The sequence below is a fragment of the Cyanobacterium aponinum PCC 10605 genome, from assembly GCF_000317675.1.
In the GTDB taxonomy this organism is placed as follows: Bacteria; Cyanobacteriota; Cyanobacteriia; order Cyanobacteriales; family Cyanobacteriaceae; genus PCC-10605.
In genome coordinates this window covers 1-57,671 of sequence record NC_019776.1, presented here as the reverse complement: position 1 = coordinate 57,671, position 57,671 = coordinate 1, and the positions used below count along the sequence as shown (strand labels likewise).

Below are 57,671 nucleotides of genomic sequence, written 5' to 3'. Positions count from 1 at the left end.
TCAATAGAATCACAATATTCCTTTAATGTATCTTGATAGTCGTCATTAATTGTCTTCAGATAATCTGTAATAGTTTTCTCATCCAAAAATAATAAAGGTGCTTTGACTCTTTCGGGGGGCAAACCGAGGATTTCACTAATGAATTGTAAATCTTGCTCATCTTGAATTCCATCATTAGGATTAAAGCAAGTGCCAATGGGCTTACCATAACCTAGTTTTACTCCTTTCTTTTGTAGCTGATGGGCAATACCTAAAATTGTGGCAGTTTTTCCAGTATAAGGCTCACTAGAAGCAATTAATAAATGTTTTGATTGAGAAGAAACCATAATAGTGAATAATGAATAGTGAATAATGAATAGTGAATAATGAATAGTGAATTAATTTTTAATTCCCATTGCCTATTACCCTTCTCTCCTTTTAAGGGGAGACACAGAGGGGTTTCCCTATTGCCTTGTCTTAATTGCTAATTACTAATTACTAATTGTTATAAAACCCCTTTAGAACTAGGTATTTCGTGAATGCGGCGGGGATCAATTTCTAAAGCCATACGCATGGCACGGGCAAAAGCCTTAAAGGTTGCTTCAATTATATGATGAGAATTAACACCATCTAGTTGGCGAATGTGTAGAGTTATCTGACTATGGTTGACTAAGGCAACGAAAAATTCTCTTACTAATTGAGTATCATAATTCCCAACTCTTTGAGTAGGAATATCTAACCCGTAGCTTAAGTGAGGACGACCAGAAAAATCAAGAGCCACTTGAATTAAAGATTCATCTAAAGGGGCAATAAAATGACCGAAACGATTGATTCCTTTACGATTTCCCACCGCAATGGCAATGGCTTGTCCTAAAGTAATACCAACATCTTCATTAGTGTGATGATCATCAATTTCAATGTCTCCAGTGGCTTGAATATCTAAATCAAGAAGTCCATGGGAACAAAGTTGGTGTAGCATATGATCAAGGAAGGGAATACCAGTATTAACATTACATTTTCCCGTGCCATCAAGATTTACGGTGACATTAATATCAGTTTCCTTTGTTGTACGACTAACAGAAGCTGTACGCTCGTAAGGATTAACGACTTGTAAATTATCCTGAGTGGGTATAGTAGAAATAGACATTAGTTAGTGTATAGGATTTATTAATAAAAAATAAAGCTATTAAATATATATTTATCTATGATACTTGTTTTTGAACTAACCACAATATTATCAGGATGTACCCGTGATTGGACTAAATTTAGTGACAAAGGTGAATGCTATTTACCTGAAGTTGTTTTACAGGAATTAAATTTTTTAACTCAAAGGGCAATCACTCCCAAAGATGAGAAAATCGCAAGGGAATTTAGTCGTTTTTTCCCTGATAGCGGTTGGCAAATAACCTCAACGATGTCATCTCATCCTGCTTTAACTGCCAAAGATGGAGAAAGTATTAGTAAAAAAGCTCGTTTATCAATTGCGATCGCAGAATCAGTATATGATTTAGCTTTAAGACATTCTGAGCAAATAGTTATTTTTGTCACTAATGACGGTAATTTGAAGCGAGAGTTAAATCAAATTGGACAAACTAATTTAGCAATCATCAGTTCATCCCAGTTGAAACAGTGGATTCGAGCGGATGAAACCCCTCAAGCAGTTCAAGATGTTATGGAAAACTTATCCTTTCAGGAAAACAATCAGGTATCTTCCCATAATTCCTTAAAAACATCTAAATTAAAGGGAATTAGTTCTTCATTGGGCAAGACCAACAATGCAAAAAACTTAAACTCAAGAAAAGTGCAATCCCAAAGGAATCTACAACGCAACACAGGAGATAACATTTTCAGTATTATCAAATCAGGATTTCTAACTGTTGCTACCCTGATAACTACCATCGGCGTAGCTTGGTATTTTATTGCACCTCAGTCATTCTGGAAAACTTGGGAGGGGATAGGACTCCCCCCATTAGAAATTAAAAATAAGTGATATTTGCCAACAAAAGCCCTTGCTCACCAACATTCTTGTAATATTCCTTTTAGATGCAGTAAATGTTAATAAGCTAATGTTTCTAACGTAGAACGTAAATACTGAGTGACTTGTTCTTCCACAGTGCCATCAAACTTGTTTTCTTTTTGCCATCTTTGAAAACCAGAACTTTTAGCAATGGCTTTTTGTAAACTGTTCCAAATTTCTTGGTCTTGAGGTAAATTATTGGCTATAGTCGATGAAATCATAACTGTTCCTTCACTAAAGATAAAGAGTGATTAAAAAGAGGTTCTATAGATAAGGATAACTCAAATCTAAATTTTATATATGTAACTTCTAATACATAGTCACGAGAGTTCTTGCTTTCTCAAGCAAAAGGTGAAAGGCAAGAAGCAGTAGTGAAAAAATTGATCACTTTGATCTAGAAATTTATTTTAATTTTAATCTGAAGAGGTCTTGGAGTTACAAAATATCGAGGTAAACTATATTATTATTGTTAGTAATTAATTACGTATTAAAGATCATGACTATTTGGGTAAATCAACAAAAAGATGGATGTGGAATTCTTCAAGCCTGTATCGCTACAAAAAATAAAGAAGCCGCACAAGATTGTCATGCCGATTGGTTAGCAAAATTAACGCCTCAACAAAAACAACAGGGGTGGGAAGTGAGCTTAATAACCGTAGAATCTTGGGATGATGTACCGGTTAATGCCTTGAAAATTAACTAATTGAAACAATTAAAACTGCGTTCACGATTGTTTTATGTCAAAAACTGAAGATGAATAGAAAGAAAAAGTTATCATTGAGTTATACTAAAAAAAACTTAATGACAAGGTTATAACATTACAGTTTCAGTGGTAAATATTTTGTCATGGGTCCATCGCCTTTAGTACTAATGTAAAATCTTGAGTTTGAGAGTTGAAAATTAGAGCAGGTCTATGATTAATAGTGAACAAGCCCACCAAGCCCAAAAATTATACAAGCAAACTCTCCTACGCTTAGGAGAAATGTTAAAAATATTAAAACAGGGGGATAATAGTCGTAATCGAGAAATTTTAAAAAATCATTGCGACTACCTATCAACTCAGGGGAAAAAACAAAATTTGTTCGGCTGGGTGGAAATCATGGAAACGGCAAAAATAGCCATCTCTCGACCAAATAATGAGTACAGCTCTACCGCCAAATTAATTATTAAAGAAATTAAAAATGCTGGTGAGCTTCTTCTTCAACAAGAAATTAATTCTATTTGTGTGAGCGATGAATTACAAGATTTAGCACCCCAAGCAAAAGCAAGATTGATGGATGTAGAAACAGTTTTTGCAGATGAAATCCCTTCCATGGAAGAAATAGAAGCACAGGCGGCGGCTACATCATCTCAGGCAGTGACCAAAAGCACATTAGACAAAGATTTGTGGGAAGAAACCTTATTTGAGGTTTCCCATAGTTCAGAAGAAAAAAATAGTCACCCTTCAGAACATGATGACAATGAAGAAGATTTAGATATTTTTGAAGGAATTGGAGATTTAGGAGAAGACGATAATTTGCTGGAAGACTGGTTTGAAGATGATTCTTTTGCAGATGATAATCCTCAAATTAGTTCTGTTTTTCTTCATGACACATCTTTTACCACCAATCATGATTCTTCTGAAGAAGTTGATGCTTTTACCAGTTTATTTGAAGGTGAAGATGAGAATATTAGTATAGACCAATGGTCTTCACTAGAACAGACAGAAGAACTAGAAGCCCAAGATTCTTTAGAATGGGAGTCGTTAGGACTAGAAGAAGAAGATTCTATTTTCCCCATAGAGGATACTGATGACTCTGAATATGATTCGTTTGTCGATGATTTATCGGATTTAGTAGAAGAGGATAATTCTTCAGAAGTAGAGCAAGAAGATTATAAAGTGACCATTAGTCAGGATAATCTTGATATAGATGATTTAGATCAATTATTCACAGAAACAGAAAGAAGTACTGTTATTATTGATGACCCTGAAGAAGAATTAGAAAATATTATTAACAGTTTAGATGATTTAGAAATAGAAGATGATTTCCCTAGCATGGGCAGTGCAAATACATTTCAAATTCTACAGCCCGTAAAATCTTCGGAAGTCAAGATCGTTTTTTATGACGAGTTTTCTGAATTAAACAATGTTTTGTCATCTAATTTATCTTGGTTAGAAAGTGATTCTTGGCAGGATTTAGAATTAATTTTAGACAACAACAAAATCAACTACTATGATCAACAGAGTGAATTAGAACGTTTAGTTAATTCTGTACCCCGTCACTTAGAAGAAGTTGATTGGCAACAACTAAGTAATATTATTGAAGATTTGCCTGAAGCGGAGTTTGGAACTGTTGATAATGCTTTTAATGCGGGAGTACAAACAAGGCAACCTCAACCGTCTCCGTTTAATGATTTAGATCAATTATTAGCACAAGCAGAGAAAGACAGGGGAAAATCTCCTCAAAGTCGCACTTCCCGTCAAGGCCATACTAAATCTAGTTCTCAGACGAAAGTTTTTGAACAAAGTATGCGTGTGCCAGTAAAACAGTTAGATAATCTCAATAACTTGATTGGGGAGATGGTTGTAAGGCGAAATCGCTTAGAAGAAGACCAAGAAAAGTTAAGACAGTTCCTCGATAATTTACTGTATCAGGTACAAAATTTAAGTGATGTCAGTGCAAGAATGCAAGATCTTTACGAGCGTAGTTTGTTAGAAGGAGCGTTAATGAACAGTCGTCGTAAGAATCAAGAAACGGTAAAAGCGCAGTTAGCAAGGACTGAAGGAAGATCGACCTATATTAGTAGCAATAGTAACACAAATACTTCTAAGTTAGAAACTCCTGAATTAGACGAGCTAGAACTCGATCGCTTCACGGGTTTTCATTTGCTATCTCAGGAAATTATAGAGTTAATTGTTAAAGTAAGAGAATCAGCCTCTGATATTCAATTCCTAGTGGATGAAACAGATCAGTTAGGAAGAAACCTAAGAGAAGTTACAACTCAACTGCAAGAAGGAATTAATAAGTCTCGCATGGTTCCTTTTGCCCAAAACGCCGATCGCCTTCCTTTACCAATTCGTAAAATAGCAGAAGGTTATAACAAACAGGTACAACTGAAGTTAGAGGGTAGAGATGTTTTAATCGATAAAATGATCCTTGAACATATTTGGGATCCTCTTTTACAAATTACGAAAAATTCGGTCACTCATGGTATCGAATTACCTGAAGAAAGGGAAGAAATGGGTAAACCGCCGGTGGGTACAATCACCGTTAGAGCATTTTTACAGGGTCAGCAAACGGTTATTTCTGTTTCGGATGATGGGGGAGGAATTGATCCTCAAAAAATTAAGAAAAAAGCAATTCAAAATAAATTAATCACTCCTGCACAGGCAAAAAATTTAAAGCCTCAAGAAGTCTATGACTTTCTTTTCCATGCCGGTTTTACCACGAAGGAAAAAGCAGACAGCCACGCAGGAAGGGGAGTTGGTTTAGATATTGTTCGCAGTAAATTAAATGAGATTAGAGGGATTGTCAGTATTGATTCTGTTGTAGGTCAGGGTACAACTTTTACCATTCGTTTGCCTTTAACGGTTACTGTTGGTAAAGCGCTTTGTTGCCTTAATGATAATACTCGTATTGCTTTCCCCATGGATGCGATCGAAGATACGAAAGATTTTACATCTAGTGAAATAAAAATTAATGCTCAAGGTCAAAAATGTATTCTCTGGAAAAATAATTTATTACCTTTCCGTCCCTTAAGTACTCTCTTGAGATATAACCGTCAGATTACCCGAAGCATTATTTACACAAGCAATAATGAAGATGAAACTATACCCATTATCATTCTCAGGGGGGGTAATAACCTTTTGGCGATTCAAGTAGATCAGGTTTTAGGGCAGGAAGAAATTGTTATCAAGCAAATATCAGGACCTTTACCAAAACCGAAGGGAATTGCTGGGGCTACGGTACGCAGTGATGGTATTGTCATGCCTATTGGAGATGTCATCGAATTAATTGAAATTGCCAACGGTAATTTAAGCCTTGACTTACCTCAAAATCTTCCTGATGTGGTTAGTAACCATGAAACCATTTATGATCTTCCCGTTAACAATCAACCATTAGTCTTAATTGTGGATGACTCGATTACGGTTAGAGAGATGTTATCTATCAGTTTCAGTAAATCAGGGTATCGGGTAGAACAGGCTAGAGATGGACAGGAAGCATGGCAAAAATTGCGATCGGGTCTTCCTTGTGATCTTGTTTTCTGCGATATTGAAATGCCGAGGATGAATGGTTTAGAACTTCTTCAACATATGCAAGAAGATGAGTCTTTAGAAAATATCCCTGTTGCCATTTTGTCTTCTCGGGGGGCAGAAAAACATCAACGTATTGCGGCTGAATTAGGAGCTTCGGCTTATTTAATTAAACCTTATGTGGAAAAAGATTTATTAGATTCTGCGGAAAGAATGATTAAGGGTGAAGTTTTACTAGCAGGTAGTCGTAAAGTTCCCAAAGTTAAGATTAATAAAGCCACAGATCCTAATATTAGATCTTCTGGGTTCGTTACTCAAGGAAAAACAAAAGGTAAATCTGCCCGTATGGTTTTAATTATTGATGATTCGGTAGTAGTACGAGAAATGTTATCTATGACCTTTAAAAAAGCAGGTTATCAAGTAGAACAAGCTAGAGATGGACAAGACGCATGGGAACAAATATCTAATGGCTTGCCTTGTGACTTGTTACTGTGTGATATTGAAATGCCGAGAATGAATGGTTTAGAACTATTGGCGAAAATGCAACAGGATGAGAACCTTTCTAAGTTACCTGTGGCAATGGTAACATCAAGGGGAGCGGAAAAACATCGTAAAATTGCGGCTGATTTGGGGGCAAAAGCCTATTTTACCAAGCCTTATCTTGAAGAAGAGTTATTAAGGGCGGCAGAAAAATTAATTGAAGGGCAAGTTTTACTTAATCCCTAATCACAGTTCAGACTGTTTACATACTCATAATAATGACAGAACAAAAAATATCTCATCTCAATTCCCAAGGAGAGGTGCAAATGGTGGATGTTTCTCTTAAATCCGTCACCTCTCGAACTGCGATCGCATCAGGAAAAGTGTTATTAAATCCCACTGCTTTAGAAACTATTTTAAAACAGAAAAACCCCAAGGGAGATCTGATCGCTACCGCCAAGATAGCCGGTATTATGGGAGCAAAACAAACATCTTCTCTAATTCCTCTATGCCATCCCCTACCGTTACAGAAAATTGCCATTGATATTCACCTAAATCAAGACAATTATTGTTATGAAATATCTGCATCTACCAAAACCAACGCAGAAACAGGGGTAGAAATGGAGGCTTTAACGGCTGTATCGATCGCCGCTTTGACCCTTTATGATATGCTCAAAGCCATAGATAAATCTATTACCATTACTGACATCAAGTTAGTCAGCAAAACGGGAGGAAAATCGGACTATAACCGAAAATAAGAATTAAAAAGAATAGATAATAAGGTGCGTTATATAATCCTTAACACACCCTACTCATCCCACTTATTTAAAGTTGGCTCAACCTACCAACTAGACTTAACCACACCGGGTAATAAACCTTGATGCGCCCATTCACGCAATACATTACGAGATAAACCAAAATCACGGTAATAACCTCTAGGTCTTCCAGTTACCCAACAACGATTACGTTGACGATAAGGAGAACTGTTGAGAGGTAATCTTTGTAATTGGCGTTGTAACTCGAATCTTTCTGCAGGATCTTCTGCGGTGCGAATTTGTTCTTTTAATTCTGCTCTTTTATGGGCATACTTAGCCACTAATTTAGCACGTTTTACTTCCCGTGCAATCATTGATTTTTTAGCCATTTAAATTAATACTTATATATTTATTTACAGTGACATAACCCTATCATCACATCAGAGGCGGGACTTTGTCCCTGTTACCTAATTATGATGTAGGCTTCTTTGGAATGGATACCAAAGCCTTTTATAGTTAAGCGATGTCTTACTCAACTTTTGTTTAATTATTTACAATAAAAATTGACACATCCTCTATCATAACCGAATTTATCGAGAAATGAAAGACTGGTGTTTAGTGAAATTAATGAGTAATGAATAATAAGTAGAAATCAGGAGTTATAAGTTAATTACTAATTGAAAGATTGTTGATATAATTTTAGCAATCCCTAATGATAAGCATGAACAACCATAGGAGAATAGAAGAAACAATCGCCCAATTCAGACAAAAACTGCGTCCGGGTCAAATAGAATTAAGTCAATGGCAGGGTGGCAAAATGGCAGTCTCTGCTGTGCCGGGTTCAGGAAAATCTTTTTCGTTAGCCGTTGCCGGTGCAATATTGGTTTGTCAAGAAAAACTAAATCCGAATCGCTATCTATTAATCGTAACTTATACTCGTTCCGCCGCCGCTAGTATTAAAGACAAAATGAGGACGATTTTAACTGAAGAATTTAAGATGCCTCCTGTGGGTTTTATGGTACAAACAATTCATGCTTTAGCGTCAAGTATTGTCAATCGTTATCCTTTTTTGTCGGGATTAAATTTAGAAACCAGTAATTTAGTCGATGTGTCTAGCAATCATCCCTTAATCCTAGAAACGGTGGAAAATTGGATGTCTCTTCATTCTCCTGCTTTTGATGCCTTGTTAAGGGGGGAAAATGAAAAGTCATTTAATTATGAAGAAAGCGAAGTTTTGCGTAGAGAATCGGTACTGCGTACGGAAGTTTTACCCAAATTTACTCATACTGTCATTAGTACCCTTAAAAGTTCTGGTTGGAATATTGATAACCTTGACAATCTAGCAAATTTAGATAATTCCGGTATTTATCCTTTAGGCACGGTAGCCTCTGAACTATATCAAGAATATCAAAAACTAATTCATAAATATCAGGTAATAGACTATGATGACTTAATTATTGGGGCATTAAACGTTCTGAATAATGAAGATGCAAGACAAACACTACAACAAGAAATTGCAGGAGTATTTGAAGATGAAGCCCAAGACTCTACACCGTTGCAGGGTGATTTAATCAGTATCTTAGCCCAAGATAAGGATTGTAGCGAACCTAATTTAGTGAGGGTGGGGGACCCCAATCAAGCAATTAATTCCACTTATACCGCTTCAGACCCCTTTTATTTTCATCAATTTTGTGAGGATTGTCGCCAAAAAAATCGATTATTTTTAATGGAACAAGCAGGAAGAAGTAATGAAAATATTATTAACTATGCTAATGAAACTTTGGCTTGGATGGCGGAAAAGGTAGAAGCAAATTTAATTGAAAAACAGGAGATAAAAATTGTTGGAGAAAATGATTCTCAACCAGACTCTAATCCTTTGGCAGAGGGGAAAGGGGTAGAATTTTATGAACCTGAAACCTTTGAGCAAGTTTTAGATTTAATGAGTGAAAGAATCATTCATTTATTTGACAAAAAAGAACAAGAAATTAATACTAATTGTGCCATTTTAGTCAGAGCTAATAAGCAGGGAAGTTTTATTTTTCAAGAATTACAAAAAAGATTATCTGCCTATGATATTCCCTTAAAACTAATAGGCGATCGCATCTCTTACAGTGATATAGTGAAAGATATACTAGGAGTTTTACAGTTTATTGCTTTTCCTCATTCTTCCAAATTTGTCTATAATATTTTGAAAATTTTGGCACAACAGGAAATTATTAGTAACCAAGATTTTGATCAATTAAGTATCTATCCTGAAAAATTTTTATATCCAACACCTTTAGATGATGCCCTAACTCCTGAGCAGGAAAAAGCTCGAAAATTTTGCCTCAAATTTCTCCAAGCCAGTATTGAATTATCTTCCTATCAACTAATTCCTTTTATTTGCTCTGTTTTAAATTATGATCAATTAGCCCTTGCTACTGCTCAAAAATTGTGCGATCGCATCCAAAAAGAAAATCAAGGAAAAATGTCCTTAAAAGCAATGATAGAGACATTAACTAATATTAATAATACAGAAAGGTTTGAAGGAGTAGAAACAGAGAATGAAGATATTTATACAAAAAAAGGTCAAATTACCATTATGACCATGCACAAATCTAAAGGTTTAGAATGGGATTATGTCTTTTTACCGTTTTATGACAAAGAAAATATTTTCTCAGAAAAAAAAATTAACGGAAGTCTTAAATTTTTGGGCAAATGTGACTTAAATGATATTATTCGCACACAACTAAGACAAGAAATCCATCAACAAAGATTAGGTAAAAAAATAGAACCCTTATCCCTTCATCAAGCCCATGAAAAAGCCATCCAAGAAAAACAAGCAGAAGAATTAAGATTACTATATGTAGCCATAACTAGAGCCAAAAAACTATTATGGATGAGTAAATCAAAAGATAACTTCCAAAATTGGCGTTATTCTTGAATATGAAATTTAAAAATCATAAAAATCAGTAATTTGATTAACTACAAAAGATGCACCGCTATCGATTAACTGTTGACGATACTTATCTCCTTTCTCATTATCATTACTAACATGGGGAGGCAAAACTCCCACTGCAATCCATTCTCTTTCAGGTTTTATTTCTTTTGCTTTCATAACAGTAATAATATCTGCTACAGTATCCCCTAAATAAATTACGGGTAAAGAATTATCAAGAGAAAGTTTTTCTTCTAATAAATTGACGGCTAAAAACAAACCAGTAGGATCAGGTTTACTAGGAGCGTCATCCATTGCCACTAACACGGGATTCTCTAAACCTAAGCGGCGTTGTAAGATATATTGGGCAGAACCATTTGTTGCACCGCTAAAAAAGCCCCAATATAAATTATTTTTATCCAATATCTCGAAATACTCCCTACTCACCAAAAGAGGCTCAGAAGAAATATAACCATCCCAGCTTGTTGGTTGTTCTAAATTTTGCCCTCGATAACGTCTTTGAAAAAAATCCACAATTTCCTCATAATTAAGGTTAATCTCATCTCTGGATTTCCCCATCTGCTCAAAATAACGATAAATCAACTCTTGTGAACCTAACCAGTCATTATTCCAAATTCCCTCCGCCTTCAAACTATCAATATCCTCCATTGAAGGGCGATAATGATTATTCGTAAAATGTTCTACCGTATCCGCTAAAGCACGACGATAAGAATTAGTAACGTCACGAATCACACCATCAATATCAAAAATAACAATCGCTGACATGAGATTTTTGTTAATCTTAATCTTAATTTTTCCTTCACCCATCTTAAATTATTTTTGCATTGCCTAATACTTTGCTTTGATTAACTCTGCTCAAGAGGAGAATGTAAGCAATATAATCAAGAAAAATATAAAGAATATATTCGATGAAAATATTAGTTGTTGGGGCAACAGGGCAAACAGGTAGAAGAATCGTTGCCGAATTAGTAAAGCGAAAAATACCCGTCATGGCAATGGTAAGAGATAAAGCTAAAGCTAGAGATGTTTTACCTGCCTGTGTGGATTTAATTATCGCAGATGTTTTGAATCCCTCCTCCTTTGCTTCTGCAATGGACGAATGCGATATTGTTATTTGTGCCGCCGGTGCAACCCCTAGTTTAGACCCAACAGTTTTTTATTGGGTGGATTACGAGGGAACTAAAAATTTAATTAACGTGGCAAAGAAAAAACAAATCGAAAAATTTATTCTTGTTACTTCTTTGTGTGTGTCTCGCTTTTTTCATCCCCTCAATTTATTCGGCTTAGTACTTTTTTGGAAAAAACAAGCTGAAAATTATTTAATCGATAGTGGTTTAACTTATACTATTATTCGTCCCGGGGGTTTAAGGAATGAAGATAATCAATACTCTTTGATTGTAGGTGAAGCAGATACTTTATTTGAGGGTTCAATCTCTCGTCAAGAAGTGGCAAAAGTTTGTATAGAATCCATTTTTTATCCTGAAACGAATAATCGCATCCTAGAAATTATACAAGCAGAGTCCGCTCCGGCAAAAGATTGGCAAGAATTATTAGCTGTTTAGAAACATTATTTCCAATTAGCCAAAAACTCTCAATCCCAAAATCTTGGGTATAAAATTGAATATGAAGAAATATTAAAATTTAGTAGTTATTATGTTTTTATTTGGCTTAGGAAATAAGAAATTAACTCTGCCCACCCCAGAAGAAGCATTACCCGGCAGAAAAGACAAGATGCCCATTCCTAGTAAACACTATGTTAATGGTAATCCGATGAAACCGCCTTATCCTGAAACTATGGAAAAAGCGATGTTTGGGATGGGTTGTTTCTGGGGGGCTGAAAGGAAATTTTGGCAGTTAGAAAAAGGTATTTTTATCACTGCGGTGGGTTATAGTGCTGGTTTAACTCCTAATCCTACTTATGAAGAAGTGTGTAGCGGCTTAACTGGTCATAATGAGGTAGTTTTAGTGGTTTACGATCCTAAAATTATCAGTTATGAGACTCTGTTAAAAGTATTTTGGGAAAATCATGATCCTACTCAGGGAATGCGTCAGGGCAATGATAAAGGTACTCAGTATCGTTCGGGTATTTATACTTTTTCTGATACACAAAAAGCCTTAGCAGAAAAATCAAAAGCCTTATATCAGGAAGAATTAAGTAAAGCAGGTTATACAGAAATAACCACAGAAATTATTGATGCCCCAGAGTTTTACTTTGCCGAAGGTTATCATCAACAGTATCTTGCTAAAAATCCTAATGGTTATTGTGGTTTAGGGGGAACAAAAGTTTGCTTACCTAACACTAATTTGAGTTAACATTCCACCTAACTGAATTCGAGATAAAGATAAAAAGGTATCAGGTGTTAGTTGTAGGAAAATATTTAATTTTAAGAAATATTTAGTTTTATTTTCATTAAAGCTATCCGAGAGTTTAATGGATGTAGTCTTTGTGGGTGAATTGAGTTTGTAGCGAGGAAAACAGGGGATTTCTGGTAGCAAAAAAACAACCTAAGTTGAATGGGAAAAATTTTGTGATTTTATTTTTTTTGTGCAAGAGGGTTATGTGTTTGGAAAAAAAGATGCTATAATTAAACTCGAGAATAAAGATTTAGTGACAACGTTTGTTTTTAGTATTGATAGAATCGACTATTAAAGTATTGGCAGACTTATTTCCCAGATCTTCGCTCTCTACAAAGTTCAATTAAAAAAGAATCATTCAAGCTATGTCAATATATGTAGGAAATCTCCCCTACGAGGTTACATCGGAAGATCTGATGGAAGTTTTTGCCGAGTATGGAACTGTTAGCCGTGTTCACATTCCCACAGACCGTGAAACTGGTCGTATGAGAGGCTTTGCCTTTGTGGAAATGGAAAACGATAATCAAGAAGAAAGTGCGATCGATGCTCTCGATGGAGCGGAATGGATGAAACGGGAACTCAGAGTAAACAAAGCTAAGCCCCGTGAAAAAAGAGATTCTTTCAATCGTGGTGGTGGTCAAAGAAAAGAACGCTTTTCTCAGCGCTTCTAACTTAATTGTTTGAACAAATCAAACAAGAGTTTATCAACTTATTTTTGTTAATGCTTTCGGTTACTGAGGTGAGTTAGTCTCTTACTTGTGAGTATTCGAGGGCATTTTGTATTTTTTATAGATGAGGTAATGAATGTCTAAACGTCGCAATCCCAAAAAAGAAAAAGCAGAGCGTAATAAGGCTTATGCAAGACAATTTAGGAAGAAGTTTTCTCGGTATTCTTCTCGTAATAATAAAGGGTTTAACCGTAATAATTCTAAATCCGATGATAATGATACCACAGAGACTAGATCTGATTCTCAAAATAACCAGTAAAAGTTATTTCAATTAGCAATTAGGAATGAGTAATGAGTAATTATTTTTTCTCATTCTCTTACATTTTTGATTTTCTCTTTTTCGCTCCGTATCTAAAGAAAGTTAATCAACCCGCTACTATTTGATTATTGTTCTTTCAAGGTGATTTTTATTTTGTTGATACGAGGACCATCTGTATCTATGACGGTGAATTGAAAATGATCATAGTTAAATACTTCGTATTGCTTGGGTATTTTCTGCCAATTATAGACAAGAAATCCTCCTAAGGTTTGATAGTCGTCTGTTAGAGGTAAATCAAAATCTAATAAGTCATTCAATTCTTCTAAGTTTATTTGGGCAGATACGAGAAAGTTCTGCTCGTCAATTACTGTAATACTAAATTGGTCTTCAGTATATTCACTATCATCACCCCCTAAAATTTCGTTAATTAAGTCCTGCATTGTGACTAATCCAGAAGTGCCGCCATATTCATCGACGATGATGACTAATTTTGATCGTGATTGTTGCATTATAGCGAGTAATTCACTCAATAGAGTTGATTCAGGTAAAAAACGTACAGGTTTAATAAAATCTTCTAGGAGTATATCTAAGTTAATAGGATCTTCATTTAAAATGGAAAGACAATCTTTAAAATCAATAACTCCTCGAATATCATCCAGAGAATCTCCAATGACGGGATAAAAAGAATGCTTTGTTTTGACTATTTCTTGAAATAATTCTCTACAAGTTAAATGGAGATTAAGGGCTTTAATATTAACTCTAGGAGTCATAATTTCTGATGCTTCCACATCTCCAAATTCAAAGACATTGCTTAATAATTCTCTTTCTTCGGCTTCTAAACCAGAAGAATCTCTTTCCGTACTAATAATTAATTGCAATTCTTCAGGGGTAACTTGTTTGTACCACCCTTGCCCTGTGTATTCAACTCCAATAAGTTTTAATAAAAATCGAGTGGAAAGATTAAGAATATCAATAAAAGGTTTAAAAATAGTGCTGATAACGCTAATAGGAGGGGCAAGAAAACGGGCTAATTGTTCGGGATATAGTAAAGCTAAGGATTTAGGACACAATTCTCCCAATACTATTTGTAAGTAAACTAATAAAAAGAAAGAAATAGGAATGGCAAAAGAATGACTTAGGGTAGTAGAAATATTTTCCGAAACAGGCAAAGAAGAAATAGCATACTGCACAGAAAGTGCGATCGTACCTTCTCCGATCCATCCCAAAGCCAAACTAGAAAGGGTGATACCTAATTGAGTGCTAGAAAGTAGTTTATCAAGACTTTTTTGTAGAGACTGGACTGTAGAGGCTTGAATATCCCCTTCCATGACTAAATGATCAATCCTTGATTTTCGCACAGAAACAATCGCAAATTCTGCGGTGACAAAAAAAGCATTGATTACGATCAAAAGAAAAATGGCAAATAATCTCATTAAAAACTGATGCCAACTCCTTGGACATCCCCAAAAAAGAAACCACAGTTATGATTTTCGTCTATACCCATAAATAAATTATTGAGGATTTGAATTACTCTGAGATTGTTTCACTTTACTCGCCTCTTGCTGTTTGTGAACGTAGTCATAAACCTTAACAAGAATTTTTTGTTCAGGAATAATAGAGAATTTTTTATTGTCTTGAACTTCTTTTTCTTGTTCGTTAATTTTCTGAGTAGGATTTTCAGGGGGAGTATTAACACTTTTAAGGGATTCACTGCCGACATAAAATGAAATCAAACCACTAGCAACACCAATGGTTAAACTGCTAAGAATGACTAAACTACTAGCTAAGATCGTGGAATTGGACATGATTCCCATATAAAAATAAAGATTTTTAATAAAAGTAATTTGACAAATAAGGGATTATATATTTTATAATAATAAAGGGCAAAAATTAAGCCCTAAGTGACCAGGGTTGGCCGAGCGGTTGAGGCAGCGAACTCATAATTCGCCCTAGACAGGTTCAACTCCTGTACCCTGGATAAGTTAGTGACTACTCCCATCGCTTCACTTCCTGTAAGCGTGGGCTTCTCAATATTGCTACTAAATGTTGATAAAAATATTATCCAGTTTCGAGGGTTTTTCATTAACTGAATTTCGTTCTATAACTGCGGACAAAACTGGATTTTTGAGATGTTTGTGATTGTTTATTGATATTGAGGATTTTCTCTTAGAGAGGTATCAAAAGGGTTCGCTAAGTCTCTAGTTCTAATAATAGGTTCTCTTTCTTGAAGCTGACGAAAATAGTCACTTAAAATAGCGTACAGAAGCAAACCATCTTCCGTAATATTATTTTCGGGATATGAACCTTGAGGGAATTTACGCCAACCAAAAATAGTATTTAGTTGTCCGCCCATACTGGCTTGTTCGAAAAAATCACCACTGTTTTCCCAAAATGCTTCATTAACAAGTTGGTTAATGGTGAGTGGGACAGTTACAATTTCAATTTCTTCCCCCATTTCTGAGGTTTCAGGTTGAGCAGAACTAGGATGGGTAATCACACAAGTTAAAGTAGTAAGAGCGGCAATAGTTAGAAAACGAGAGAATTTTGATAACATAAGTTTATATTTGGTAAAATCTATGTTGCTTTAATTGTAACGGATCTATTCTTATCTATTTTGAAAAATATTTATGGAAAATAATAACTCTGCTTGGCGCCAACAATTATTAAATTTATTAGTGGAATATGCTTATCAGGAAGGGGATTTTACTTTATCTTCGGGGCAAAAAAGTAGTTTTTATCTCAATGGCAAGCAGGTGACGCTCAGGGCAGAGGGGGCTTTACTGGTGGGAAAATTAATTTTTAGTATGTTGTCTGATGACACAGATGCGATCGCAGGTTTAACTCTGGGAGCAGATCCAATGGTTTCGGCGGTAAGTGTTGTTTCTGCTTACGAAAATAAACCAATCCCCGCCTTAATTATTCGTAAAGAAGCCAAAGGCCATGGAACAAAGGCTTATATTGAAGGACCGACCTTAAAACAAGGGGCATTAGTCACGGTATTAGAAGATGTGGTGACGACAGGAAAATCGGCAATGTTAGCCGTGGAAAGATTAACAGATGCGGGTTATAAAGTAAATCAGGTCATTTCTTTAGTAGATCGTCTTTCTGGGGGACGAGAATTGTATCAATCTCACGGTTTGAGTTTTGCAAGTATTTTTACCATTGATGAAATTCAAGCACACAGCCGTAAGTAAGTAGCAATACTAAGAAAAACTTATAAACTATTGAAATATAGGTCAATTATTAGCTATATTAGAAGTCAATGGGCAATGGGTGATGGGTAATGGGTGAAACCGTTCCCTATTCCCCCCTTCCTTCGGGAGGGGAACTCAAATAAAATTAATACTCTTCAGTTTCAGGAATTTTGATTATTCTCTACAAAAATGGGATAATAAGCGAGTAAAAATATTAAACATCTTAGCTATGTTAAAGTCGATCGCAACTTTTATCGTTATTATTCTTACAGTAACTCTTTCCGCTTGTGTTTCTCCCACTGGTGGCTTAAATCCTTACGTTGATGGTGCAGATGGTTATAAATTCTTATATCCTAATGGTTGGATGGCTGTTGACGTTAAAGAGGCTTCAGAAGGGGTTGATGTAGTTTTTCGAGATTTTATCGAACGGAGTGAAAATTTATCCGTAATTATCAGTGATGTTAATAAAAATATGGATTTGTCTGATTTAGGTAGCCCCACTGATGTAGGCTATCGTTTTATGCAAATAGTAAATCAAGACACCAATAATCAAAGAGAAGCTGAATTAATTTCTGCTGAGAAAAGAGAACAAAATTTAGAAGACTACTATCTATTAGAGTATAAGGTTAAATTAGGAGACAATCAATATCGTCATAATCTAGCTAGTGTGGTGACAAAAAATGGAAAACTTTATACTTTTAATATCTCTACTACCGAATCTCGCTGGGAAAATGTGGAAAATCGTTTTAAAACTATTGTCAAATCTTTCACTGTCACTTAAGAAATATAGCTTTCTTAGTTCTTGTTGTGTAAATTATTAGTTAAGGTAGGCAAATTCGCATCTACTAACAGGCAACAGGGAATTCTTAAATAGTAAAAGATAAATTTTTAATTTTCATCCTAGTCTATTGCTTTTTTGATAATAACTGACGTTACGTACTTAACCTGAGTTCGATATAAAATTGTCTGGTGAAAGTAAGAAACAGGAGAAACCCCTCTATGTCTCCCTTTTTAAGGGGAGAAGGGGAGAAGTAGAGGCTTGGGATGTTAGGGTATTAGTGGTAAATGAAAGTTCGCTGTGCTTGTACATTCCTTTCAATCGTGAACGGAGTTTTTAATTATCAACTATTCACTATTCACTAATTGCCCTTTTCGCCATCACTCATAAATGAAAATTTATCCCGAACTCAGGTTAGTTACATCTACTCTTAACCTGCTACCTGCTACCTGCCACCTGTCACCTTCCATCGACAATTAATTTATATTTATTTTTGATATTTATTTTTGCTTAACATCAGATAATAATATAAAACTGTGATTGAATATTTTTATAGTTAAATTCCTAACATTAAACGGGCAATATTAAAATAAATTAAAACGCCTAAAACGTCCACCGCAGTGGTAATAAAAGGTGCAGACATTAAAGCAGGATCTAATCCTAAACGGCGAAATAGAAAAGGTAAAGCTGAACCAGAAATAGAAGCAAGAGTAGAAATTGCAATTAAGCTAATACCCACAGAGAGAGAAACGATTATATTTTTGTCGGTTTGGGGTAAAAAATAAGCCCAGATAGTAGCCAACAAGCCCAAAATCAAACCCAATAACAAACCTGCGATCGCTTCTCGAAAAACAACTTTAGCAGGACCTAAATCGCTAATTTCATCAGTGCTTAAACCTCTAATTACCACAGTGGAGGACTGAGTACCAATATTTCCTCCTGTACCGATGAGAAGGGGGATAAAAGCCGCTAGAACTGTTACTTGGGTTAAAACATCTTCTTGAGCTCCGATAATACTTCCTGTGACGGTATTGGTTAGTAATAATACCAACAACCACGTAACCCGACGACGGGCAACGGTAAATAAGTTTGTTTGAAAATAATTATCTCCATCAGAGGAAACCGCCCCTAAAGCATAAATATCTTCGGTTGCTTCTTGTTCCAAAACATCAATAACATCATCAACTGTGACAATACCCACCAGACGTAATTCTTTGTCCACAACAGGTAAAGCGAGTAAATCATAACGTTGAATCAAGCGGGCGACTTCTTCCTGATCCATGTCTGTTTTTACATAAATTACATCTTTAGTCATAATATTTTCTAAAGTTTGTTGTGGTTCATGGAGTACGAGATCTCTTAGAGAAACAATACCAACCAGATGACGAGATTGATCGACCACATACATGTAATAAACTAATTCAGAGTTAGGAGCAAGGGAGCGTATTTTTTCGAGAGTTTGTTCTACAGTTAAATTTTGTTTCAAAGAAATATACTCTGGGGTCATTATTCGCCCGGCGGTATCTTCTTCATAACCCAAAATTAGATTAGTCGCCTGTCTTTCTTCTGGGCTTAATTGTTCTAAAATGCGACTAACTACACTGGCAGGAAGTTCATCAAACAGATGAGCGCGATCATCAGGAGACATTTTATCAACTATATCAATTACCTCTTGCCTTTTAAACTGTTCAATTAAAGACTGTTGGACGGTATAGTCTAAATGTTCGTAAACATCGATGGCTTCTGTTTTATTTAATAAACGAAAAGCAATTAACTGCATTTGGGAAGGTAAAGATTCGATCGCTTCTGCTATATCCACCGGCTGAACAGGTAATAATAAAGCCTTAACACCCTCTAAATTATTTTGCTCTAAAAGTATTTGTAATTGAGAAGAAACCAATTCTCTCAACTCATGACGGGAATCATTTTTTACAGTAACAGTATTTTCAGACACGCTTTTACCTCCTCATCAGGCTTGATCACAATTAGAAATTGGGAATATCAAAAATCTTAGTCAATTTAGTCATAGTGGGTTCTAAAATCCTAACATTGCACGGGCAATATTAAAATAAATCAGAATACCTAAAACATCCACTGCTGTGGTGATAAAAGGACCAGACATTAAAGCTGGATCTAAACCCAAACGGCGAAAAAGGAAGGGTAAGGCAGAACCAGCAATAGAAGCTAAGGTACAAATAGCAGTCAAAGTAATACCCACAGCAAAAGCAACGATCAGATTGTTATCATTACTAGGTAGTAAATAAGCCCATATCATAGTCACAAGACCTAACACGAATCCTAAAAGCAATCCGGCTAAGCCTTCTCTAATAATAACTTTAGTAGTACCTAACTCTCTAACTTCTTCCGTACTAATACCTCTAATTACAACAGTGGAAGATTGAGCACCGATATTTCCTCCGGTGTCAGCCAAAAGAGGCATGAATGCGGCAAGGATCGTATATTGAGCAATTATATCTTCTTGAGCTCCAATAATTCCCCCTGTTACCGTGTTAGTTAATAATAAAACCAATAACCAACCTACTCGCCTTTTAGTAATAGTAAATAGATTAGTTTTAAAATAATTTTCTCCTTCTCCTTGAATAGCACTAAGGGCGTATATATCTTCAGTGGCTTTTTTTTGTAAAATATCAATTACATCATCAACAGTGACAACGCCAACGATTCGTAATTCTCGATCCACTACTGGCAGGGCGAAAAAATCATAACGTTTAATTAAATTAGCGACTTCTTCTTGATCTGTATCAGTTTTCACATAGATAATATCTTGAGTCATAATATCTTTAACTATGGTTTGTCGCCCATGAATGACTAAATCTCGAAAAGATACTACCCCTGTTAATTGTCTTGTTTCATTAACGACATAAACGTAGTAGATTAACTCAGAAGTATTGGCCAGAGAACGAATTTTAGCAAAGGTTTCATTTATATTAAAAGTTTCTTTGACGAAGATATATTCAGGAGTCATAATTCTTCCGGCTGTGTTCTCCTGATAACCCAACAGTAAATTAGTGGCTTGTCTTTCTTGATCACTCAATTGAGTTATGATACGACTAACAATAGTGGCGGGAAGTTCATCAAATAAGCGAGCGCGATCATCAGGAGACATCTTATCAACTATATCAATGACTTCTTGGCGTTTAAAATCCTCAATGAGAATACCCTGAATTTTTGCCTCTAAATGTTCGTACACTTCAATGGCTTTGTTTTTATCTAAAAGACGGAAAGCAATCGCTTGAGCTGATTCTGATAAAGATGCGATCGCTTCTGCAATGTCCACAGGTTGCACGGGGATTAATAAAGATTTTGCACCTTTTAGGTTATTTTGGTCTAATAATATTTGTAATTGAGAACGTACTAAATCCCGTAATTCATGACGAGAATTGTTCTCCGTTGCCTTGAAGTTGTCACTCACCGCCTACACCTCTTGAGAATTTGGAACTCTTTTCGCTTTGAAACTTAATTCTAACCCTCTGTTGGATATTGTGAAAATATTTTCTCTTGATGAAGTTTTTTTCTATAACTTATCAGATTTCAAAGCCTAAGTATGATATTATATATAATGTTAATTTGAGTCTCGGTTCCGTTAAAAGTGTTTGCTTCCAGTTTTGCAGGATTATCCCTTCTATATGGAATGCTTCGTGTCGGTCGTCTCAATTATCTTATACAAAAGTAAAAAATTGAGGAACAGTTTATGTCCATATACGTTGGGAATTTATCCTACGATATTTCAGAAAATGATTTACAATCAGTCTTTGCCGATTATGGTGAAGTAAAGCGCGTCTATCTTCCCCTTGATCGTGAAACCAAGAGAAAACGTGGTTTTGGTTTTGTGGAAATGTCCAATGACGATGAGGAAATAAAAGCGATCGAAACTTTAGATGGTGCTCAGTGGATGGGACGCCAAATCAAAGTAAATAAAGCTAAACCTCGTGATTAGTCTAAATAGCAAAAGCTAAAAATAAAAAATAATTATTCTTTTCAGACTGCTAGTTTTTAGCGGTCTTTTTTATTGAGAGTCATCTTTTTTGATGCCTAGGGCAACGAAATCAGAGAGAGTTTTGGATTCTAAATCTGTGACTAGGTAATTAATTCCTCGGTGAAGATGTAAGCGAAATTGTTGATTAAGGGTTTCTGCATTGGTTTCAAAACCATCTTGATGACAACGATGAATTAAAGCCAAGAGTAAAATCTCTGCTATTTCCCCTCCAAAGGTGTTCCAACTCATTTCCACATTGCTATCGGCAGGAATTGGATAGGGGGCGGGAGTATGTTTTTCACGCAGAGAGCGACAAAATCCCCAACGACAGAGAATATTCCATTGTTCTATTTTTGTAACTTTTCTTAATTTAATTAATTGATCTTTAGCCTTTTTTGATAGTTTGATTCTTTCTATGGGCGATCGCATTTTTTCGGGAGTGAATAATAAATAATTTAAGTCCTAATTCCTAATGTTTGATTCTTTCTTTAGTCTCTGGGTTCAGATTCGATAGGTTGCAAGGGGCGACTTTCAATTCCTGTTTCTAAAAATTGATAGTAAAACCAGCCTCCGAGAACAGCACCAACAATCGGAGCGAACCAAAATAACCATAGTTGAGCAATAATCTCCATATTACCGCAAAATAAAGCTACTCCTGTACTTCTTGCCGGATTGACGGATGTATTCGTTACAGGAATACTGATGAGGTGAATTAATGTTAACGCTAAACCGATGGCAGATGGGCCAAATCCTCCTAATGCAAGGCGATCAGTTGCACCCATAATGATCACAAGAAACATAAAGGTCATGATAATTTCTGTAATCAGAGGGGCAAATAAATTATAACCACCGGGAGAGTGAGAACCATAACCGTTAGTAGCTAAGGGATTTGAGCCACTTAAGTCTAAAGCACCATTACCACTGGCGATGATAAATAAAACAGCCCCCGCAAGGATTGCACCTAAAACCTGAGCAATAATATAAGGTAGTAAGTCAGAACCACTAAAACGTTTTCCAGCAAACAAATCAAAGGAAACCGCCGGGTTAAAATGACCTCCTGAAATATGTCCCACAGCATAAGCCATAGTTAGAACCGTTAGACCAAAGCCAAGAGAAACCCCCAAAAATCCTAGCTCCAGAGGATTGCCTTCTCCTCCAAAATTGGCCGCTAAAACGGCACTACCGCAACCTCCAAGCACTAACCAAAAAGTGCCAAAAAATTCGGCAATATATTTTTTCATGACATCTAATTCAAGATAGTTATTAATAACCGAAATTGTAGCCATAGTTACTAAGAAACAAGCATTAATAAATATTAAACATAGGTTGTTTTTGTCTTAAAACTACTTTATTATTAGAAATAAATACTTGAAATAGTTTTTCACTTTATTTTTTTAGAACATTAATTAATTCATCTTGAGACACTGTTTTTTGTTCTCCTGTAACCAGATGCTTAATTTGAACGGTTTTATTTTCCACTTCTTCATCACCCAAAATTAAGCAAATTTTAGCACCACTGCGATCGCCTCTTTTGAACTGTTTACCAAAATTACTACCACTGAGGTCTAACTCCACATTAAAATCGTTGTGACGAAGTTTTTGAGCCATAATTAAAGCCTGATTTTCCGCTTTTTCTCCTCTGGAAACAAAATAAATATCAGGACATTGAGGAGTTAAAGGATTGAGATTTTGCAGTAATAAAATTAACCTTTCCATACCCATTGCCCAACCAATGGCAGGGGTTTCATTCCCCCCCAATTGAGAAATTAACCCATCGTATCTACCTCCTCCGCAAACCGTTGCTTGAGCCCCCAAATCTGCTGATTGAATTTCAAAAGCAGTGTGAGTATAGTAATCTAATCCTCTGACTAAACGGGCATTCAGTTGATAATCAATTCCTAATTCTGTTAATAATCCACAAACTTGCTCAAAATGGTAACGGGAATCTTCTCCTAGATGATCAAGAATGCTCGGAGCATTTTCTGTAATTTCTTGGGTTTTTTGATCTTTACTATCGAGGATGCGTAGGGGATTGCGGGTTAATCTGTCTTGAGAATCTGGATCTAAATCAGCTTTATAGGGGGTTAGATAATCGACTAAGGCTTGACGATATTTTTGTCTATCCTCTTGATTGCCCACGGAGTTTAGTTGTAGGCTAAGGTTTTTTAAACCTAATGCTTTGAGAATATCTGTAGCGATGGCTATCACTTCCACATCTGCCCGGGGAGATTTACTACCCAATAACTCCAAACCTATTTGATGAAACTGTCTTTGTCGTCCTGCTTGGGGGCGCTCATAACGAAACATTGCTCCAGTGTACCAAAGTCTCTCTACTCCGCCACTAGCAAATAATTTATTTTGTATATAAGATCTTACTACTCCTGCTGTTCCTTCTGGCCGTAGAGTTAAACTGCGATCGCCTCTATCAGTAAATGTGTACATCTCTTTACCTACAACATCCGTGGCTTCACCAATGCCTCTTTCAAATAAATTTGTTTGCTCAAAAATAGGGGTACGAATTTCCCTATAAGCCGCTTTAGTTAAAATATCGGCGGCGGTTTTTTCCAAATACTGCCAATAAACTATTTCTTCAGGTAAAATGTCTTTTGTTCCTCTAATTGCCTGAATACTGTCCATAAAATCTCTTGATAAAGGGTTTCTTTCACAATTGTGACAAAATTTTTACCCTAGAAGCAACAAGAGGTGTCAGGTATCAGGTGGCAGGTGTTCGGGGGGTAGGAAGACGAGGGGATGGGGGGAGAGGTGGCAGGTATCAGGTGGCAGGTGTCAGGTTTAAGGGAGTAATGAGTAACCAGTAACGAGTAATTATCAACTATTCATTATTAACTATACACTATAAACTATGAGTCCTGATCAACAATTGTCTAGCTACGATTATTATTTACCTTCAGAATTAATTGCTCAAAATCCTGTTACTCCTAGAGATAGTTCCCGTTTATTAGTAATTGAGGGAGAAAATAGTCCTAAGCATCAAATTTTTGCTGATTTACCTCAGTTTTTGTCGGCGGGAGATTTATTAGTTGTTAATAATACTCGTGTTATTCCTGCCCGTTTATATGGAGAAAAAAGCACTGGCGCTCAGGTAGAGGTTTTATTAGTGGAGGAAACGAGGGATAATTGTTGGTTAGCTTTGGTAAAACCCGGAAAGCGTTTTTCTGTGGGCAGTGAAATTTATTTTGGGGATGGTTTATTAAAGGCGACGGTTGTTGATAAGGATGAGGCAACGGGGGGAAGATATTTAGAATTTTCTTGGCAAGAGGGGGAGTCTTTCTGGCATTTGTTGGAGAAGGTGGGTAATATTCCTTTTCCTCCTTACGTCACTGAGTCATCGGCTAATCCGAGCCAGTATCAGACGGTTTATGCTCAAAAACAAGGTGCGATCGCAGCTCCGACAGCAGGACTACATTTTACAGATCGACTATTTGAACAATTAAAAGCAGAAGGAATTAATAAAACAGAAGTAACTCTCCATGTGGGGATTGGTACGTTTCGCCCAGTGGAGGTAGAAGATATTGTTAACCATGATATGCACCAAGAATGGATTGAAATTGATGAAGCAACGGTTAATTTGATTCGGGCAACTAAAGCAAGGGGAAATAAAGTAATTGCGGTGGGAACTACGGTTGTAAGAACATTAGAAGGAGTTTGTAAAGAATGTGGAGATTTACAGGCTTTTGAGGGCAAAACAAATCTATTTATCTATCCGGGTTATGAATTTAAGGTTATTGATGGACTAATTACTAATTTTCATTTACCTAAGTCGAGTTTACTAATGCTAGTTAGTGCCTTAATTGGTAGAGAAAGATTAATGATGGTTTACGAGGAAGCAATTCGAGAAAAATATCGTTTCTATTCTTTTGGAGATGCTATGTTAATTAAGGATTGTTAAATATACTTGGTGTCAATTTAACCCTTAGTTTTATTTATTATGACTATTATTATTGCCATTCTGAGCTTTAAATTACTTTTATTTCAAGGAGTTTGTACTTTTATTCTTTTAAGTCGCTTGGCTCGAGGGGCAAGAAGGATTCCTCCTTTAACTCCAAAACTTCCTTATTTAGCTTTAATTGGCAAAGTAAGTGTCATTATACCTACTTTAAATGAGTGCGATCGCATTTCTCCTTTATTAGAAAGTATTACTCGTCAAAGCTACGAAACTAGAGAAATTATTTTTGTTGATAGTAATTCCACTGATGGCACTCAGGAAAAAATTGAGAACTATAGCAAAAAAGACCCTCGTATTCATTTAATTACAGATCCACCTTTGCCTAAAAATTGGGTGGGCAGACCTTGGGCATTACACAACGGCTTCTTAAATAGTTCTGAAAATAGCGAATGGATTTTAGGAGTTGATGCGGATACTATTCCCCATAAAAACCTCGTTGCCACTGTCTTAGATTTTGCCATTCAACAGGATTATGATTTAGTCTCTTTTTCTCCTCAATTTATTTTAAAGTCTATGGGAGAATGGTGGCTACAACCTTCTTTATTAATGACTTTGTTATTTCGCTTTGAATCCTCTGGCGTGAATACGAACAACCCTAGTACAATCATGGCGAATGGTCAATGTTTTTTAATTAAACGTAATATTCTAACAGAGATTAACGGTTATACTTATGCGGCGAATTCCTTTTGTGATGATGTCACTTTAGCTCGTTATGTGGCAAGTTTAGGTTATAAAGTCGGGTTTGCGGATGGCAGTAAAATTATTAAGGTGCGGATGTATGAAGGTTTACAAGATACTTGGCAGGGTTGGGGTAGATCATTAGATCTTAAAGATGCGTCCTCAAAGCTACAATTATGGGGGGAATGTCTTTTTTTGCTACTAATTCAGGCTTTACCTTTACCTCTCTTTTTCCTCTGCTTATTTTTCTATCCCCACTTTGATTTTCTTAGTTTCAAGTTATTATTTGCCCTAAATACTTTTCTCGTTATTATCCGTTTTGCCCTCTTAGGTGCGATCGCATCTTCTTATCAATTTAATAAATCAATATCAGAATTAACCTTTATTCTTTCACCTTTTGCCGATATATTAGCAGTGACGAGAATTATCCTTTCAGCATTCACAAAACCTAGTCAATGGCGTGGGAGAGTTTATGAGTAGTGTATAGTGTATAGTGTATAGTGAATAATTAAAAACTTCTAATACCTAGTACAAAAGTTGTATATAACTTTCCCACATATTATGAGTTAAATATATTAAATCTCTACCGTCTGAGACCTCTGTCTTATTAATTACTCTTCAATTCTCCAAAGTAAGGTTAATTAAAGCATTTAAATTTCCTGCTATTTTTCTTTTATAAAAGGTCTAATAAAAATGATTGCTCGTAGTTTTTCAAGAAAAAAAAATACTTTTAAACAGTTATCAAATGTTTTGCTGATGGTGGGTATTATTATCACTTTAACCTTTATATTTTTTGCTTTTTCTGCTCCTTTATTAGAAAATATAGGCATTATTCAAGACCCCTTAGAATCTCTTAGTAATCCCATTAACCAACCTCCTAATAGTAAATACTGGTTTGGTACAACAGGACAGGGTTATGATGTTTTTTCCCGAACTATTTTTGGCTCACAAGCGGCTTTAAAAGTTGTTATTACTGCTACGTTTTTAAGTTTAATTATCGGTGTTCCATTAGGTTTAATTAGTGGTTATTTTGGAGGAAAAATTGACAAAATTTTACTCTTTTTAATGGATACTATTTATACCTTACCGGGGTTATTATTGTCAGTTACTTTAGCTTTTGTGGTTGGTAGGGGAGTAATAAATGCCGCCCTTGCCTTATCTATATCTTATATTCCTCAATATTATCGAGTAGTCAGAAATCATACTACTAGCGTTAAAACAGAATTATTCATCGAAGCCGCCCAAGCTATGGGGGCATCTCCCACTCGTATTATTTATAAATATCTCTTTTTTAATGTAGTGCAAAGCATACCTGTTTTATTTACCCTTAACGCCGCCGATGCCATTTTAATTTTAGGAGGCTTAGGATTTTTAGGTTTAGGTTTACCTGAAGATGTCCCAGAATGGGGTCATGATTTAAAATTAGCATTAGACGGTTTACCCACTGGTATTTGGTGGAATGCCTTATTCCCCGGCTTGGCAATGGCAACTATGGTAACGGGTTTATCTTTATTAGGAGAGGGATTAAGTGAGCGTTTAAATCCTCTTCATCGCAGTTAAAATTGAAAGGACAAGGGGTAAAGGTAAATAACCTCAGTTCGGTTTAAGAATATCTGAATAAGGTTAGGTGTCAGGTGTCAGGTTGCAGGTGGCAGGTGGTAGGGGTTTTTAGCAAGGGGCTTTCTTCTGACCTAGGCAAGGGGCTTAAGCCCCTTGTTTAAGTCAGTTCGGGTTAAGGCAATTTTGTCGTTATTTCTAAGAAGAAGCTATAAGGTTTTCTGACTACGAGTTGGGATGCTTTCAGCTTATCCAAAACTCAGGTTAAATAGTGAATAGTGAATAGTTGATAATTACTCGTTACTCGTTACTCATTACTTTCTTCTAAAACCTGAAACCTGAAACCCGACACCTTATCTCCCTCTCCCCTCATCACCTCATCCTCCCATCCCCTAACACCTGCAACCTGACACCTGATACATATTTCCGAAGTCCTAACCCCAAACTCCTAACCTAGACATTAGCAGTAGCTTTGCGACGACGGCGAGTAAATTTACCGTCTCCTTCGTCATTATCATCACTATCAGAAAGAGATTCATTGTTTATTTGTCCGTTGTTATTAGTTATCCCTTCTTGGACTTGTAAGATAAAAATGACCAATGGTTCGCTATTGATTTCTCTTTGAATGACACGGCTGAGGTTAGTTTCGACTTCAATGCGAATACTATTCCAGTTGATATTGTCTCCTTCACTTAGGAGTAAGTTACTTTTGATGCGATCGCTTATTGTACGATCCACTGTTCTAGTAATCAACCTTTCTAAACTGGGTACTTCCATCGTGCAGACAACCCCCCGTAAATTAACTTGAGGCTCTACTAATAAATTACCTTTAGAGTCAATCACTGCGGCAATAGTAATAACACCATCTTCAGCTAATTGTTGTCTTTCTTCCATTACGTGTTCATGAACAACCCCAGCAGTATCGACTAATTGAATACCTGAAGGTACTTTTTCTCCTTTAGCAATGCTATCTACCGTTAGATCGATGCTATCACCGTTATCGATGATGACAATGTTTTCTTTAGGCACTCCTACACTTTGAGCGGTTTCTGAGTGTTTTACTAACATTCTATGTTCACCGTGGACAGGCACAAAAAACTTCGGCTTGGTTAGAGCTAACATCAATTTTTGATCTTCTTGACAACCATGACCTGAAACGTGTACTCCTGCTTGTTTACCATAAATAACGTTTGCCCCTTGAATCATAAGGCGGTCAATTGTATTTACTACGGCAATGGTGTTACCGGGAATAGGATTAGCAGAAAAGACGATCGTATCTCCTTCTCTTACTTTAATATGGGGATGTTCTCCCCGTGAAATACGAGTCATCGCCGCAAATTTTTCCCCTTGAGACCCTGTACATAATATTAATATTTGGTCATCGGGTAAAGAGCGTAAAGTTCTTAAAGGTACAAATATATGATCTGGACATTTGATGTAACCTAATTTACGGGCGTGGGCAATCACATTCAGCATCGATCGCCCCACTACTCCTACTTTACGGTTATGCTTCATAGCTAAAGCAAGGATGATATTGATACGATGAACGGAAGTGGCAAAGGTTGTCACCATTAAACGCCCTTGAGCTTGAGTGAAGGCTCGATCTAAACCGGGATAAACCGACATTTCTGAGGGGGTGAATCCGGGTACTTCGGAGTTAGTAGAGTCACTCAGTAAGCATAATACTCCCTCTTCTCCTAATTGGGCTAAACGGTGAAAATCGAAATATTCTCCGTCAACGGGGGTATGATCTACTTTATAATCTCCTGTGTGGATTAAAACCCCAATAGGGGTATGAATTGCCAAGGTGAAACTATCAGCGATGGAGTGGGTATTGCGGATAAATTCCACTCGAAAATGTTTACCAATTTTAACTACTTCTCTAGGGGAAACAGTATGAATCTTGGTTTTTTCTAAAAGTCCAGCCTCTTCTAATTTATCAGAAAGTAAAGACATGGCTAGACGAGGACCATAAATCAAGGGAAAATCCACCTGTTTTAAATGGTAGGGGATACCACCGATATGATCTTCGTGTCCGTGAGTGGCAATCATTGCCTTAATTTTGTGGTTATTTTCCTTTAAATAAGTCATATCAGGTAAAACCACGTTAATACCGTGCATTCCATCCGTAGGAAAACCGATACCCGCATCCACTAAAATCATCTCATCTTCATATTCATAGATACAGGTATTTTTTCCGATTTCGTGTAATCCCCCTAAAGGAACAATTTTTACATGGGGTTGATTATTAGAATTGCTTTTTTCCGCAGGGGTAGGAGCAATGTTTTCTGTGGTTATGGTTTTTCTGGTGCGTCTGCCTTTAATGGTATATACTTTTTTGTCTTTCATATTGGTTTGATTTTTTTGACTAGAATAAAATGAATACAATGTGATTTTTAAGGGTAGTTAAATAATTACTTATTAAGTTTTTCTTTAAGAATAAATAGTTAATAAGTTAAATAGATTCGTTTTCCCCGCAACAACGAGATATTTTTTGATAAAAAAGCCCCCCTAAAATAATGCTTAAATATCATTACGTTGACTTTTATTAAGATATTTGGTGGATTTTACCTTTAATTTTTTATAGGTATCTGGGGAATCTAAATGTCATAAGTTTAAAATCACAATTTCACCTCCTCAACAGTAATTAATGAATAAAAAACTTGAATAAACTTTTATCAATACTCGGTAAACTTATATTTGTGTCGAATTAAATAAATCATTGAAATACTTTTTTTAATATGAGTCTTGGCTCTTTTAAATTAATTCTAAATTATTTAAAACTTCTTCTACTTCTTTTTGTTGATGAGGGGGGAGATTACACAGGGGAAGTCTGAAACCGCCAATATCCCAACCTTGCAATTGCAGAGCGTATTTTACAGGAATTGGATTAGTATTGCAAAATAAAACTTTAAATAAAGGGTAGAGTTGTTTCTGAATTTTTTGAGCTTGGAAATTATCTCCTTTTTCATAGGATTGAATCATCATTTGCATTTGTTTACCTACTAGGTGACTAGCGACGCTGACGACTCCTACACATCCCACGGTCATCATTGGTAGAGTTAAAAAATCTTCTCCTGAGTAAATTAAAAAATCTGGCGGTGCTATTCTATTTATCTTAGCAGTTTGATCTAAATCTGCACTAGCTTCTTTTACTGCCACAATATTATCAAAATCTTGTGCTAGTTGGGCGGTAGTTTCCGCTTCTAAGTTTTTACCAGTACGTCCGGGTATATTATACAACATTATGGGAACATCAGGACAAGAACGTGCGATCGCACCGAAGTGTTGATATAATCCTTCTTGGGGGGGTTTATTATAGTAAGGAACTACTTGTAAACTTCCATCTATACCAATCTGAGAGGCTTTTTTTGTTTCTGTGATGGCTTTTTGAGTGGAGTTACTACCTGTACCCATAACAATCTTAGCGCGATCGCCCACAGCATTTTTAACAACTTTTAGTAATTGATATTTTTCGTCACTCTCCAAAGCAGGAGACTCTCCCGTTGTACCGCAAATAACTAAACCATCACTACCATTATTAACTAAATGGTCAGCTAACTTTTCTGCAACACCATAATTCACTGAACCATCACCATTGAAAGGTGTTACCATAGCGGTTAAAACTCGACCAAAAATATAATTACTCATCACGCTCAATAATTAATCCTGTTACCAAATAAATAGAGTTGTTAAAATAAAAGCTGTGGGCAAAATCCATAAAAGAAAAATCAAAAAACGCTCTTGGTTAATTATCGTGAACCAATAGTTCAGCAATTTGCACCGCATTTAAAGCCGCACCCTTGCGAATTTGATCTCCACATAACCACAATTCTATACTATTAGGGTTAGATAAATCCTGACGAATTCTACCCACTAATACCTCATCCTTTCCTGTTGCATCCATTGGCATAGGAAAATAATTATTTTGCCAATCTTCCACTAATTTCACCCCGGGCGCTTGGGCAATTATATCACGGGCTTTATTTAAGGGAAAAGGCTGGGCAAATTCGATATTAACCGCCTCTGAATGAGCTCTTAACACAGGTACTCTCACACAAGTTGCAGTAATACGAATATCATCATCTCCAAAAATTTTGCGAGTTTCATTAACCATTTTCATTTCTTCTTCACAATAACCATTATCCATCAATGGTGAATTATGAGGAAATAGATTGAAAGCTAAAGGATAAGGTAAAATTTCAGGTTGGGGATTTTCCCCTTTTAAAATGGCTTCTGATTGAGTTTTTACTTCCTCCATTGCCCTTGCCCCTGCACCACTTGCAGATTGGTAAGTAGAAACCACTACTCTTTTAATGGGTTGAATTTGATGTAAGGGATAGATAGCAACCCCCATCAAAATAGTTGTACAGTTGGGGTTAGCAATGATTCCTTTATGATTGTGAACATCATTAGGATTGATTTCAGGTACAACTAAAGGCACGTCAGGATTCATGCGGAAAGCACTAGAGTTATCTATCATCACCGCTCCAGCCGCAACGATTTTTTCTGCCCATTGTTTTGAAGTTGAACCACCAGCAGAGGCTAAAACAATATCAACATCATCAAAAGAATTATCGTCAACAGCTTCAATTTCTAAGGTTTGATCTTGAAAAGTTACCTTTTTTCCAGCAGAGCGAGGAGAAGCTAATAATTTTAGGTCTTTTAAGGGAAATTTACGCTCTATTAATAAGTTTATTAGTTCTGTTCCAACTGCACCTGTTGCTCCTAAAATGGCAACCCTAACTTGATTTGACAAATAACTATCCTCCTTAAATAACCTTTATTGTAGCAAAATTTGACTCGGATTAAAATGTGATTGTGTAACTCTACTTTTACTTCTAAGCAGCCATTTTAACACTACTAGAGCCGTTGCTCAATCTAATGCTCTTTTTCTAAGAAAGGACGAAAACAATTGATTTTACACTTGGTTAACCTGAGTTCGGGATAAATTTTCATCTATGAATGATGGAGAAAAAAAGGCAAAAGGCAAAAGGCAAGAGGCAAGAGGCGAACCCCCCTTTATCCCCCCTCGAGAGGGGGGAGGGCAAAGGAAAAATTAAGAATTAGGAATTAAAAACCCCGAACACTCATTATTTGTTACTCATTACTTTCTCTCAACACCTGCAACCTGCAACCTGAAACCTGACACCTACCCTTATCCAATATTCTTAAACCGAACTGAGGTTGGTTAAGTTTGTGAGCAAACAAGGAAATTTAACGGAGTTTTAGAGGCAAGTATTCATCAAAAAATAAATTTGGCTCTATCACTTTGAGTATGTAAATTATTAATTAGGGTAGCCTGAAAGGCAAGAGGCAAGAGGCAAGAGGCAATAGGCAATAGAGGATTATTAAATAATAATTTATAAACTTTTAGTTTTTATTTTACTACAAACACTATTAAATAAAAGTTATGGAAGTCCTGTTTCTCTTAATTTATCATAACCACACTCTGAAGAACCATAAATTTTAATTCTTTTCGATATAAAAAGATAAGATTTGGGTTGATTTTTAGGTATAACGGTTGAGTGGAGTTATAGGCAGAAATCAGGATTTCAAAGCTAAGATATTACTGAGAAAATACGTTAGGACATCATGGCTAAACATGAAGTATTTAAAATCAACTTTAATAAGTTTTTCATCAATTCTTATTCTTTTTCCCCGCTCCTTACCTTTCTCAGCCCATTTTTGGCTAGATACTAAATCGGAGTATAAAGGGAAAGCTAATAAAAAACTATTGCCAGATGCGAAGTTGCCTGTTGCTTATTCTCTTATCTTAGAATTGCTAATTACTAATTGAAATTACCTGACACCTATCCCCATAATACCATTTTCTCGGCAACCCTTAGTTAACGAAACATAATACTAACAGAACTATCCTCGTGAATACGCCAAATAGTTTCACCCAATAAATTAGCTACGGATAACACTTTTAATTGGGGAAAATAACTATCTACTGGTAAAGGAATCGTATTTGTTACAATTACTTCCTCGAAGACATCGCTGGAAAGACGGGAAATAGCAGGGCCTGAAAAAACGGGATGAGTTGCACAAGCATAAATTTTGTTTGCACCCTCTTTTTTCAACAACCTTGCACCTTCTAACAATGTTCCAGCAGTATCAATCATATCATCGACTAATACAGCATTTTTACCCTTAACATCACCGATAACATTCATCACTTCAGCTACATTATGAGCTTGGCGACGTTTATCAATAATGGCAAGAGGGGCATCATTTAATTTTTTTGCAAAAGCTCTCGCTCTAGCTACCCCCCCAACATCAGGAGATACAACAACTAAATCCTCAATATTTTTATGATTCAAATAATCTAAAATTACGGGTGAACCATAAACGTGATCTAAGGGAATGTCAAAATAGCCCTGAATTTGGGCGGAATGTAAATCCATTGCTAAGACTCGATGAGCCCCGGCAGTGGTGACTAAATTTGCGACTAATTTAGCTGAAATAGATTCCCTACCTGCGGTTTTACGATCCGCTCTGGCATAGGAATAATAAGGGATTACTGCTGTAATTTGCCGTGCTGATGCTCTACGACAAGCATCAATCATAATCAGCAACTCCATCAGATTATCATTCACTGGATGGCAACAGGGTTGAATTAAGTAAACATCACAACCTCTGATCGATTCTTGAATTTGAATATATAATTCTCCATCAGCAAATCTTTTCCGAATCATCGGACCTAAATCCATGCCCAAATAACGGGCTACTTCAGTGGCTAAGCCAATGTTGGCTGATCCAGAAAATAGGCGTAAACGGTTGTTGTCCGATACCTGTTGTGGTAAGATTGAACTCACTGTTAAGGTGGCAGAATGACTCACGGCAAATTCTCAACCTCTTGATATTTAATACTGGTTTATGTGTGTTAATGTGTTTCCTTTTTTTTGCATAGGATACTCTTAGCTTAACATTATAATTTACTATATAAACCGCTTTTTTAGTTAACTATTTTTAATTTTTTCTTAATCTTTTGTATTTTTTATATTGAGTCAACAATACTATATGCAAACTTTATTGATCGCAGGAACGGATACTGATGCGGGAAAAACCATTATCACCACTGCTTTTAGAGCTTATTTGCAGAAAAAAAAATCTCATTTAGTTACTGCCTTAATGAAGTTGTTGCAAACAGGAGAAATAGGAGATGAAGAATTTTATTGCCAATATTTTGATGATGCTGTTATTCCGTTACGTTATCAAGCCCCCCTTGCTCCTCCTTTGTCTGCTAAGTTGGAGGGTAAATCTATTGATTTAAATATTGTCAGGAATCGTTTACTAGATTTACAAAAAAGCCATGATTTTGTCTTAGTTGAGGCTTTAGGTGGTTTAGGTTCACCAATTACAGAAGAATTAATTATTGCTGATATTGCCCATGACTGGGTATTGGATACTATTTTGATTGTACCTGTAAAATTGGGTGCGATCGCACACACGGTGGCAAATGTAGCTTTAGCGAAACAGTATAATATAAAGTTAACGGGTATTATTTTTAATTGTGTTCAGGATTACACTCCTACGCAAATAAATCAATGGACACCCAAGGGTTTAATTGAGTCTTTAACTGGTATTTCCGTTTTGGGTTATTTTCCTTACTTGGGGGATGTTAATTCTCTGAATTTGGATGAGTTAGCAAATATTAGTGAACCTATTTTTAGTCAATTAATATAGATAGCTTATATTGTTTTAGTTCATTAAAGTTGCGAGCAACGTTAGCTGTGCCTTCGGCATCGTGTTTAATTAATGATGTTTCAATTAGGGAAAATTTGATAAATTTCAAGTTAGTATTTTCAACAAAATATAGCATTTCTCACTATGGTGAGATACAAAAACTATCGGTATCGGGGAATAGGGAATGGGCAATGGTATAAAAAAGCTCTATTACTTTGAGTATGTGAGTTATTGGTTAAGGTAGGCAAGAGGCAAAAGGCAATTACTAAATAATAATTTATAAACTTTTAGTTTTTATTATGACTACTTTAGTTTTTATTATGACTACAGAAAGAGAATATCGAGAATGGCATAAACAAAGAAATAAACAAGTTAAACGCCGTCAAAGAAAAAAAAGTAATTTTGGCTTTTTTGTATTTTTAATCATTGCTATTTCTCTGGGAGTAACGATTAAAAGTAATCCTCAAATAATAGATTATTTACAAAATCAGTTAGAATCACCTAATCTATCCAGTTTTTTTAATGCCTTTCGTTTTCGAGTTAATTCTCTTAAATCTCTCACTGAAGAATTTATTACAGAAATTGATGAGCCAGTGGTTATCACTGAAAATTATCAATTATTAGAAAAAAGAAATTTTAGTGATATTGACAGAAAAGCCAAAAGCATAAAATATACTGGTAATTCTGTGGAAGAATTAAGTCAAATTTTGTCTAAGTATGCCAAAACAGAAGCGGATAAAGCTAGAATTATTTACACTTGGATAACGTATAATATTAGTTACGATGTAGGAGCATTAAACGACTTATTTAATAATAATATTTATCCCGATGTTAGAACCGAAATAGTTTTAAATACTCGCTCAACAATTTGTTCAGGATATGCTAATTTATACCAGCAATTAGCAAAAAAAATGGGCTTAAAATCTGTTATTATTTTAGGATATGCTAAAGGAGAAAATTATATTGTAGGTTTAGATAATAATGTAAATCATGCTTGGAATGCAGTAAAAATAGATAGCAATTGGTACTTAATTGATACAACATGGGGATCTGGAACTGTAACTAATAATGGTTTTAATGCTCAATTTAATCCTTTTTATTTTGCCACAAATCCACGAGAATTTATCTATACTCATTTCCCAGAAAACGATAAATGGCAATTATTAAATCCTATTATGTCTCGTTCTGAATTTGATAGTTTGGCTAATGTTTCTCCTACTTTATTTGAATACGATATTCAATTATTAAGTCATCCTAATGTTAATATTAGTACTGATGAAAATAATGTTAATATTGCCCTCAAAGTTCCTAAAAATGTAATTGCGATCGCATCCTTGAAATCTAAAGAGAAACAACTGCAAGACAATTATACATTCGTTCAAAAACAAGGAGAAAATATACTCATTAACGCCTCATTTCCCGAAAAAGGGGAATATAAATTGGATATATTTGCGAAACCAAAAGATGAGACTAATTCTTATCCTTTAGTAGTCAGCTACAACATATTAGCTTCAGGTAATGGTAATCAATTTCCTAAAACATTCCAACACTTTAACGAATACAATGGCTATTTAGAAACCCCCTTAAATAACAGCTTAAATCCCAACCAAAATACTTATTTTAAGTTAAAAATAGATCAAGCCTTAGAAGTAAAAGCAGTTAACAAATCAACGAATCAATGGCATGATTTAGAACGTTACGGGAATGTTTTTGCTGGAAATATTAACGTAGGCAATGGAGATATTATTCTTTATGCCAAATTTCCTCAAGATTCCCGATACTGGGCTTTATTGGAATATGGAAACAATAGCTTATAACCTATAATCTATCAACAAAAATATTAAAAGGGTCAAAATTTGACTTGATTTTTTTCATCATCTCCAATCCATTACCAACATAGCCCCATGGTTCAATTTCTTGTTTAATGGTAGAAGCCCCAGATTCAAGAACTGTTAAATAACCCTCATTATCCTGACAAAAATTTCTGATACCTCTAACTTGATGATTTTTTATCCCTTTTGGCAAACAAACATAACCGACACCAGTACCCATATTAACAAAACCAGAACCTTGAGTTAAGGCAAACAATTCCGCTATTTTAGTGGGCAAAATGCCAACCTTACAAATAATTCCTCTGTTATTAGCACCTTGGAATACCATATCCTTTAAACGAGTCCATAAGTCTAACTCTTTTTCTGAATCCCATTGATGGATCAATAAACCAATATCTTCCGCCCACTGTTTTACTCTTGCACTCTGTTGTGAAACGCTCTCTTCTATACCCTGAAAACGCAACGCCAATCCCAAAGAAAAATTTAAATTTAAACCATTGATCAAGGATTCAGATAATAAATCCGCCGATGTAGGAGTTAAAGCAGAAGCACAAATCTTTTTTTGTAACTGATTAATTTTTTCTTGACCTCCCGTCAAAAGCAAAGTTATGGAATCAGAAGGAACTGGAAATAAACGAAAAGTAACTTCCGTAATAATACCCAAATTACCATAAGAACCCGTAAATAACTTCATTAGATCGTAACCAGCTACATTTTTGACCACTTTTCCCCCTGCTTTTGCTTCCTCTCCGTCACTTCTAAAAAAAGAAATCCCTAAAATTAAATCTCTAACTCCTCCATATTTTTGTCTTAAACTACCAGTATTAGCAGTAGCAACAACCCCTCCAACCGTGGCAAATTGAGAATAAATAGGGTCTATTGGTAAAAACTGATTAAAAGAAGCTAAAAAATCCTGTAAATCTTTGATTTTCATTCCAGATTGAACCGTAATAGTTAAATCATCTTGAGCGTGTTCAATAATTTTATTTAGTTTATGCGTACTAACTAAAACACTCGCCCCAGAAGGTAAGTTTCCCCAATGTAATTTTGAGCCATTGCCAAGGGGTAATATCCGCCACTTATTTTTGCAACAAATCTTTAAAAACTGTGATAGCATTTTGTTAGTATTCGGGACAATTATGTAGCGAGGAAGACCATTTTTTAATTCAGATGCCTCAATACACTCTTTCCAAGGAGATTCTTGCCCCCAATCAAAGATTTCGATGAATTCTAAGTCTTGATTATGGAGTTGTTTTTTGATTGTTTCTAAAGAAGGGACGGAAAAGTTATTATTCATTCGGGTATGTCAACTATATTGTGCGTTACTGATATAATAAATTTTTTTTAAACTTTATTTAATAACAATTAAGATAATTATATTAAATGATGATGGTAAACTATAATTTGTTGATCACTAGTTTATAGTTTATAATTTAAACTCGGTGATCTATTAAGTTCAAAATAAAAATTAAATTTCTCTTTTTTGTAAGAGCAGAATTATAAACCTTTTTCTTTTTTGATCTTTAAAACTGACCTTTAATTATCAACCTAAAAACAGCTCAGATTTAGGCAATCTTAATCTGAACAATTTGAAGTTTTGTAAAAAAAATTTACCGTAAGTAATGACAGCAACAACAACAACCGAAAAACTTGCTCCAGCATGGAGTGTCATCATTTATATGACAAGTATCCACTTAATAGCTTTATTAGCTTTTTTACCCAGCAATTTTAGTTGGGGAGCAGTGGGAATAACAGCTTTTCTCTATTGGCTGACAGCCTGTATAGGAGTTACTTTAGGCTATCATCGTCTAGTTTCTCACCGCAGTTTTGAAACTCCCAAATGGCTAGAATATTTTCTTGTTTTTTGTGGTACTTTAGCCTGTGAAGGTGGTCCTATTTCCTGGGTAGGATTACACCGTATCCATCATAAATATTCTGATCATGAGGGTGATCCCCATGACTCCAATAAGGGTTTTTGGTGGAGTCACATGGGATGGATGTTTGTCAAAAATCCTGCGAATAACGATGTCCCTAAATACACCAAGGATATACAAAATGATCCTTTCTATGTTTTCTGCGAAAAGTATTTTATTCCTATTCAAGTTGTTTTAGGATTATTGCTCTTTTGGTGGGGAGGATGGTCTTTCGTCGTTTGGGGTATATTTCTTCGTTTAGTTTTAGTTTTCCATGTGACTTGGTTTGTTAATAGCGCTACTCACAAATTTGGTTACAAAAGTCATGAATCAAATGATCACTCTCGTAATTGTTGGTGGGTGGCTTTATTAACTTTTGGTGAAGGTTGGCATAATAATCATCATGCTTTTCAATACTCTGCTCGTCATGGTTTGCAGTGGTGGGAAATTGATTTAACATGGATGACCATTAAGTTGTTAGCATTTTTTGGATTAGCTAAAAATATTAAATTAGCTCCTGTAAAAAATTAGCTACAGTAACAACAAGATATGGTGTTTTACATTAACACTACTTATCCGTATCGGGAAATAGTAAATAGGCAACAGCACACTAATAAATAGCATAGAAAACTGTACCTTATAACTTTATTAAATCCCACGTAAAAAATTACGAATAATTAGTAATTAGTAATTAGTAATTGGCCACTAACTATTAGTAATTAAAAATAAAAACCATATTGCTACTTTTTATTAAATAAAAATAAAAACGTTAGATTGCAACTTAATTTTTAACTTGTATTCGTCAATATAGTTTTTTAACAATAGATAAACATTTTTTATTCGTAAACTTCCAAAGTATTTGTTTTTTCAAGATCGATTATAATTTTTGGCTTCAATGCTTCTAAGTCTTGTTTTAGTTTACGCCGACTAAATAAAACCTCATCGTCATGCTTAACACTAATCATATTACTAACAGACATCCATTGCTTTAAGCTAGTTCTCTGTTTCAGCATGATTTTAAAGGGTTGTAAATCAATACATTTATGGGGTTTTTCTAAGGAATAAAATAGAACAAAATATTCCTTTGATTCGCTTAAAGTGCTTACTAATTGTTGACCTATTTTTGCTTTTAAATCTAGGTAGCAGGGAAACCATCTGGGTTCGTGTTTAGGGCTATACAGTAGAGTTATCCATAAAATCATTGGATGAGGGTAACTTTGGAACAGAAATTGACTGTAGCGAATATTATTTTTTCTTTTTCGTATATCTTCCGTTTCTAACATTGTGCAAATTGTTGGTAAGGAAGAATTTTGATAAAAAACAACACGAGGAAAAACTATTTTTTGTTTAGGTTTATTCTTCGGCCATGGATGAGATAATAAAAAATCTTCTTTAGGATTAGTATTTTCGTAACTTTCAACGAAGTTATTATTAATATTCAGTAAATGATTTTGACCTTCACTTATGGTTTTCTTGACTATTTTTAATTTCTTAGCAATAGATTCTAGTCTTTGAATAATCTCTCCCACGTTTTGAGGGCGGTTAGAAGGAGATTTTTCTAGGCATTGTAAAACTAATTTTTCTAAGTCTGAAGATATGTTTAGTTCTGGAGGAAAGGGTTTAGGTGATAGCTCAGTGTGTGCTTTATACCACAAACCGACAGATTCTACTTCTAAGTTCCAAGGGAGTTTTTTGCATAACATTAAATACATAATCATTCCTAAACTGTAAATATCGGAACGATTATCTAAGTCTTTACCTTGTAGCTGTTCTGGGGAGCAATATTTTGGAGTTCCCATAAAATTTTCTGTATCAATGGGATCATCCTTGACTAATTTGGCAATGCCGAAATCTAAGACTTTAATTATTTGTTTTCCCGTATCATCTTCAATGATAAAAACGTTACTGGGTTTTAAGTCTCTATGAATAACTGGATAAATTTCCCCTTCAAAAAATATGCCATTATGGGCTGTTTCCATTGCTCGACAAATTTGACAAATAAAGTCAAAAAATTGGGGTAGGGATATATCGTGAACTTCTATCATGTCATCAAGATTTTCCCCTTCGAGAAACTCCATCACGTAAAAAGGAACTTTCTGTTCATCGACTCCGTAGTCTGTGACTTTGACAATGTTTTGGCTTCTTTCTGAGAGTAAAGCACTAAAAGTGGCTTCCCGTTGAAATTGTTTAATCATTTTCATGTTGTCTAGGGAACGGGATAATATTTTTACTGCCACATTATGGTTTTTAGAGGCGATATCTTGGGCTCGATATACTGTACCCATGCCGCCAACGCCCACTACTTCTCGAAGGAGATAGCGCTGTACTAATAGTTTTCCTTCCGATAAATCCCTTTGATTCATAGTTACTGAGAAACTTTTGTTTTTTTATTATATTGATTTTTCTTTTTAAATTAAGGATTGTTTTTATAACATTAATTTTTCCCATTATTGTTATAATTTATCCCTCTTTAAGAAAAATTCCACATTACGGGATTATCGTCTAAGTCTTTAGTTACATTTGTTCCTATATTACTGATTTGTTTAATATCTTCTATTGTTAATTCTATTTCTCCTGCTTGGGCATTTTCTTTCGCCTGTTGAGCATTTCTTGCCCCAACTATAGCATTGGTTTGGGGTTGTTGTATTAGCCATGCGATCGCAATTTGAGCTAAAGTACAATTATATTTATCGGCAAAGGGTTGTAATTGAGATAAAGCCTGTTTCACTCTTTCCCAGTGAGGGGGTTGAAATAAGCGATTATTTTTGCGATGATCACCTTCAGCAAATGTGGGATTATCTCCAAATTTTCCCGTTAAAATACCTTGGGCGAGGGATGAGTAAGCAAGGATGGAAATATTGTTTTCTACACAGTAGGGTTGAATTTCCTTTTCTACAATGCGCCAAAACAAAGAATAAGGTGGTTGAATGCTATCGATTTGTCCACATTCACGGGCAGAGGCTAACTGTTGCTGAGAAAAATTAGAAACTCCGATCGCTCTTATCTTACCTTCTCTTTTTAAATCATTCAATGCCCTCATGGTTTCTTCTATGGGTACAATTTCACTATTCCAACTACCAGAAGGCCAATGAATCTGGTATAAATCAATATAATCTGTCTGTAGATTTTTTAAGGAATTATGACAAGCACTAATCACCTGATCATATTTGAGATGGTTAGCAAACACCTTACTGGCATAAATTACTTTATCTCTAACACTTTTTAAGGCTTCTCCCACAATTCTCTCTGAATGCCCTTCTCCATAAACTTCTGCTGTATCAATAGTCGTGATACCAGATTCCACAGCTTGACGAATGGCACTGATACTCTCACTATCTTCAATACCTGCCCACATCCTTTTTCCTGCTTGCCATGTACCCATTATAATCGGAGTGATATAAATGTCGGATTTGCCGAGTTGTCTGGTTTTCATCTTTTAATTTTCTTCTTGCTAATTTTTGGTTTTTAACGAAATAACAGAAACTTCTTTTATATTAGTTAATTTTTGATCATTACTTAATAATACTGACTGACATTCCCAAGCCGTTGCCAAAATAATCGCATCTGGTGTTTTTAAGTTATATTTGCGACGTAAATAAATAGTTTTTTCGGCAATAATTTTGTTTAAAGGAATTTCAGATAAGGTATTAAGATACCTTTTTATCAAGTTTTCCTCCTCTTTTTCCAATAATGGAAAGGAAAGTAATTCAATCTGGGTAATGATAGAATAACCTAAAATTCCGTTGGGTATTGCTTCTCTTAATTCTTCATTAATTAAACAAATAAATATATTAGTATCTATCAGATAATCTAATTTCATCCCACTCTCCCCGAATTTCCTTTTGCCATTCTACCGAGTTAATATTTTTAAATGCTTTGACTTTTCCTGCCAATTGATTGATAGGATGAGAGTTGGTACTTTTTGTAACAGGATTAATAATAATTGCAATTTCATACTCCCCCACTGTAATATCTTCAGGGAGTTTAATATTTAATAAATGTTCGTCGGTTATATTTATTTTTGTTTCAATAATTCTCATAGTTAAATTTTTATGTTTTTATCACTAGCTTTTATTTTATACTAAAACAAAGATTTACATATTGAATAACTGTATATAAATACTGTCATTGATGATAGAAAAGGAATCTCTATCTTCAAATTTAATTTAGATATCCATGATTAATAAATTACGATTATTAACCGAATTAGATATAAAAAATAACTGGTATTTTAGTGATAAAGACTATGCACAATCACCAAAAATAATTGAGCAAAATTGGCAAAATGCAGTTATCAATGAGAAAGGCTATTTAGTATGGGAAAAAGGTAATAAAGTTCGTTGGTTTGCTCAAAAAATAATTATTCCCCATAGTTTAGATAGCAATTATCCTCTCGAAGGTTTGGATTTAAGACTTTTCTTGACATGGTGGGCAGAATCTGCTCAAATTTTTGTTAATGGTCAGTTAAAAGTTGAAGGGGATTTATTTGATTCTTCTTGCCGTCTTTTAGTTACAGAAAATGTTAAGCCTCACCAAGAATTTTTAATCACAATTCGCTTAATTAGTCCTAATCATGATATTGGTGGTTTGATGATTTCTCGATGTGTTTATGAAGCAAAAAAAGGAGAAATTGATCCCAGTTTTGTAGCAAATGAATTAACCGTATTAAGTCAATATCTTGATAATTTTCACCCTGACAAAAAACCATTTTTAGATCTGGCAATTCAAGAATTAAATTGGGAGTATGTTGATAATAAGTCTCTTTTTCATCAAGAATTAGCTAATCTAAGAGATAAACTTTTACCCCTAAGTAATTATATCAAAGAAAGATGTTTTTATCCTTTAGGTCATGCTCATTTAGATATGGCTTGGTTATGGACTCTTGAGGAAACTTATGAAGTCGCTCAAAGAACTTTTAATTCTGTTTTAAATCTTCAAAAAGAATATAAATACTTAACATTTGGTCATACCACTGCGTATCTATATCAATGGATTGAGTCTCATAATTTATTATTATTTAATCAAATAAAAAATGCGATCGCATCTTCTCAATGGGAAATATTGGGGGGAATGTGGATTGAGCCTGAAGTTAATTTAATTAGCGGAGAATCTTTAGTTAGACAGTTATTATATGGACAAAAATATTTTAAGGAAAAGTTTGGGAAATATAATAAAGTTGCATGGCTTCCTGATACCTTTGGTTTTCCGTGGCAATTACCGCAGATTTTAAGACAAGCAGAAATTGAATATTTTGTGACAGGTAAATTGCATTGGAATGATACGAATAAATTTGCTTATGGTTGCTTTTGGTGGCAATCTCCTGATGGTAGTCAAATTCTCACTCTTATGTCTCCGCCCAATGTCACGGGGGTTATGGATACAAACCCTATCACCATGACTAACTACAGTATTGACTGGGAAAAACAAACGGGATTAAAAGATATTTTCTGGTTGCCCGGGGTTGGAGATCACGGCGGAGGACCCACTCGTGATATGCTAGAGGTTGCCCAACGTTATGATGACTCTCCTTTTTTCCCTAAAATTAAGTTTAGCACTGCGGAAGATTACTTAAACAAAATTAGTACTATTTCTCCTCAAAATTATCCTGTGTGGAATAGTGAACTTTACTTAGAATTACATCGGGGTTGTTATACTACTCATGGAGATCAAAAATATCAAAATCGTTATTGTGAAAAGTTACTATATCAAGCGGAATTATTCTCTACTATTGCCACTATTTTACATAATCAATTTATTCCAGAGTATCAAGTTGATAATCACATACAATCTCAAATAGAGGCTAATTGGCAAAAACTATTATTAAATCAATTCCATGATATTTTACCCGGCACTTCTATAACTCCTGTTTTTACAGAAGCTAATCAACTTTATCAAGAAATAATTACCTCTACTAATAATATTTTATCTAACAGCTTAAATGCGATCGCATCTTATATTAAATTACCTAATTTTAATTTAGAATATGATTATGAAGTAACGATTTTTAATAGCCTGAATTGGATAAGGTCAGAAATAGTTGAATTGGATATAGAGGGAGAAAAATATAAAATTTATGATGGTGAAGGAAAAGAGTTATTAACACAAATAAGCCATGAAGGTAAGTTGTTATTTCTTGCTGAAAATGTACCTAGTGTTGGCTATAAATCCTTTTATTTAACCAATAAAATCCTTCCCTTATTAAGGGGTTTTAGAGAAGATCATGATACTATCCTAAAAGAGGATATAAATACGGGTAAGATGCCTGTTCCACACAATGGAATGGAAATAATTGAAGAAGATATTACTTATATTTTAGAGAATGATTCTTTACGGGTAATTATTGATAAAAAAACAGGTAATATTGACGGGATATTTGACAAAGTCAACCAACGAGAAATTATTAAAGGAGAGGGAAACGAGTTACAATTATTCGAGGATAAAGGGCAATATTGGGATGCTTGGAATATAGATCCTAATTATGAAAATTATCGATTAGATAACCCTCAATTAGTGTCAATTAACTGGTTAGAAAAAGGCATATTAAGACAGAGAATTAGAGTTATTAAAACTTATAACAAATCAGAGTTTATCCAAGACTATATTCTTGATTTTCAGTCACCGATTTTAAAAATAAAAAATAAGGTTAATTGGCAAGAAGATTATACCCTCTTAAAAGTAAGTTTTCCTTTCAATTTAGAAAGTGATTATGTCACCTATGAAATCGCCTGTGGCAACATCCAACGCACTACTAAACCTCAGACAGATGAGGAAAAGGCACAATGGGAAGTTTATGGCCATCACTGGGCAGATTTAACCGATAATAATGATAATTATGGGGTAAGTTTACTCAATGATTGTAAATATGGTTATTCTGCTAAACCTAATCAATTACGTTTGAGTTTATTAAGAAGTCCGAAATGGCCAGATCCAAAATGCGATCGAGGCTTTCACGAATTTAGTTATGGTATTTATGGACATAAACAGGGTTGGAAAGAAGGAAAAACAGTACAAAAGGGCTATGAATTTAATATATCTTTATTAGCTTTATTAACAGAAAAAAGAGAGAAAAAAGATTTAGGTTTAAAGACTAATCATGAATTTATAAATATTGAGGAAAATAATTTTGTTTTAATGACATTTAAACAAGCAGAAAAAAATCCTTCTCAAATGATTATTCGTGGTTATGAATGTGAAGGAAAGTCAAGTCTATTAACTTTTAAAAATGAATTTGATTTAAAGATAATCAAAAGAATTAATGTCTTAGAAAATAATGCACCGAATGTCGAAGATACTTTAATAAAACCTTATGAAATATTTAGTTTATTACTTGCTAACCAACAGATATAGTAATAATGAGAATAATAAATGAGAGTAAAAAAGTTACAATAGTCCCATAAGAAAACCCTAATAGATTTTATCTTAATTAAAAATAAAACAAATACATATGAAAAAAAGAGAATATTGGTTAGACTTATTACATCATGTACCAAAATGGAATCACTGGCGTGAATTAAATCCAGAAGAAACCATCGACTTATCTGGTATCAATTTGAATAGTTATGATTTAGAAGCAATAAATTTTAGTGGATGCAATCTAAGTCATGTCAATTTTATTGGTAGTAATTTACGATTTGCTAACCTGAGTAGTGCAGATTTAAGTCATAGTAACTTAATTGGAGTTAACCTAAGACTTGCTAACATGAGACAATCCGTCTTATTTAAAGCTCGTTTACATCGTAGCAATTTAAGTGAAGCGAATATGGTGCAAAGTTTTATTTGTGAATCAGACTTCAGCAAGGCAATTTTTTATGAGACGGAATTAGGAGAAAGCAAAATTTACAAGACTTCTTTTTCCCATGCCAAGTTAGTAAATACCCATCTAGGAAAAGCAGACATTTTTATGTGTAATTTTGATCATGCTATCATGGAAAGTGTTGATCTTCGTTGGGCTAACGTCATAAAAACCTCAATCAATTTTAATCAGGTTTAAAATAGTAATTGAGACGGAAACTCGATTAACTTTTCACCGTCTAACAAGTATAAAAACAGATAGATATTAAACAGTATATTTTATGATTATTAACAAAAATAAAACCCTAGCCATTTCCTTTGCTTTCATTGCACTGGCAAGTTTTTTTGCTCCTGCTAATGCTCAAAGTAACAACATTAATGGCAAAAATGAACCTTTTCAAAGTAATGAGAGAAACCCTTTTTATGGTGACGGCATTAATCCCCTTGACATAATTCACAATGCTAATTTTTTCAATAGTCGTAGTGGCTCAGACTTTGCCGAAGATACAGAAAATAACATCAATTCAGAAGCGGAGAATTTCAAACAATTACAGCAAAAGAGAATTTTAGAAATGCAACAGCAGAAACAAACTCCTTCTCAGGAAGTAGAAACAAATACTCAAAATTAATGGCTCTATTACTTTGAGTATGTAAACCATTATTGGTTAAGGTAGGCAATGAGCAACAGGCAACAGGAGATTATTAAATAGTAAAATGCAAATTCCGCACTAAAAAAATTGTTATTCTTAAATGAGTAAAATAACTTTTTTTAAATAAAGAGTAAAACTACTTATTTTTTGACACTTAATATTTATTTTTGCCTACTTTTTTATTTATTTCCACGATAAATTTATACTCATTCATTTGAGCTAACTTTCACAAATGCAGTTATATCTCCATCGTTACTAACGTTATTAAGCATTATTTTGATTAAAAATTAGTTTAAATCAGGTTTTTTATATTTGAAATAAAAATGAATTATATGTAATGATATTTTCTTCTTTCTGAATGTGAGATATAAAATTTTTGGTATTTTTTAATACTTTTTTCTTTGAGTTCAGATATTCTTAAAACTGTCCGCAACGGAAGGGGATGTAAGAGCGAAATAAGCCAAACTGAGGTAAAAAAAATAACTCTACTCTCAAATTGTAGATTGTTCTATAATTAGCTTGACAGAATCTCGTCTGAAAAAATAATAATCATGAATTCCCCCCGTCAACATTCTTCTGAAGCCTTAGCATTGGAGGTTGCCTCTCTAAAAAAATTGGTAGTTGATTTGAGTAAATATAAACGAGCGATGGAAGCTCAAAAAGAGTTATTTCGTTCTATTTTAATGATGAGTAATGTGGCGAGTGGGAAATTGATGCTACGCTCTATTTTACTAGAAATATCCGAAGTAACCAGAGATTTATTAAAAGCACAGGATGCCAGTTTATTTATTCTTAACCCGAAAGGAGTTATTACAGAAAGTATTTTAGCCAGAGGCCCGACAATTCAAGAAGAAAAAACTCACCTGATTGGCACTATTTTAGATCGAGGTTTAGCAGGTTGGGTTTATCGTTATCGTCGTATGGCTTTAGTCAAGGATACTCAACAGGATGAGCGATGGTTAAATTTTGAGAATCAACCCTATGAGGTTGGTTCTGCCCTTTGTGTTCCTTTTTTAAGGGGTAGTCTTGTTTTAGGTATTCTTACTTTAACTCACCCCAAACCAAGGCATTTCAACGAAGATATGGAAGATTTCATGAGTATGTTTTCTCCTTCGATCGCGATCGCACTTGACCATGCCAGAGTTTATCTCGAAAGCCATTAGAGATATTAGCAATTAAGAAAAGGGCAAAGGTAAATAGTTGATAATTAATAACTCTTAACTCCGAACTCCTGTACGGGCGAATGGCCATTCGCCCTTACTTCCCCCTCTCACCCGACAATATCTTCTAGGGCAGATTTTAAATTAGAGTACTGAAAATCATAATTCATCACCTCTTGGGTTTTTTGTGGTAAAACCTTTTGTCCTTCTAATACCACTTTTGCTCCATCTCCTAACAATAGCTCTAGGGCAATACTCGGCACAGGCAACCAAGAAGGACGTTTTAAAACATTTCCTAGAGTTTCACATAATTGATTCATGGTTACAGGATAAGGAGCAGTAGCATTGAATGTTCCCTCAATGTTGTCAGACGTTAAAGCATTTTCAATCATATTTACCACATCATCGATATGCACCCAAGAAAACCACTGCTTACCGCTACCAATAGGACCGCCTGCAAAAATTTTAAAAGGTGGAATCATCTTTGCTAATGCTCCCCCATTACCCAAAACAATGCCTAAACGAAAAATAACTAATCTTACCCCCTCTGAGGTCACTTTCTGGGCTTCATTTTCCCAACTTTGACAAACTTCGGCTAAAAAATCATTTCCTGCAGGGCTAATTTCTGTATAAGTTTCCGTTTCACTGGTGCCATAGTAACCAATGGCAGAAGCATTAATTAAAACTTTTGGTTTATTTTCCCCTTGAGAAATTGCTTCTACAATCATCCTTGTACCTAATTGCCTACTCTCTAATATTTCTCGCTTATAATCTGTCGTCCATCTCTCGGCAATGGGAGCACCTGCTAAATTAATTACTGCATCGCAACCATCTATTTTTTTTTGCCATTCTCCTGCTTGTTTGGGAGTATAAGAGACAAACTCTAAGTTAGATAAAAGACTAGCTTTAAAAGCTGATTTTGCTTTTTCAATACTACGGGTAAATATGACAATTTGATGTTGAATGGCTAATTTACTGACTAATTTTTCACCAATAAAACCTGTTGCTCCCGTAATTGCGATTTTCATCAATGATAGCTCCTATAAATATTTAATTTAATTCTTCACTATACACCATCCCCTTTTTTGCCCCATAATTTTAGCTCGAACAGAGGTCATGATAGGTTAAAGTGTAAACAATCAAAAAAAGAAAGTAAACTTTAACAATAGAATCAAAAAATATATGGCTTGGTTTTATCCTGTTTTCGCAACAGCAACATCAACAGAAACAGCCAGTCCTACCCTTATTCTGGCTGGGGTGTTATTAACATTAATCGTAATTTACTTTGCAAGTAAAGTCGGGGGGGAGTTATGTTCAAGAATTGGTCTTCCTGCGGTTTTAGGGGAGTTAGTTGGTGGGGTTGTGATCGGGGTATCTGCCCTTAAGTTAGTTATTTTTCCTGAAGGTGGATTGTCAGGAGATGAGTCTTTAATTATTCAATTTTTGGAAACTACAGCTAATTTAGAACCCTCATCAGCAGAGAAGGTTTTTGACACCGTGAGTGAGGTGATTTCTATTTTTTCTGAGTTAGGGGTGATTATTCTCTTATTTGAAATTGGTTTAGAATCTGACCTAAAAGAATTAATTAGAGTGGGACCTTCTGCGTCTGTTGTAGCTGTGGCAGGGGTTGTTGTTCCTTTTGCCTTGGGTACTTTTGGTTTGGATTATTTTTTTCACCTACCCTTAATTCCTTCTATTTTTGCCGGTGCGGCCTTGACTGCTACCAGTATTGGTATTACGGCGAAAGTATTAGCTGAGTTAGGGCAGTTAAGCTCAAAAGAAGGTCAAATTATCATCGGGGCGGCGGTTTTAGATGATATTTTAGGTATTATTGTTTTGGCAGTGGTTGCAAGTTTAGCTAAAACTGGAGAAATCCAAATTAGTCAAATTGTTTATCTCATTATTAGTGCTGGTGCATTTTTAATCGGTGCAATTCTCATTGGACGTTTAATCAGTCCTTGGTTAGTAGGTTTAGTGAACCAGATGAAGACGAGAGGAGATATTCTAATTACTGGTTTGATTTTTGCTTTTACTCTGGCATATATTGCTAATGTTATTCAATTAGAGGCGATTTTAGGAGCATTTGCGGCGGGTCTAATTTTGGCAGAGACAGAGAAAAGAAAAGAATTAGAAGAACAAATTATTCCTGTGGCTGATATGTTTGTCCCTATTTTCTTTGTTTGTGTTGGGGCAAAAACTGATTTAAGTGTTTTAAATCCTGCTGTGCCTAGTAATAGGGAAGGATTGATTATTGCTTCTTTCTTGATAGTGGTGGCAATTATCGGTAAAGTTGTGGCTGGTTTTACTATTTGGGCACAACCTGAAGTTAATAGGCTCGCAGTCGGTGTGGGTATGATTCCTAGAGGTGAGGTTGGTTTAGTGTTTGCTGGTGTGGGGGCGGCTAGTGGCGCTCTTTCTCCTGCAACGGATGCGGCAATCATTGTGATGGTTATTGTTACAACTTTTGTTGCTCCGCCTTTACTTAAGTTAGTATTTAAAGAGCCTGTACCAACAACGGAAACGGAAACCAAGGTCAATTAATCTAAGTTTGGAGTTCGGAAATAGGTGTCAGGTTGCATTCAGGTTGCAGGTGTCAGGGTGTTTAGGGGATGGGGAGATGATGGGATGAGGGAGATAAGGTGTCAGGTTTCAGGTTTCAGGTTTTAGAAGAAAGTAATGAGTAACGAGTAACGAGTAATTATCAACTATTCACCCCAACACTATTCACTATTTACCTTTGCCTTTTGCCCTCCCCCCTCTCGAGGGGGGATGAAGGGGGGTTTCCCTATTGCCTTGTTTTAATTGCTAATTACTGATTACCAATTCCTAATTAAATTATGGGTAAGCTCATTCTTTTTACTATTCAAGCAGGTAGTTTTCAGACAGGTTTTTATTTAACTTTACAAATTTGTGAAGATAGTTGCGATCGCATCGCTCATCCTTTTGCTACTTTTACAGGGAAACTTCCCCCTTGTCAACCGATTCGTCAACATTATCAACAATGGCAAGAAAGTTATCGCAGTTTAAATCAAAAAGTGAGATTAGGGTCTTCTCCTCAACAAATAACTCATATTAGTGATAGTTGCCGTCAGTCAGCTTCCCAGTTAAAAGAAACTTTAAGTAATTGGTATAATTCTTCTTTTCCTGATTTTGCCCGTGTTCGAGAAAATTTATTGTCAGAATTAAATAGAGATGAATCCGTGCGTCTTTTAATTCAAACGGAAATTTCTGAGTTGATTTTTCTTCCTTGGCATTTATTTTTTGAACCTTTTTTATCTAAATATCCTCAAGCTGAAATTGCGATCGCACCTATTGAATATAAGAGTTTAAATACTCCTCAAAAACAGAGACAAAATATAAGAATATTAGCGGTGTTAGGTAATGATGAAGGAATTAATTTAAAGCCAGATTTAGAGACATTAAATAACTTAGAAAAAGCAGAAATTAAAACTTTAATTAATCCTTGTAGAAAAGAATTATTTGCTCATCTTTATGAAGAAGAATGGGACTTATTTTTTTTTGCAGGACATAGCGGAAAAAATCCACTAACTCAACAAGGGCAATTATATCTAAATCAAGAAGATATTATTACTATTGAAGAATTTAATAAAGCGATAATGAAGTCTATTCAAAAAGGATTAAGACTGGCAATTTTTAACTCTTGTGATGGGTTAGGGTTAGCCAAAGATTTAGCCGCTTTACATCTTCCTCAAACCATTGTTATGGGAGAAATGATACCCGATAAAGTTGCCCATGTTTTCATCAAAGAATTTCTAGCTAATTTTGCTCAAAATCAAACTCTTTATCTGGCAGTGAGACAAGCTAGGGAAAGACTCCAAGAACTTGAAAACGAATATCCCTGTGCTACTTGGTTGCCGATTATTTGTCAAAATCCTGCTAGTTTACCCTTGACTTGGCAGAATTTACAAGGTCTTGATTTTGCTCCAATTAGTATTAAAACAATTAAACCTCCTGAAAATTTCCAACATTTAGTTTTAGAAACTCTGATTAATCAAACTCAGTTGATAATTGAATATGAATCTTTGACGGAAACAAATACAGAAGTAATAGTTAATTATATCGATAAAGATTTATCTTTTGCGGAGGATATTAATAGGATTATTTCAGAGGCAGGGGGAAAAAATATTAATCGGGAATTAAAACAGGAACAAGTCAAAAACTTAGGGCAAATTTTGATAACTAATGGAGGTCAATTAAGAGCGGATAAAATTTTTCATGCAGTTATTTATGATTATCATAATCATAGTTTAACGGATAGAAATCTAATTAGTACAGTTATTAGTCGTTGTTTAAACTTATCTGATAGTAGCGGAAGAAATTCTATTGCTTTTCCTTTTCTTTCTCCTGTTAATTCTACTGTTGAAGTCGATGAAATCGGTTTGATATTTGCCCAAGAAATAGTTAAATATTTAGAAGGAAATACTAAATTAAATTCTGTTAAAATTATTTTACAAAATTATAATCAAAATAAAAATATTACTGATGAAAAACTATATCGATTTTACCTAAGTTTTAAACAATATATTGAGCTAAAAAAAGAAATTAATCACCGTCAGAGTTTATTATCAGATTTAGTCAAAATTTATCAAAAAAGAAGTATGTCTTCGGCGGTAGAAATTTTGCATCTTTATCAAGATTCTTTGAATCGTTTTGAAACTGAATGGATTAATAATCGATGGAAAGAGAAGCAAGAAAACAATAGTTATGATTATCAATTACCATTGGAAAATATTACTCAACAAATTAATTCTCAAAAGTCTGTGGTTGTTAATGAAGAAATTGTTACTTCTTTACATCAAAATTATCATGAAAAAGCGGCGACTATTTGGCAGGATTTAGTTAACCTTGAAGATGAAGAAGAAATTATTATTTTACTAAGAAAATTAGGTTTAGATATAGATGGTTTTGCATGGATTAATGATCAATATGAAATTGCGATCGCATCTGTTAAAGCTAGACAAAAAAAAGTTAATGAAATGCTCAAAAATCAGGTTCAACAATTAGAAAAAGGACAAGAATTACTACAAAAAACATTGGTTAATTTATATCAAGAAGGTTCATTAAATAAAAAAGAAGAAGGGGAAGAAAGAAGATTATTATTTAGGGAGTATCCTAAAGTAGATATAAAAGTAAAAATAGAAGAATTACCAGAAGAATATCGTCTTGAAAAAATAAGCTACAGTGCTGATAAAAAAGCCTTAAAAGAAGCTATTGAAAGAGGAGAAGATTTAAGTAATTATGCAAAAATAGATCCTAATTTAAAAGCACAATTTGGGTTTAAATAGTTGGCTCTATTACTTTGAGTATGGGAATTATTGATGTTTGGTAAGCAAAAGGCAATAGGCAATTATTAAATAATAATTTATAAACTTTTATCGTGAATTGAAATTATACATAACCATCAAATAAACAGTATAATTATTCAATTAAAATATAATAATTACGTAAAAATATTTTTAATGATATTACATAATTTTTTAAAGCAAAATTTACCTTTTGATGTCAATTTATTACCTGATAATTGTTATTTAGTTGGTGGTGCAGTTAGAGATATATTATTAAAACGTTCAAGGAGTTATTTAGACTTAGATTTTGTTTTGCCCCATAAGCCAATAGAAACAGCAAAAATCATCGCCCGTGAATATCAAGCAGGATTTGTTGTTTTAGATCCTGTAAGGTATATTGCTAGGGTAGTGTTTCCCCATGCAACTATTGATTTTGCAGGGCAAGAAGGAGATTCAATTTATCAGGATTTGGCTAGGCGAGATTATACCATAAATGCGATCGCATTTCATTGTCGAGAGGGTGTAATTATTGATCCTTTTCAGGGAGAAATAGATATAAAAAAAGGGATATTAAAGATGATTAGTCGTGATAATTTAGCGGATGATCCTTTAAGATTAATGCGAGGTTATCGACAGGCTTCTCAACTAGATTTTACCATTGAATCTTTTACCCGTGCCACTATTAAAGACTTAAAAGAATTATTAAAAAATGTGGCAATGGAGAGGGTTAATCAGGAATTAGCTTATTTATTTGAGACAAAAAAAGGTAGTTATTGGTTAAAAGAAGCCTTTAAAGATGGTTTACTCGACCTTTGTTTTCCTTCTGCTGATGAAAAAATGGTCAATCTCTTAGCAAACATTGATGAATCTGCCCAGTTTTTAAGCAGTAAATATAGGTCAAATTTTCCTGATAATTATTCATGGTATAAAGAAGCAAAATTAGCTTGTTTAACTAACCAAAATCCTTCGATTGCTGAAACAGAATTAATTAATTTAAAATACTCCCGTCAAGAAATAAAATCAGTTTTGACTATACTACAATTCACCAATAATTTAACAGAAATAGATTTCCAAAAAAATAAAAGAAAACAATATTTTTTCTTCCAGTCAGTAGGGGATTATTTTCCAAATTTAGCTGTTTTTGCCCTTGCTCACAATGTATCCAAAGATTTAATTCTTCAGCTTATGGAATTATACCAAAATCCTGAAGATGCGATCGCACATCCTCAACCACTATTATCAGGTAAAGATATTATGAAATATTTGAATATTGCCCCTAGCCCTTTAATTGGTAAAATCTTAACAGAGATACAAATTGCCTATATCGAAGGTAAAATAAATAATAAAGAAACTGCTATTGATTTTATTAAAAATAATTTTATAACATAATTATCATCTCAGTTTGGTTTAAAAATATGGGATAAGGTTTCAGGTTGCAGGTGGTAGGGGTTGAATATATTCAACCCTTACGGGGATGAGGGGAGAGAGGGAATTTTATTAAACACCTTTTCCTTTTGCCTCTTACTCTCCTCCCTATTTAGGGGAGATAAAGGAGGGTTTGCCCTTTGTCCTTTTTCTCATCACTCAGACATGAAAATTTATCCCAAACTCAGGTTAATTATTAATTGGCGTTAATTAAAAACGATATTAGAAAAACTAAATTCGGTAATTGTTGGTTGCTCATTTTCTTCCGTAATAATCTGACGATTAGTTAAAACGTAGTAATCACCAACTTTCTCAAATTTGTCATGAAAAATAGATTTAGCCCCTTTTTGTTCACCAGTTTGAGCATCAGCGTAAATGGAGTCATAACCTAAAGATAAATAGCCTTTGTCAGTGTGTAAAACCTCAAAAGTGTTGATAGTAACGAAAATATCACGGATTTTGCGATAAACAAGGGTAACAACATTATCTTTTACCTTATATTTATTGCCTTGAGAAGCACCGCCCACAAGAATTTCTACCGCACCATCTGCATCAGTTTCTCCAAAGCTGAAAGTATTTTCTCCGTGGGATTTTTCAAAACTATGATTAACTCGGTGAATGGTAATCTCCCATAACTGTTGTTGAATTGCTTTTTGAGCGGAACTATCTTCGATGTCAGAAATGCTAAACTGTAGATTAGATTCTATTTTACCCTTGGCTGTATAGGTAGCTGTAGGGGTTTTATAGGTAATGTCACAGGTATAACCCGGAAAATTCTCATCCCATGTATAGCGATTTTCGTAAGCATTGCGAAAAAGTTGTTCTGCTGTTAAAGTTTGAGTCATATCTCGATTGTCCTATCTTTTTATTTTCTGATTATAACTCTTTTATTTGAGGGAGTATAAAAATATAACTATATAGAAACATAGGCAATCAGCAATATAAGATATGCGTAAGGGATAGGGTGTAAAATTAGACTTGAGAAGATTTACCTCACAACTCTATATATAGTCTAGTTTCTACCAATTTCAAATTTTTATAGCCTTACGCTTTTTTGTTCACAAGGGTTTTCGTTATTTTTTTTTGACGTTGGTATTAATTTCATTTATAATTATGAATAGGCTTACGCAATTGTACCTTGAAAACTTTATATATCAAAGGCTTCGATCGTGGGCGGTTTAAACTCTTATTAATACCTCTTAGGGATTGAAACTGCAGATTTAATACTGATATTGATTGGCTTTTTGATGTTTAAACTCTTATTAATACCTCTTAGGGATTGAAACGAATTTTTATGCCTTCTTCTGCTCCTTTTATGTAAGTTTAAACTCTTATTAATACCTCTTAGGGATTGAAACGGCTTTTTTTTCTCCAGCAGGGTCATTATCAATTAGTTTAAACTCTTATTAATACCTCTTAGGGATTGAAACTTCACTGCCTTTTTTCAAGGCTTCATCTTTTGCAGTGTTTAAACTCTTATTAATACCTCTTAGGGATTGAAACGAACTTCGCAAAATTTTCCAATCTCTTATTACTGTTTAAACTCTTATTAATACCTCTTAGGGATTGAAACAAGATATTATTTCTATTCTTACTTTAGTAGTTCCTGTTTAAACTCTTATTAATACCTCTTAGGGATTGAAACTACCTTTTTACTTAGTTGTATAACTGTATTGTACGTTTAAACTCTTATTAATACCTCTTAGGGATTGAAACATTCCCAATCCCAATACTAATCCCAATAATCCAAAGTTTAAACTCTTATTAATACCTCTTAGGGATTGAAACTTGAATGTGAGCTTCCAATTCACCGATCACATCGTCAGTTTAAACTCTTATTAATACCTCTTAGGGATTGAAACACGAATGGTTTGACGAGAAAATATCGGCTAGAACGTTTAAACTCTTATTAATACCTCTTAGGGATTGAAACTCGCTTGTACTTAAGTACTCCCATTTTGGTGTTTTGTTTAAACTCTTATTAAT

The 57,671-nt window shown here is 34.7% G+C and carries 49 protein-coding genes, 1 tRNA gene and 1 CRISPR repeat array (1 of these 51 running past the window's edge); of the genes, 26 read left to right on the top strand and 24 right to left on the bottom strand.

The genetic code is table 11. The features are described 5' to 3' along the window. Both CYAN10605_RS00255 and hisB read right to left on the bottom strand, forming a co-directional pair. Positions 1 to 326, bottom strand: the 5' end (the start) of a protein-coding gene (locus CYAN10605_RS00255) for a phosphotransacetylase family protein (RefSeq protein WP_015217942.1). The gene continues 742 nt to the left of window position 1, outside the view; the window shows 326 of its 1,068 coding nt (coding positions 1–326); it begins with the start codon at positions 324 to 326; its stop codon lies off the left edge, out of view. A 158-nt stretch (positions 327 to 484) separates the two neighbouring features. Further along, positions 485 to 1,126: an imidazoleglycerol-phosphate dehydratase HisB gene (gene hisB, locus CYAN10605_RS00250; RefSeq protein ID WP_015217941.1), complete on the bottom strand. Its 642-nt coding sequence runs from the start codon at positions 1,124 to 1,126 to the stop codon at positions 485 to 487. Positions 1,127 to 1,183: 57 nt separating this feature from the next. Between hisB and CYAN10605_RS00245 the strand changes: the two genes are divergently transcribed. Then, positions 1,184 to 1,969, top strand: coding sequence for a PIN domain-containing protein (locus CYAN10605_RS00245; protein ID WP_015217940.1), 786 nt, complete (start codon positions 1,184 to 1,186; stop codon positions 1,967 to 1,969). Between the two features lie 65 nt (positions 1,970 to 2,034). Here CYAN10605_RS00245 and CYAN10605_RS00240 read toward each other — a convergent pair whose 3' ends face one another. After that, entirely contained in the window at positions 2,035 to 2,217 is a 183-nt protein-coding gene (locus CYAN10605_RS00240; protein ID WP_015217939.1) for a hypothetical protein, read from the bottom strand. 275 nt (positions 2,218 to 2,492) lie between these two features. On the opposite strand from CYAN10605_RS00240, the gene CYAN10605_RS00235 reads away from it, so the two are divergent. From CYAN10605_RS00235 to moaC, 3 genes are all read left to right on the top strand, one after another. Continuing rightward, complete coding sequence (locus tag CYAN10605_RS00235; RefSeq protein WP_015217938.1) at positions 2,493 to 2,699, top strand: hypothetical protein; 207 nt, start codon at positions 2,493 to 2,495, stop codon at positions 2,697 to 2,699. A 210-nt stretch (positions 2,700 to 2,909) separates the two neighbouring features. Further along, positions 2,910 to 6,956, top strand: a complete 4,047-nt coding sequence (locus tag CYAN10605_RS00230) for a hybrid sensor histidine kinase/response regulator (RefSeq protein ID WP_015217937.1) — start codon at positions 2,910 to 2,912, stop codon at positions 6,954 to 6,956. Between the two features lie 32 nt (positions 6,957 to 6,988). Then, positions 6,989 to 7,468 carry a cyclic pyranopterin monophosphate synthase MoaC gene (gene moaC / locus CYAN10605_RS00225; RefSeq protein ID WP_015217936.1) on the top strand — a complete coding sequence of 160 codons (480 nt, stop codon included), beginning with the start codon at positions 6,989 to 6,991 and terminating at the stop codon, positions 7,466 to 7,468. A gap of 83 nt (positions 7,469 to 7,551) precedes the next feature. On the opposite strand, the gene rpsN is transcribed toward moaC, so the two are convergent. Further along, on the bottom strand, positions 7,552 to 7,854 hold the full coding sequence (gene rpsN, locus CYAN10605_RS00220) for a 30S ribosomal protein S14 (protein WP_041922381.1): 303 nt from the start codon (positions 7,852 to 7,854) through the stop codon (positions 7,552 to 7,554). A gap of 332 nt (positions 7,855 to 8,186) precedes the next feature. Between rpsN and CYAN10605_RS00215 the strand changes: the two genes are divergently transcribed. Then, the gene (locus CYAN10605_RS00215; RefSeq protein WP_015217934.1) at positions 8,187 to 10,388 is read left to right on the top strand and encodes an ATP-dependent helicase; all 2,202 of its coding nucleotides are present in this window, start codon (positions 8,187 to 8,189) and stop codon (positions 10,386 to 10,388) included. Between the two features lie 9 nt (positions 10,389 to 10,397). Here CYAN10605_RS00215 and CYAN10605_RS00210 read toward each other — a convergent pair whose 3' ends face one another. Further along, positions 10,398 to 11,168 carry a TIGR01548 family HAD-type hydrolase gene (locus CYAN10605_RS00210; protein ID WP_041922573.1) on the bottom strand — a complete coding sequence of 257 codons (771 nt, stop codon included), beginning with the start codon at positions 11,166 to 11,168 and terminating at the stop codon, positions 10,398 to 10,400. Positions 11,169 to 11,311: 143 nt separating this feature from the next. On the opposite strand from CYAN10605_RS00210, the gene CYAN10605_RS00205 reads away from it, so the two are divergent. From CYAN10605_RS00205 to CYAN10605_RS00190, 4 genes are all read left to right on the top strand, one after another. Then, positions 11,312 to 11,965, top strand: coding sequence for an SDR family oxidoreductase (locus CYAN10605_RS00205; RefSeq protein WP_015217932.1), 654 nt, complete (start codon positions 11,312 to 11,314; stop codon positions 11,963 to 11,965). Between the two features lie 91 nt (positions 11,966 to 12,056). Next, positions 12,057 to 12,716: a peptide-methionine (S)-S-oxide reductase MsrA gene (msrA, locus tag CYAN10605_RS00200; protein ID WP_015217931.1), complete on the top strand. Its 660-nt coding sequence runs from the start codon at positions 12,057 to 12,059 to the stop codon at positions 12,714 to 12,716. Positions 12,717 to 13,123: 407 nt separating this feature from the next. Then, positions 13,124 to 13,429, top strand: a complete 306-nt coding sequence (gene rbp / locus CYAN10605_RS00195) for an RNA-binding regulator (RefSeq protein WP_015217930.1) — start codon at positions 13,124 to 13,126, stop codon at positions 13,427 to 13,429. Positions 13,430 to 13,562: 133 nt separating this feature from the next. Further along, the gene (locus CYAN10605_RS00190) at positions 13,563 to 13,745 is read left to right on the top strand and encodes an Asl3888 family RNA-binding protein (protein WP_015217929.1); all 183 of its coding nucleotides are present in this window, start codon (positions 13,563 to 13,565) and stop codon (positions 13,743 to 13,745) included. A 125-nt stretch (positions 13,746 to 13,870) separates the two neighbouring features. On the opposite strand, the gene CYAN10605_RS00185 is transcribed toward CYAN10605_RS00190, so the two are convergent. Together CYAN10605_RS00185 and CYAN10605_RS00180 are read right to left on the bottom strand one after the other, a co-directional pair. Beyond that, positions 13,871 to 15,178 carry a hemolysin family protein gene (locus CYAN10605_RS00185; RefSeq protein WP_015217928.1) on the bottom strand — a complete coding sequence of 436 codons (1,308 nt, stop codon included), beginning with the start codon at positions 15,176 to 15,178 and terminating at the stop codon, positions 13,871 to 13,873. A gap of 78 nt (positions 15,179 to 15,256) precedes the next feature. Further along, entirely contained in the window at positions 15,257 to 15,550 is a 294-nt protein-coding gene (locus CYAN10605_RS00180; protein ID WP_241212787.1) for a hypothetical protein, read from the bottom strand. 100 nt (positions 15,551 to 15,650) lie between these two features. Between CYAN10605_RS00180 and CYAN10605_RS00175 the strand changes: the two genes are divergently transcribed. After that, positions 15,651 to 15,723, top strand: a tRNA-Ile gene (locus CYAN10605_RS00175). 165 nt (positions 15,724 to 15,888) lie between these two features. On the opposite strand, the gene CYAN10605_RS00170 is transcribed toward CYAN10605_RS00175, so the two are convergent. After that, positions 15,889 to 16,299: a hypothetical protein gene (locus CYAN10605_RS00170; protein ID WP_015217926.1), complete on the bottom strand. Its 411-nt coding sequence runs from the start codon at positions 16,297 to 16,299 to the stop codon at positions 15,889 to 15,891. A gap of 73 nt (positions 16,300 to 16,372) precedes the next feature. On the opposite strand from CYAN10605_RS00170, the gene pyrE reads away from it, so the two are divergent. Both pyrE and psbP read left to right on the top strand, forming a co-directional pair. After that, on the top strand, positions 16,373 to 16,939 hold the full coding sequence (gene pyrE / locus CYAN10605_RS00165; protein WP_015217925.1) for an orotate phosphoribosyltransferase: 567 nt from the start codon (positions 16,373 to 16,375) through the stop codon (positions 16,937 to 16,939). Positions 16,940 to 17,168: 229 nt separating this feature from the next. Next, positions 17,169 to 17,720 (top strand): photosystem II reaction center PsbP, encoded by a 552-nt coding sequence (gene psbP, locus CYAN10605_RS00160; protein ID WP_015217924.1) that lies wholly within the window; start codon positions 17,169 to 17,171, stop codon positions 17,718 to 17,720. Positions 17,721 to 18,273: 553 nt separating this feature from the next. On the opposite strand, the gene mgtE (CYAN10605_RS00155) is transcribed toward psbP, so the two are convergent. Both mgtE (CYAN10605_RS00155) and mgtE (CYAN10605_RS00150) read right to left on the bottom strand, forming a co-directional pair. After that, a complete protein-coding gene (gene mgtE, locus CYAN10605_RS00155; protein WP_015217923.1) occupies positions 18,274 to 19,671 on the bottom strand; it encodes a magnesium transporter in 1,398 nt (465 codons plus the stop codon). 81 nt (positions 19,672 to 19,752) lie between these two features. Further along, the gene (gene mgtE, locus CYAN10605_RS00150; protein WP_015217922.1) at positions 19,753 to 21,150 is read right to left on the bottom strand and encodes a magnesium transporter; all 1,398 of its coding nucleotides are present in this window, start codon (positions 21,148 to 21,150) and stop codon (positions 19,753 to 19,755) included. 279 nt (positions 21,151 to 21,429) lie between these two features. Here mgtE (CYAN10605_RS00150) and rbp (CYAN10605_RS00145) point away from each other — a divergent pair, with 279 nt between their 5' ends. After that, entirely contained in the window at positions 21,430 to 21,675 is a 246-nt protein-coding gene (gene rbp / locus CYAN10605_RS00145) for an RNA-binding regulator (RefSeq protein ID WP_015217921.1), read from the top strand. Positions 21,676 to 21,744: 69 nt separating this feature from the next. Here rbp (CYAN10605_RS00145) and dndE read toward each other — a convergent pair whose 3' ends face one another. The 3 genes from dndE to hisS form a co-directional block, all read right to left on the bottom strand. Then, entirely contained in the window at positions 21,745 to 22,143 is a 399-nt protein-coding gene (dndE, locus tag CYAN10605_RS00140; RefSeq protein WP_015217920.1) for a DNA sulfur modification protein DndE, read from the bottom strand. A gap of 59 nt (positions 22,144 to 22,202) precedes the next feature. Further along, on the bottom strand, positions 22,203 to 22,955 hold the full coding sequence (aqpZ, locus tag CYAN10605_RS00135) for an aquaporin Z (protein WP_150108966.1): 753 nt from the start codon (positions 22,953 to 22,955) through the stop codon (positions 22,203 to 22,205). A gap of 145 nt (positions 22,956 to 23,100) precedes the next feature. Continuing rightward, the gene (gene hisS, locus CYAN10605_RS00130) at positions 23,101 to 24,351 is read right to left on the bottom strand and encodes a histidine--tRNA ligase (protein WP_015217918.1); all 1,251 of its coding nucleotides are present in this window, start codon (positions 24,349 to 24,351) and stop codon (positions 23,101 to 23,103) included. 226 nt (positions 24,352 to 24,577) lie between these two features. Between hisS and queA the strand changes: the two genes are divergently transcribed. The 3 genes from queA (at position 24,578) to CYAN10605_RS00115 (ending at position 27,919) form a co-directional block, all read left to right on the top strand. Then, on the top strand, positions 24,578 to 25,624 hold the full coding sequence (queA, locus tag CYAN10605_RS00125) for a tRNA preQ1(34) S-adenosylmethionine ribosyltransferase-isomerase QueA (protein ID WP_015217917.1): 1,047 nt from the start codon (positions 24,578 to 24,580) through the stop codon (positions 25,622 to 25,624). 39 nt (positions 25,625 to 25,663) lie between these two features. Then, the gene (gene cruG, locus CYAN10605_RS00120; RefSeq protein ID WP_015217916.1) at positions 25,664 to 26,839 is read left to right on the top strand and encodes a 2'-O-glycosyltransferase CruG; all 1,176 of its coding nucleotides are present in this window, start codon (positions 25,664 to 25,666) and stop codon (positions 26,837 to 26,839) included. Positions 26,840 to 27,052: 213 nt separating this feature from the next. Further along, positions 27,053 to 27,919, top strand: a complete 867-nt coding sequence (locus CYAN10605_RS00115; RefSeq protein WP_015217915.1) for an ABC transporter permease — start codon at positions 27,053 to 27,055, stop codon at positions 27,917 to 27,919. A gap of 450 nt (positions 27,920 to 28,369) precedes the next feature. On the opposite strand, the gene CYAN10605_RS00110 is transcribed toward CYAN10605_RS00115, so the two are convergent. The 4 genes from CYAN10605_RS00110 to CYAN10605_RS00095 all read right to left on the bottom strand — a co-directional run bounded on the left by CYAN10605_RS00110 (position 28,370) and on the right by CYAN10605_RS00095 (position 34,761). Then, positions 28,370 to 30,265: a ribonuclease J gene (locus tag CYAN10605_RS00110; RefSeq protein ID WP_083887240.1), complete on the bottom strand. Its 1,896-nt coding sequence runs from the start codon at positions 30,263 to 30,265 to the stop codon at positions 28,370 to 28,372. 408 nt (positions 30,266 to 30,673) lie between these two features. Then, on the bottom strand, positions 30,674 to 31,567 hold the full coding sequence (gene dapA / locus CYAN10605_RS00105) for a 4-hydroxy-tetrahydrodipicolinate synthase (RefSeq protein ID WP_015217913.1): 894 nt from the start codon (positions 31,565 to 31,567) through the stop codon (positions 30,674 to 30,676). A 97-nt stretch (positions 31,568 to 31,664) separates the two neighbouring features. After that, on the bottom strand, positions 31,665 to 32,675 hold the full coding sequence (locus CYAN10605_RS00100) for an aspartate-semialdehyde dehydrogenase (protein WP_015217912.1): 1,011 nt from the start codon (positions 32,673 to 32,675) through the stop codon (positions 31,665 to 31,667). Positions 32,676 to 33,765: 1,090 nt separating this feature from the next. After that, a complete protein-coding gene (locus tag CYAN10605_RS00095) occupies positions 33,766 to 34,761 on the bottom strand; it encodes a ribose-phosphate pyrophosphokinase (RefSeq protein ID WP_015217911.1) in 996 nt (331 codons plus the stop codon). A 181-nt stretch (positions 34,762 to 34,942) separates the two neighbouring features. On the opposite strand from CYAN10605_RS00095, the gene bioD reads away from it, so the two are divergent. Together bioD and CYAN10605_RS00085 are read left to right on the top strand one after the other, a co-directional pair. Then, positions 34,943 to 35,608 carry a dethiobiotin synthase gene (gene bioD / locus CYAN10605_RS00090; RefSeq protein WP_015217910.1) on the top strand — a complete coding sequence of 222 codons (666 nt, stop codon included), beginning with the start codon at positions 34,943 to 34,945 and terminating at the stop codon, positions 35,606 to 35,608. Between the two features lie 299 nt (positions 35,609 to 35,907). Beyond that, positions 35,908 to 37,425, top strand: coding sequence for a transglutaminase domain-containing protein (locus tag CYAN10605_RS00085; RefSeq protein WP_015217909.1), 1,518 nt, complete (start codon positions 35,908 to 35,910; stop codon positions 37,423 to 37,425). Position 37,426: 1 nt separating this feature from the next. On the opposite strand, the gene CYAN10605_RS00080 is transcribed toward CYAN10605_RS00085, so the two are convergent. Continuing rightward, entirely contained in the window at positions 37,427 to 38,737 is a 1,311-nt protein-coding gene (locus tag CYAN10605_RS00080; protein WP_015217908.1) for an FAD-binding oxidoreductase, read from the bottom strand. A 325-nt stretch (positions 38,738 to 39,062) separates the two neighbouring features. On the opposite strand from CYAN10605_RS00080, the gene CYAN10605_RS00075 reads away from it, so the two are divergent. Then, on the top strand, positions 39,063 to 39,884 hold the full coding sequence (locus tag CYAN10605_RS00075; protein ID WP_015217907.1) for an acyl-CoA desaturase: 822 nt from the start codon (positions 39,063 to 39,065) through the stop codon (positions 39,882 to 39,884). Between the two features lie 305 nt (positions 39,885 to 40,189). Here the strand turns inward: CYAN10605_RS00075 and CYAN10605_RS00070 are convergent, their stop codons facing one another. From CYAN10605_RS00070 to CYAN10605_RS00055, 4 genes are all read right to left on the bottom strand, one after another. Continuing rightward, positions 40,190 to 41,716: a serine/threonine-protein kinase gene (locus CYAN10605_RS00070; RefSeq protein ID WP_015217906.1), complete on the bottom strand. Its 1,527-nt coding sequence runs from the start codon at positions 41,714 to 41,716 to the stop codon at positions 40,190 to 40,192. Positions 41,717 to 41,823: 107 nt separating this feature from the next. After that, a complete protein-coding gene (locus tag CYAN10605_RS00065) occupies positions 41,824 to 42,786 on the bottom strand; it encodes an aldo/keto reductase (RefSeq protein WP_015217905.1) in 963 nt (320 codons plus the stop codon). A gap of 18 nt (positions 42,787 to 42,804) precedes the next feature. Beyond that, entirely contained in the window at positions 42,805 to 43,173 is a 369-nt protein-coding gene (locus CYAN10605_RS00060; protein WP_015217904.1) for a type II toxin-antitoxin system VapC family toxin, read from the bottom strand. After that, complete coding sequence (locus CYAN10605_RS00055) at positions 43,145 to 43,393, bottom strand: hypothetical protein (RefSeq protein WP_015217903.1); 249 nt, start codon at positions 43,391 to 43,393, stop codon at positions 43,145 to 43,147. Before CYAN10605_RS00055 ends, CYAN10605_RS00060 begins: the two co-directional genes overlap by 29 nt. Positions 43,394 to 43,529: 136 nt before the next feature. Between CYAN10605_RS00055 and CYAN10605_RS00050 the strand changes: the two genes are divergently transcribed. The 4 genes from CYAN10605_RS00050 (at position 43,530) to CYAN10605_RS00035 (ending at position 48,957) form a co-directional block, all read left to right on the top strand. After that, on the top strand, positions 43,530 to 46,700 hold the full coding sequence (locus tag CYAN10605_RS00050) for an alpha-mannosidase (protein ID WP_015217902.1): 3,171 nt from the start codon (positions 43,530 to 43,532) through the stop codon (positions 46,698 to 46,700). Between the two features lie 97 nt (positions 46,701 to 46,797). Further along, complete coding sequence (locus CYAN10605_RS00045; protein ID WP_015217901.1) at positions 46,798 to 47,343, top strand: pentapeptide repeat-containing protein; 546 nt, start codon at positions 46,798 to 46,800, stop codon at positions 47,341 to 47,343. Positions 47,344 to 47,425: 82 nt separating this feature from the next. Further along, the gene (locus CYAN10605_RS00040) at positions 47,426 to 47,773 is read left to right on the top strand and encodes a hypothetical protein (protein WP_015217900.1); all 348 of its coding nucleotides are present in this window, start codon (positions 47,426 to 47,428) and stop codon (positions 47,771 to 47,773) included. A 572-nt stretch (positions 47,774 to 48,345) separates the two neighbouring features. Beyond that, the gene (locus CYAN10605_RS00035) at positions 48,346 to 48,957 is read left to right on the top strand and encodes a GAF domain-containing protein (protein ID WP_015217899.1); all 612 of its coding nucleotides are present in this window, start codon (positions 48,346 to 48,348) and stop codon (positions 48,955 to 48,957) included. 107 nt (positions 48,958 to 49,064) lie between these two features. Here CYAN10605_RS00035 and thyD read toward each other — a convergent pair whose 3' ends face one another. Next, positions 49,065 to 49,982 carry a thylakoid membrane protein ThyD gene (gene thyD / locus CYAN10605_RS00030; protein ID WP_015217898.1) on the bottom strand — a complete coding sequence of 306 codons (918 nt, stop codon included), beginning with the start codon at positions 49,980 to 49,982 and terminating at the stop codon, positions 49,065 to 49,067. A 154-nt stretch (positions 49,983 to 50,136) separates the two neighbouring features. Between thyD and CYAN10605_RS00025 the strand changes: the two genes are divergently transcribed. From CYAN10605_RS00025 to CYAN10605_RS00015, 3 genes are all read left to right on the top strand, one after another. After that, the gene (locus tag CYAN10605_RS00025) at positions 50,137 to 51,495 is read left to right on the top strand and encodes a cation:proton antiporter (protein WP_015217897.1); all 1,359 of its coding nucleotides are present in this window, start codon (positions 50,137 to 50,139) and stop codon (positions 51,493 to 51,495) included. Between the two features lie 296 nt (positions 51,496 to 51,791). Beyond that, on the top strand, positions 51,792 to 54,260 hold the full coding sequence (locus CYAN10605_RS00020) for a macro domain-containing protein (protein ID WP_015217896.1): 2,469 nt from the start codon (positions 51,792 to 51,794) through the stop codon (positions 54,258 to 54,260). 174 nt (positions 54,261 to 54,434) lie between these two features. Next, positions 54,435 to 55,649 (top strand): tRNA nucleotidyltransferase/poly(A) polymerase-related protein, encoded by a 1,215-nt coding sequence (locus CYAN10605_RS00015; protein WP_015217895.1) that lies wholly within the window; start codon positions 54,435 to 54,437, stop codon positions 55,647 to 55,649. A 242-nt stretch (positions 55,650 to 55,891) separates the two neighbouring features. Here the strand turns inward: CYAN10605_RS00015 and CYAN10605_RS00010 are convergent, their stop codons facing one another. Continuing rightward, entirely contained in the window at positions 55,892 to 56,530 is a 639-nt protein-coding gene (locus tag CYAN10605_RS00010; RefSeq protein ID WP_015217894.1) for a DUF3386 domain-containing protein, read from the bottom strand. Positions 56,531 to 56,861: 331 nt separating this feature from the next. Next, a CRISPR array of direct repeats spans positions 56,862 to 57,618; the repeat unit is 37 nt; unit sequence GTTTAAACTCTTATTAATACCTCTTAGGGATTGAAAC. Positions 57,619 to 57,671 lie beyond the last annotated feature (53 nt).

Coding starts and splice junctions, on each gene's coding strand:
- hisB (WP_015217941.1), bottom strand. CDS start 1,126: ATGTCTATTTCTACTATACCCACTCAGGATAATTTACAAGTCGTTAAT.
- CYAN10605_RS00245 (WP_015217940.1), top strand. CDS start 1,184: ATGATACTTGTTTTTGAACTAACCACAATATTATCAGGATGTACCCGT.
- CYAN10605_RS00240 (WP_015217939.1), bottom strand. CDS start 2,217: ATGATTTCATCGACTATAGCCAATAATTTACCTCAAGACCAAGAAATT.
- CYAN10605_RS00235 (WP_015217938.1), top strand. CDS start 2,493: ATGACTATTTGGGTAAATCAACAAAAAGATGGATGTGGAATTCTTCAA.
- CYAN10605_RS00230 (WP_015217937.1), top strand. CDS start 2,910: ATGATTAATAGTGAACAAGCCCACCAAGCCCAAAAATTATACAAGCAA.
- moaC (WP_015217936.1), top strand. CDS start 6,989: ATGACAGAACAAAAAATATCTCATCTCAATTCCCAAGGAGAGGTGCAA.
- rpsN (WP_041922381.1), bottom strand. CDS start 7,854: ATGGCTAAAAAATCAATGATTGCACGGGAAGTAAAACGTGCTAAATTA.
- CYAN10605_RS00215 (WP_015217934.1), top strand. CDS start 8,187: ATGAACAACCATAGGAGAATAGAAGAAACAATCGCCCAATTCAGACAA.
- CYAN10605_RS00210 (WP_041922573.1), bottom strand. CDS start 11,168: ATGTCAGCGATTGTTATTTTTGATATTGATGGTGTGATTCGTGACGTT.
- CYAN10605_RS00205 (WP_015217932.1), top strand. CDS start 11,312: ATGAAAATATTAGTTGTTGGGGCAACAGGGCAAACAGGTAGAAGAATC.
- msrA (WP_015217931.1), top strand. CDS start 12,057: ATGTTTTTATTTGGCTTAGGAAATAAGAAATTAACTCTGCCCACCCCA.
- rbp (WP_015217930.1), top strand. CDS start 13,124: ATGTCAATATATGTAGGAAATCTCCCCTACGAGGTTACATCGGAAGAT.
- CYAN10605_RS00190 (WP_015217929.1), top strand. CDS start 13,563: ATGTCTAAACGTCGCAATCCCAAAAAAGAAAAAGCAGAGCGTAATAAG.
- CYAN10605_RS00185 (WP_015217928.1), bottom strand. CDS start 15,178: ATGAGATTATTTGCCATTTTTCTTTTGATCGTAATCAATGCTTTTTTT.
- CYAN10605_RS00180 (WP_241212787.1), bottom strand. CDS start 15,550: ATGTCCAATTCCACGATCTTAGCTAGTAGTTTAGTCATTCTTAGCAGT.
- CYAN10605_RS00170 (WP_015217926.1), bottom strand. CDS start 16,299: ATGTTATCAAAATTCTCTCGTTTTCTAACTATTGCCGCTCTTACTACT.
- pyrE (WP_015217925.1), top strand. CDS start 16,373: ATGGAAAATAATAACTCTGCTTGGCGCCAACAATTATTAAATTTATTA.
- psbP (WP_015217924.1), top strand. CDS start 17,169: ATGTTAAAGTCGATCGCAACTTTTATCGTTATTATTCTTACAGTAACT.
- rbp (WP_015217921.1), top strand. CDS start 21,430: ATGTCCATATACGTTGGGAATTTATCCTACGATATTTCAGAAAATGAT.
- dndE (WP_015217920.1), bottom strand. CDS start 22,143: ATGCGATCGCCCATAGAAAGAATCAAACTATCAAAAAAGGCTAAAGAT.
- aqpZ (WP_150108966.1), bottom strand. CDS start 22,955: ATGAAAAAATATATTGCCGAATTTTTTGGCACTTTTTGGTTAGTGCTT.
- hisS (WP_015217918.1), bottom strand. CDS start 24,351: ATGGACAGTATTCAGGCAATTAGAGGAACAAAAGACATTTTACCTGAA.
- queA (WP_015217917.1), top strand. CDS start 24,578: ATGAGTCCTGATCAACAATTGTCTAGCTACGATTATTATTTACCTTCA.
- cruG (WP_015217916.1), top strand. CDS start 25,664: ATGACTATTATTATTGCCATTCTGAGCTTTAAATTACTTTTATTTCAA.
- CYAN10605_RS00115 (WP_015217915.1), top strand. CDS start 27,053: ATGATTGCTCGTAGTTTTTCAAGAAAAAAAAATACTTTTAAACAGTTA.
- CYAN10605_RS00110 (WP_083887240.1), bottom strand. CDS start 30,265: ATGAAAGACAAAAAAGTATATACCATTAAAGGCAGACGCACCAGAAAA.
- dapA (WP_015217913.1), bottom strand. CDS start 31,567: ATGAGTAATTATATTTTTGGTCGAGTTTTAACCGCTATGGTAACACCT.
- bioD (WP_015217910.1), top strand. CDS start 34,943: ATGCAAACTTTATTGATCGCAGGAACGGATACTGATGCGGGAAAAACC.
- CYAN10605_RS00085 (WP_015217909.1), top strand. CDS start 35,908: ATGACTACTTTAGTTTTTATTATGACTACAGAAAGAGAATATCGAGAA.
- CYAN10605_RS00080 (WP_015217908.1), bottom strand. CDS start 38,737: ATGAATAATAACTTTTCCGTCCCTTCTTTAGAAACAATCAAAAAACAA.
- CYAN10605_RS00075 (WP_015217907.1), top strand. CDS start 39,063: ATGACAGCAACAACAACAACCGAAAAACTTGCTCCAGCATGGAGTGTC.
- CYAN10605_RS00070 (WP_015217906.1), bottom strand. CDS start 41,716: ATGAATCAAAGGGATTTATCGGAAGGAAAACTATTAGTACAGCGCTAT.
- CYAN10605_RS00065 (WP_015217905.1), bottom strand. CDS start 42,786: ATGAAAACCAGACAACTCGGCAAATCCGACATTTATATCACTCCGATT.
- CYAN10605_RS00060 (WP_015217904.1), bottom strand. CDS start 43,173: ATGAAATTAGATTATCTGATAGATACTAATATATTTATTTGTTTAATT.
- CYAN10605_RS00055 (WP_015217903.1), bottom strand. CDS start 43,393: ATGAGAATTATTGAAACAAAAATAAATATAACCGACGAACATTTATTA.
- CYAN10605_RS00050 (WP_015217902.1), top strand. CDS start 43,530: ATGATTAATAAATTACGATTATTAACCGAATTAGATATAAAAAATAAC.
- CYAN10605_RS00045 (WP_015217901.1), top strand. CDS start 46,798: ATGAAAAAAAGAGAATATTGGTTAGACTTATTACATCATGTACCAAAA.
- CYAN10605_RS00040 (WP_015217900.1), top strand. CDS start 47,426: ATGATTATTAACAAAAATAAAACCCTAGCCATTTCCTTTGCTTTCATT.
- CYAN10605_RS00035 (WP_015217899.1), top strand. CDS start 48,346: ATGAATTCCCCCCGTCAACATTCTTCTGAAGCCTTAGCATTGGAGGTT.
- thyD (WP_015217898.1), bottom strand. CDS start 49,982: ATGAAAATCGCAATTACGGGAGCAACAGGTTTTATTGGTGAAAAATTA.
- CYAN10605_RS00025 (WP_015217897.1), top strand. CDS start 50,137: ATGGCTTGGTTTTATCCTGTTTTCGCAACAGCAACATCAACAGAAACA.
- CYAN10605_RS00020 (WP_015217896.1), top strand. CDS start 51,792: ATGGGTAAGCTCATTCTTTTTACTATTCAAGCAGGTAGTTTTCAGACA.
- CYAN10605_RS00015 (WP_015217895.1), top strand. CDS start 54,435: ATGATATTACATAATTTTTTAAAGCAAAATTTACCTTTTGATGTCAAT.
- CYAN10605_RS00010 (WP_015217894.1), bottom strand. CDS start 56,530: ATGACTCAAACTTTAACAGCAGAACAACTTTTTCGCAATGCTTACGAA.